Source organism: Diaphorobacter ruginosibacter, from assembly GCF_014395975.1.
In the GTDB taxonomy this organism is placed as follows: Bacteria; Pseudomonadota; Gammaproteobacteria; order Burkholderiales; family Burkholderiaceae_C; genus Diaphorobacter_A; species Diaphorobacter_A ruginosibacter.
Genome location: NZ_CP060714.1, coordinates 3,816,986 through 3,871,899, shown reverse-complemented (window position 1 = coordinate 3,871,899; position 54,914 = coordinate 3,816,986). Strand labels below are relative to the sequence as shown.

The following is a 54,914-nucleotide window of genomic DNA, read 5'->3' as shown; positions in this document are numbered from 1 at the left end:
CGGATGACGCCGCCCCATTTGGCGCGGTCGCTCGCGGTGAGCGCGGCCAGCCGCTCGGCATGGTCGAAGCTCACGACGAAGCCCTTCTGCAGCAGATTGTCGGCGAGCGCCTTGTCGTTCAGCGATTTCTGCACCGCATCGGCCAGGCGCGCGCGGATGTCGGGCGGCGTGCCCTTGGGGGCGTACAGGCCGAACCAGTTGTCGGCGTTGTAGCCCTTCACGCCGGCCTCCTCCACGGTGGGAAGGTCGGGATAGGCCGGCACGCGCTGGCCGGTCGTCACGGCCAGCGCGCGCAGCTGTCCGGTCTTGAGGAAAGGCTGCGAGGCGGCCACGCTGTCGAACATGAACGAGACCTGGCCGGCGATCAGGTCGGGCAGGGCCTGCGAGCTGCCGCGGTAGGGCACGTGCACGGCCTGGGTGCCCAGCGTCTGCAGCAACAGTTCGGCCTCGAGATGCGACAGCGTGCCGCTGCCCTGCGAGGCATAGTTGATCTTGCCGCCACCGGCCTTCAGCCACGCGACGAACTCGCCCATGTTGCGCGCCGGTACCGAGGGATGGACGTTGAGCACGTGCGCTCCGTTGGCGACCAGCGCAACGGGCTCGAAGTCGCGCGTGATGTCCGACGTCGCCTTGGGGTAGAGATTTCCGGCGATGGCCTGGTTGGTGAGCGCGCACAGCAGCAGGCTGTATCCGTCGGGCGGTGATTTCGCCCCGGCCTCGAGGCCGATCATGCCGCCGGCCCCGGGCTTGTTCTCCACCACCACCGATTGCTTGAGGTGACCGCCCATGGACTGGCCGAGCATGCGCGCGAGGATGTCGGTGGCGCCACCCGCGGGAAACGCGACGAACATGCGGATGGGCCGGTCGGGATAGGCGCCTCCCTGTGCCCGGGCGCTCAACCCGGCCCCGGCCAGTGTGCCGCCGAGCGCAAGGGCCAGGCATTGCCTCAGGTGATCGCGGCGGGAAGTGGAGCGAAGGGAAGCAGGGGAAGCGGACGCATGGGGTGTCGCTGTGCTGTGCATGCAAGTCTCCTGGTTTTGTGCGTTCCCGGACAGAACGTGCATGCAATGTTGGCAGCGAAAGAATGCCTTGGGTATGTATTTGCGAAAGCCGCATGGAGCGTGCTTCAGCGGCGATTTGTATTTCAGCGTGCGGCCCCGGTTTCGGGTTATCCCGAGCCGTGTTTTCCCGGGTTTTGCAGCGTTTTCCTCGCTGCTGCGCACGAGGCGGATTGCATGCATGTCACGCGGACATGTTCCAATAGGACACCCTGCCCACGCCGGGCGGATCCGCGCCGGGGTTCCCCGGTCCGTACGAATTTTTTCAAAAGAAATCCTGCCATGCTGATGGGTCTCGCCGCCAACCGTTTGCACCATGAATCGACCGAGGGCGCATTGCTCGAATTCCTGCGCCTCGCGGAATCAGGCCTGCGCGAGATGGACATCGGTTTTCATGCGGTGGGAAGAACCTATGACGCCATCACGCAGTTCGGCATGCTGCAGGACTACCCGCAGCTCAAGCGCTATCCCCGCGGCAGCCGTGGCGGCCTGATGAAGCTGGTGGCCGAGGTGGTCGGCATGCCCGAGCCCGGGCGCACGCTCGATGGCGCGATCTATCTGATCGACCCCGTGGACCCTTCATCCATCTTCCCCGAGGCGCTGGCGCTCAAGCGGCAGTGCCTGATCCACTCCAAGCCGTTCCTGTCGACCGTGGCGAGCGCGCGCGACTGGCTGGAGATGGAGCGCATCCACGCGGGCCTGCCACGCAATCCGCAGGCCGATGCATTGCATGCCTTCGAGAAGCAGACGATCGCGTTGATCGCACACGATGCGCTCAAGCCCACGATGCTGGATTTCGCCGCGCGCAATTTCGATCTGCTCTCGCGCTTCGGCCGCCGGGTGGGCACGGGCACGACGGGGCAGCGCCTGAACGAGATGGCGTGGAGCAAGGGCTGGCCGGCTGATACGCCATGGGTCGACCGCTTCAACAGCGGCCCGCTCGGCGGCGATGCCCAGATCGCCGACCTGGTGCTCGACGGGCGCTGCCAGCGCGCGATCTTCTTCGAGGACCCGCACGTGGCGCGGCAGCACGAGGCCGACATCCAGCTGCTGGAGCGGGCGGTCACCACCGTCACCTACGAGACCGTCTGCACCACGGCACCGCAGATCGCGCAGCGCTGGTGCGACGCGGCCGTATTGCGCTCGCACCAGAAGCCTGGCCGGGAGCAGGGCTGAGCGGCATGTCATGCAACCGTCATCCGGCCGCGATACATTGGCCGGGCTGAAGCAAGGCAGCGCAAACACTTCATGGTCGGTGTCTGCCGGAATCTGCCGCGCCAAGGTCCGCGGCCCGTGCATTGAGCCGGGCGGCCGGGCCTCGGTGCCGCAGGGCGATATGCCATCCGGGCAGCACGCACCACCATCGGTGATGCGGCATCGGCGTTTCGATACGGCATGTCCGTCATGGGTATCTGAAGCGCATGTCGATCTGCGCAGCCGGCCGAACCGGCGGGCCGACCGGCTCCGCGGGAATCCGGCGCCTTCAGCAGCCGTGGGGCACTCCAAGCCCCTGACGTGGCCCGTGCGGCGGCCATGTCGGATAATTTGCCCGCAGCCCTCCATGTGGCTTGCGGCATGCACTTCTTTCCTTCATCCCGGCACTCACATCCTTTCCACACCATGCACCTCCGGTTCGTAGCCCGTCTGGCCGCCGTATCCTGGCAACGCCCGACCTGGGGCGCCATGTGCCTTGCCACCGCAGCGCTGTGCAGCGCGCCGGGCGTGCGGGCCATGCCGAGCTATGACGAAGTGCGGCAGGATTTCCGCTCGTCGGAAACACTGGTGCTGTCGCGCGAGGGGCAGACCTTGCAGCGCATGCGCACCGATGCCACCGTGCGGCGCGGCGATTGGATTGCGATCGCGGATGTGTCGCCAGCGCTGCGTACGGCACTGGTGCTGAGCGAGGACAAGCGCTTCTTCGAGCACAGCGGGGTGGACTGGCGCGCGGTATCTTCCGCGGCCTGGGGCAACCTGTGGAACCAGCGCACGCGCGGGGCGAGCACCATCACCATGCAATTGGCCGGGCTGCTCGACGGAGACTGGCGCCAGGGCAGTGGCGGTCGCAGCGTCATGCAGAAACTCGGGCAGACCGTGGCTGCGCAGGTGCTCGACCGGCGCTGGCGCAAGGACCAGATCCTTGAGGCCTACCTCAACCTGGTGCCGTTCCGTGGCGAACTGGTGGGCATCGACGCCTTGTCGCGAACCCTGTTCGGCAAGGCACCCCATGGCCTTGACGAGCGCGAGGCGGCCGTGGCGGCCGCCCTGGTGCGTGCGCCGAACGCCAGGCCGGCGCTGGTGGCGCAGCGTGCCTGCGGTGTGCTCAAGGAGATGCGCAAGCCGCAGGCCACCTCGTGCGATGCCCTTGACCTGTTCACCACGGGTGCGCTGCAGCGCAAGGCATTCGACCCGAGCGAGGGCGTGGCGCCGCATTTCTCGCGCCAGTTGCTTGCGCAGTTGAAGAAGCAGGGCAAGCCGGTGCAGAGCATGCAGGTCCGCTCCAGCATCAGCGCGCCTCTGCAGCGCATTGCGGTGGAGACGCTCGAGCGCCATTTGCGGGAGCTGGGCGGGCGCAACGTCGAGGACGGCGCGATCGTGGTGCTGGACAATGCCACGGGCGAGGTGCTTGCGTGGGTGGGGTCCTCGGGCCTGCTCAGCCAGGCTTCGGAGGTGGATGGCGTGCTCGCATGGCGGCAGCCCGGCTCCACGCTCAAGCCTTTTCTATACGCCGAGGCGATTGCCGAAAAGCGCCTGACGGCGGCATCGCTGATCGAGGATTCGCCGGCCTACATCCCGACAGCGAATGGCCTCTACATTCCGCAGAACTACGACCGGCATTTCAAGGGCTGGGTGTCGGCCCGTACCGCGCTCGCGGCGTCGCTCAATGTACCGGCGGTGCGCACGCTGGTGATGGTGGGCACCGACAGTTTCCATGACCAGTTGCGGGCATTCGGACTGCCGCTGCGCGAATCGGGGGGCTTCTACGGATTCAGCCTCGCGCTGGGCAGCGCCGAAGTGCCCTTGCTCCAGCTCACCAACGCCTATCGCGCGCTCGCCAATGGCGGCCGGTTCAGCGAGGTCGTGATCCAGCCTTCATCGCCAACGTCGTCGCAGGCGTCACGCACCGGTGCCGCCGGGCGCGAAGGCGGCCGGCAGGCGATCGATGCCGGGGCGGCCTTCATCGTGGGCGACATGCTGTCCGATCCCCATGCGCGCGTGCGGACCTTCGGTACCGACAGCGTGCTGAACACGCGTTTCTGGTCGGCCGTGAAGACCGGTACCAGCAAGGACATGCGCGACAACTGGGCGCTGGGCTGGTCGCAGCGCTACACGGTGGGTGTATGGGTGGGCAATGCGAGCGGTGCGCCCATGCATGACGTGAGCGGCACCAGCGGCGCGGCACCGATCTGGGCCGAACTGATGACGTGGCTGCATCGCAACCAGCGCAACCAGCTGCCGGTGCCTCCGGCGAACGTGGTGAAGGCCCGCGTCCAGTTTGGCGCCCAGGACACCGCGGGCAGCTGGCTGGAGAGCCCGCGCGATGAGTGGTTCCTGCGCGGTACCGAGCAGGCGCGCTTCGCGATCGACGAGGTGGAATCGGCAGCGGCTGCGCGTGCATCGCGGCCAGGTGCGTCGGCCAGCGTCGCGGGGCTGCCTCCGCGCATTCTTTCGCCGGTCTCGGGCACGATCGTCGCACTCGACCCGGACATTCCGCCCAACCGCCAGCGCGTGCAGTTTGTCGCGTCCGATGCGCCGGGCACCGTGCGCTGGCTTCTCAATGGCAAGGAGCAGGGGCGTGGCGCGCGCTGGGCATGGCTTCCCTGGCCGGGCCGCTACAAGGTGGAACTGGTGGATGCCAAGGGGCTGCTGCTGGACCGTACCGAGGTGGAGGTGCGGGGCGCCGGCGTGCGCCAGTCCGCGCGCTGACGTCGCCAGCAGGAATCGGGCGGAGCTTGTACCATCCAGGCTCCACGGCGGACATGCGGCGAGTGCGATGCAGCACCGCCATCTGCTGTCCGCGCTCCCGACAGCTCTTCATCACGTCCCCTCCAAGTGCTTCACACGCTGGCTCCGCTGCTGTTCGTTCTGATCTGGTCGTCCGGTTTCCTGGTGGGGCGGGGTGTGGCGGCCCATGCAGATCCCTTCTGGTTCCTGGCACTGCGCTTCGCGTGCGTCTGCGTGGTGTTCACGGCTGCCGCCCTCTGGGCCCGCGCGGCCTGGCCACGGGGCGCAAGGCGCATCTGCATGCACCTGCTGGCCGGCGCACTGATGAGCGGCTTCTACCTGGGCCCCAGTTGGTGGGCAATGTCGCAGAGCATGCCGGCGGGCATCATGGCGCTGATCGGAGCGCTGCAGCCGCTGTTCACCGCGTTGATCGCGGTGTTCGTGCAGCGCAAGCGCCTTTCTGGCGCCACCTGGATGGGGCTGGCGCTCGGCTTCGGCGGTGTGGCGCTGGTGCTCTGGCCGCGCCTGGCCGCCACCGACGCGTCCGCGCTGTCCTTGCCGGTGGTGCTGCTTGCCGCGGGCAGCATCCTGTCGCTGACCATCGGCTCGATGGTGCAGAAGTCGCCCTGGGCCGCCGGGGACCTGCGCAGCGCCAGCGCGATCCAGAACCTGGGCGCGGTCATCGTGCTGATCGTGATGGCCTGCATCTTCGGCAAGGCGCACTGGGACAATTCTCCTGCGGTCTGGGGCTACCTGGCCTATGCCGTGCTGGTGCTGTCCGTGGCCGGCACTTCGCTGCTGATCTGGCTGATGCGGCGCGGCGAGGCCACGCGCACGACGGCGCTGCTGCTGGCCGTGCCGCCGCTGTCGGCGCTGCAGGGATGGTTCATCTTCGGGGAGACCATGGTGATGGTGCAGGTCGTCGGCTTCGCCGTGGCGATCGCCGGCGTGGCCCTGGCTCGGCGCTGAAAAAAATTCAAACGGCCTGCAAAGGCTTCAAACCACCGGGCGGCACATCCGGCTACCATTGCCGCATTCAAGATTTCGCAACCAACTACAACACCTCTGCGGTGTCGCGCTGGCGCCTGGTTCCCGGACTTCGGCTCCCCGCGCGGCAGTGCACCGGGAAATACAGCCATGCCTGAACTTTCCAAAATGACCTGCATTGAAGACCTGCGCGTAGTCGCGGAACAGCGCGTGCCGCGCATGTTCTACGACTATGCGGACTCCGGCTCGTGGACCGAGACCACGTACCGCGAGAACACGTCGGATTTCCAGGCCATCAAGCTGCGCCAGCGCGTGGCGGTGAACATGGAAGGGCGCACGACGGCCACCACCATGGCGGGCCAGCAGGCCAAGATGCCCGTGGCCATCGCGCCGGTGGGACTGACCGGCATGCAGCACGCCGATGGCGAAATCCACGCCGCGCGCGCCGCCGAGAAGTTCGGCATTCCGTTCACGCTGTCCACCATGAGCATCTGCTCGATCGAGGACATTGCGGAGAACACCAGCGCGCCATTCTGGTTTCAGCTCTACATGATGCGCGACCGCGAATCGATGGCACGCATGATCGATCGCGCACGCGCCGCCAAGTGCAGCGCATTGGTGCTCACGCTCGATCTGCAGGTGATCGGGCAGCGCCACAAGGACATCCGGAACGGCCTCACCGCGCCCCCACGGCCCACGCTCACCAACATCCTCAACCTGATGACCAAGCCGCGCTGGTGCCTCGGCATGGCGGGCACACAGCGCCGCACCTTCCGCAACCTCGTGGGGCATGTGAAGGGCGTGAGCGACATGAGCTCGCTGGCGGCATGGACCAACGAGCAGTTCGATCCTCGCCTGTCCTGGGCCGACGTGGCCTGGGTGCGCAAGCAATGGCAGGGCAAGCTGATCCTCAAGGGCATCATGGAGGTGGAGGACGCACTCCTCGCCGTGCAGAGCGGTGCCGACGCGATCGTGGTGAGCAACCACGGCGGCCGCCAGCTCGATGGTGCGCCGTCGTCGATCCATGCACTGCCGGCGATCGCCGAAGCGGTCGGCCACCAGATCGAAGTGTGGATGGACAGCGGCATCCGCGGTGGCCAGGACGTGCTCAAGGCCTGGGCCCTGGGCGCACGCGGCACCATGATCGGCCGTGCCATGGTCTACGGCCTGGGTGCGTTCGGTGAAGCCGGCGTGACCAAGGCGCTGCAGATCCTGCACAAGGAGCTCGACGTGACCATGGCTTTCTGCGGCCACACCAACATCCAGAACGTCGACAAGTCCATTCTCCTGCCGGGAACCTACCCCACGCCATGAGTGGGCGCGCATGAATGAATGAGTAAATGAATGACGCGGCCCCGGCACAACCGGGGCCGCGTTGTCGTTTGTGCGTCAGCAGCTTTGTTGTGCCTTGCTTATGATGGCTCGTCGCAAAGACAGGCATCACGGAGTCATAGTCACATGAGCAATCCGGTTCTGTATCTGGACGATCTGCGGATCGGCCAGAAATTCATCAGCAGCGAACACGTCCTGGACGCGGCGCAGATCATCGAGTACGCGCGGCAATTCGATCCGCAGGTCTTCCACACCGATCCCGAGAAAGCGCGCGACACATTCTTCCAGGGCCTGGCCGCGAGCGGCTGGCATACGGCCTCGATCACGATGAAGCTGGTCGTCGAGAGCCTTCCCATGTCGGCGGGCGTCATCGGCGCGGGCGTGGAGGAGCTGAGCTGGCCGCAGCCGACGCGACCCGACGACGTGCTTCATGTCGAGTCGGAGATCCTCGAGATCATTCCCTCGCGTTCCAAGCCGGGCCGCGCCATCGTGCGCATTCGCTGCGAAACCAAGAACCAGCGCGGAGAAGTGGTACAGAGCTTCGTCCCCAAGCTGCTGGCATTCAAGAGGCCCTGAGACCGCTCCGGCCTCCCGTCCCTGCCATCGCTGGTGGACGCGGCAGGCCTCGCCATAAGGCGGGGCCGGGCAAGGCGGGGTGGCGCGTGCGCGGGCTATGCTTTGCGCACTCTTTTTGGGGTCCTTTCCATGTCCGCCGTTTCCACCGCTGCCTCCCACCTGATCGAACTGTCCTGGCTGTGGGTGCCCGTGGTGATGTTCGCGGCGCTGGCGCAGACCGTGCGCAATTCGGCGCAGCGCTCGCTCACCAAGGAGCTTGGAACCCTATCGGCCACGCTGGTGCGCTTTCTGTACGGCCTGCCGTTTGCGCTGATCTGGCTGTGGCTGCTGTATGCGCTTCCTGCCCAGGCACCCACGACACCGCACATGAGCGCCGCCTATTTCGGCTGGATTGCACTGGGCGCCTTCTTCCAGGTGGCCGCCACCGCGGCGTTGCTGCTGGCCATGAAGGAGCGAAACTTCGCGGTGGCGGTGACCCTGTCCAAGACCGAAGTGCTGCAGGTCGCGCTGTTCGGCGCGGTGTTCCTGCATGAGCTGCCGACCGCCTGGGCACTGTTCGCCATGGTGCTCGCAACGGGGGGCGTGCTGCTGCTGTCGCTGCCGCCGCGCGGGCAGATGCTGTCGGCATCCGCATGGTTCGGCAAGTCGGCGATGCACGGTTTGATCTGCGGAGCGTGCTTTGCCATCGCGACCATCGGTTACCGTGGCGCGGCCGTGGAGCTGAATGCCGAGACACCCTGGCTGTCGGGGGCGTGGGGCGTGCTGGTCGCACAGCTCATGCAGACGCTGGGCCTGGGCGCCTGGGTGCAATTCAAGACCGAACGCGGCCTGGCGCCGATCTTCCGCGCGTGGAAGATCTCCATGCTCGCAGGTTCGATGGGAGCGGCGGCTTCGCTTGCCTGGTTCACCGCGTACGCCATGCAGAGCGCCGCGTCGGTCAGGACGCTCGGCATGGTCGAGGTGGTCTTCAGCTACGTGGTCTCGCGCAAGGTGTTCAGCGAATCCTTCTCGCGTCCCGAGAAGATCGGCATCGGCCTGATGCTCGTGGGGCTGGTGCTGATCTGCTCCCTCGGCACCTGATTTCCCGGCTCGGCGCAGGCCCGCTGCGTTGCGGCAACAATAGCGGCTGTGTCCCTTCCCAGCAGCGCCTCGCCGCCCATCCGCCGCATTGCCCACCTCGACATGGATGCGTTCTACGCCTCCGTGGAATTGCTGCGCTATCCGCAATTGAAGGGCCTGCCGGTGATCATCGGCGGAGGCCGGCGCCGCGAGGATGATGCGCTGGTCGCAAAGTATGGCGGACGGCTTTCGGACATTCCCGTGGAGGCGTTTCCTCTGCTCAGGGACTATGTCGGGCGCGGCGTGATCACCACGGCCACCTATCCGGCGCGGCAGTTCGGCGTGGGATCGGCCATGGGCATGATGAAGGCGGCACGGCTGTGCCCGCAGGCCATCATGCTGCCCGTGGATTTCGCGGAATACAGGCGCTTTTCGCGGCAGTTCAAGGACATCATCCTGTCGATCGCCCCGCGCATGCAGGACCGCGGCGTGGACGAGGTCTACATCGATTTCAGCGACGTGCCCGGCGGCCAGCGAGAGGGCGGAAGGACGCTGGCGCGGCTGCTGCAGAAATCGATCTTCGAGGCGACGGGGCTGACCTGCTCGATCGGCGTGGCGCCCAACAAGCTGATTGCCAAGATGGCCAGCGAATTCAACAAGCCGAATGGTATTTCGGTGGTGCATGAAGGCGATCTGGAGAGCCTGATCTGGCCGCTTGCCTGCCGCAAGATCAACGGAGTGGGGCCCAAGGCCGACGCCAAGCTCCAGTTGCACGGCATTGAGACCATTGGCCAGTTGGCGGCCAGGCCGCGCGACTGGCTGATTGCGAACTTCGGCCGGTCGTACGGCGCGTGGCTGCATGATGCGGCATGGGGGCGCGACGACAGGCCGGTGGAAACGGAGAGCGAGCCGGTATCGATGAGCCGCGAGACAACCTTCGATCGCGACCTCCATGCAGTGCACGACCGTGCCGAGCTCGGCCGCATCTTCACCGAACTGTGCGTGCAGGTGGCGGGCGACCTGCGACGCAAGGGCTACGCGGGCCGTACCATCGGCATCAAGCTGCGCTTCGACGATTTCAAGATCGCTACCCGCGACCAGACCATCGACTTCTATACACAGGATGCAGCGGAGATCCGCCGCCATGCGGGCCTGTGCCTCAAGCGCGTACCGCTGCAGCGGCGGCTGCGGCTTCTGGGTGTGCGCGTGGGCAACCTGCTGCCAGAGGGTGAGGTGGAGCAGGCGATGGCGGAGATGCGGGGCGGGGAGAGCGCCTCGCTGTTCTAGCGGCTAATCGTTCCGGTTTGGGGACCAGTGGGGGTTCCGGTGCGTTGCGGCCGCTGCATCAGGTTGGTATCTCGCCGGGCATTGCGCCCTGCATGCGGATTTCTCCGCCCTCGTTGATGATGCGACCGGTGACGATGGCGTAGATGAACGCCTTGCCGCCCCGGCGCACGACGAGGTTGCCCGCGCAGGGGCCACGCAGATGGAGCTCGGCACCGTTGGTGACCACGATGTTGCCCAGGACCTGTCCTTCGATGGTGGACTGATCGGTGACAGCGATGTCATGAAGCAATCCTTTGAGGATGCGCATGGGGACTCCCTGTTCACGTTGTGCGATGAATGCACCGTAGCATGAATGCAGGGAGGGCGACCCCGGTGTTTTTACTGCCTCGCGTTGCGCAGGTTCCTGGGCAGCGCCTGCGGATGGCTGGTGCGCAGCGGATTGATGTCCAAGCCGCCACGCCGCGTATAGCGTGCATAGACGCTCAGCTTGATGGGTTTGCAGCGTGTCCAGATGTCCATGAAGATGCGCTCGACGCACTGCTCGTGGAATTCATTGTGGTTACGAAAACTCACAATGTATTGGAGCAGGCCCTGCTGGTCGATCTGCGGGCCGCTGTAGCTGATCTGCACGCTGCCCCAGTCGGGCTGGCCGGTGACGAGGCAGTTGCTCTTGAGCAGGTGGCTGACCAGTTCCTCGCTCACGGGCGCTTGTTCGTGGTCGGCGGTCAGCAGCAAGGGATCGGGCGTGTACCGGTCGCATTCGATGTCGAGCCGGTCGAGCAGCAGGCCGCCCAACTCGCCCATCTGCTCGCTCTCGAAGGCTTCCGCCTGCACAAGCTTCAGGCCGATGGTGCGCGGCGCATCGCTGCCGCGCCAGACGGCCTCGCTGACATCGGCGCGGATGGCATCACGCACTTCCTCGACGCTGGAAAAGCGGCTGTTGTTGAAGCTGTTGAGATAGAGCTTGAACGACTTGCTCTCGACAATGTTGGGGCTTTCGCACGGAATGGTGATGTGCGCGAGCGCCACCTGTGGCTTGCCTCTGGCATTGAGCCAGGAGACCTCGTAGGCCGTCCACAGGTCGGCACCGAAGAAGGGGGCATCTCCGGTGATGCCGATTTCCGCGCGCTTGCCGGCGCGCGGAATGGGGAAGAGCAGCGTGGCGTCGTACTGGTCCACGTAGGCGGACGCCTTGCCCAGCGGGGATTGGTCGGGAGAGGACATGAGGGGAAACGAAAAAGAGGGAGGAGGGGCGCTGTCAGTTGAACTCGCCCTGGCGCAGCCACTTGGTGGCGATCCATTTTTCACCTTCGATCACGGGCGAGCCGCCATGCAGTGTCTTGGTGTTGGGGTGCGCGCGCTCGTAGCTGAAGAATACGGCATTGCCCTGGCGCGGGCTGACTTCCAGGTGGATGTCCGGAAATACCGTGCCGCCGCCCTTGTCGGGGTTGTTCAGGTAGATCACGAGGGTGCCGACGCGCTGGCCGCCGCGCTTGAGGATGGTGGGCGTGCCGGGCTCGTTCGGGTCGAAATAGTCGTAGTGCGGCTTGTACTCGGCGCCGGGGCCGTAGTGCAGGATCTGCAGGCCTTCGCCGTTCTCGAGCGGCCAGTTCACCAGCCTGGCGATACGCGCCTCGAGTTGCTTCACCACATCGTTCTCGCCGCGCTGGAAGAACATGCCCTCACTGGTGCGGCTGGCGTTGACCTCCTCGCCTCCCGTGCGCGTCTCCACCGTCTTCGAGCGCGCCAGGCGCGGCTGGGCCGCCTCGATCAGCGCCTCGCATTCCTCGCGGGAGAGCAGGCCCCCGAACAGCACGATGCGCGGGTCGGCCACTTCCATCAACACTTCGACCTTGCGGTCGCCCACATCGACGAACAGGGGCGAATCCTCCAGGCTGGGCTCGGGCACCGCGCTTGCTGCGGGCAGGCCTTGCTCCACGGCCACCGTATTCAGGTGATCGCGCAGCACGGCTTCGAGCGCATCGACCGCGACATCCTCGTTCCAGCCCGAATCCGTCATCGATTTGAGCAGCGTCGGCGCGGTGAAACCGGCCTGTGCCTGCGCAATGATCCATTGGCGCAGCTCGGGTGTGACGGCCTGCTGGCCGGCGGAGGACTGTGTGCGGTTGCTCGATGCGGAAGGCATGGTGTGAAGATCCCTTCGGTGAATGGTGGGCCTCAATTCTCGGCGGTGCGTCGGCGGAACACCAGCCGCTCGGGCGTGGAACTGCCCGCATGCCAAGCATAGCCGTCCAGGTTAAACCCTTCGAGCTGATGCGGGGTACTGAGGCGATGCTCGATGGCATAGCGCGCCATCAGGCCGCGGGCACGCTTGGCGTAGAAACTGATGATCTTGTACTGGCCGCCCTTGTAGTCCTCGAACACGCACTCGATGACGCGCGCCTTGAGTGCCTTGAGATCGACCGACTTGAAGTATTCCTGCGACGCGAGGTTGACCACCACGGGAGTGGTGTCGGCACGCAGTTGCTTGTTCAGGTGCTCTGCGATGCGCTTGCCCCAGAACTGGTAGAGATTGCTGCCCGCGCCGGTGGCAAGGCGCGTGCCCATTTCCAGGCGATAGGGCTGCATCCAGTCGAGCGGACGCAGCACGCCATACAGGCCGCTCAGGATGGCGACATGGTCCTGTGCCCAGGCGAGGTCGTCTGCGGACAGACTGTGCGCCTGCAGGCCCTCGTAGACGTCTCCGTTGAACGCCATCACGGCCTGGCGCGAATTCTTAGCGCTGAAGCGCGGAGACCATGCGGCGTAGCGCGCCACGTTGAGGCCGGCCAGCGTGTCGCTGATGCTCATGAGCGATGCGACATCCTGTGGAGACTTCTGCCTGAGCACTTCGATCAACACCTTCGAGTCGGGCACGAACTGCGGCAGCGTATGGGGCAGGTCGGCGGGAAGCGGCGTGTCGTAGTCGAGCGATTTGGCGGGGGAGAGGAGGAACAGCATGAAAGGGATTCTCGCTCGCAAATGAAGACGGCCCGGGAATGGGCCGTTCGGGGGTAGTGTCTCCTGCCATGCCCGGCCTGCCGCAAGGCGGCTCCGGGCAGGGCAGTGCAGCGGCTTACTGCTGCTGTTGCTGCTGTTGTTCCTGCAGCTCGAACGGCAGGGGCATGCGGGCCAGGTCGCGGCGGGTTTCCACCAGCACCAGAGGGCCTTCGTCGAACACCACGACCGGCGGCCGTTCGCGCGGCACATGGACCGGCTTGGGCTCGGCTGCGATGGCGGCCTGAACGACGGCGATCTTCTCGGCGTCGGAGTTCACCCACTGCAGGCCCGACGCGGATGCCAGCTCGTGCAGCGAACGCAGCGGCAGTTCATAGCTGCCGACGCGTGGCATGCCGCCAGCCGGGACGTCGTCCTGGGTTGCCTGGGTTGTCGGTGCGACCGCCTGGGCCGCGGGAACCACGATGGCTTCGGCGGACGGGCTCACCACCACGACGCTGGGCTCTGCTGCTGCCGGTGCCGCAACGGCCTTCGGCGTGGCTGGCGCGACAGGTGCGGCGGGAACTGCTTCCTGCGGCGTCACGGCGACAGCGGTCGTCGTGCTCTGCGAGAAGTAGCTGCGGCGTGCGGGCTGCGCTTCGCCTTCCGTGCTGCTGTCCGCGGCTTCGGCGGTGGTCGCTGCGAAGGCGGTGCTCGATTCGGCGACCACGACACCTGCTGCGTCGGCCACGGTCTCCGCTGCATTGCCGTTGGCGTCCATGCCTTCGGCGTTGCCTCCGTTGCGGCCACGGCGGTCACGGCCGTAGCGGTCGCGGGAGCGGCGCTCGCGGCGTTCGCCTTCTGCCTGGGGCTGCTGACCGGTTGCATCCGGCACATTGCCTTCGGCACCGCTGTTCAGCGACAGGTCGATGTCGGGCATCGGCAGCAGCGGGGCGCTGTCGCCGGCGGGTGCCGCGGCGTTCGCATCGATGGTGCGCGGTGCGCGTTCACGGCGCTCGCCACGTTCACCGCGCTGGCCGCGTTCGCCACGTTCACGGCGTTCGCGCTGCGGACGATCCGCCGAGGCGTCATCTGCCGGGTTCTGGGCCGGCGCCGACGCATCCACTACCGGGATGTTGTTGCCGTTCTGGCGTGCCTCGTTGTTGCGATCGCGGCCGTTGCGCTGTTCGCGGCGGGCCTCGCCGTCATTGCGTTCGGTGCGCTCGCCACGGTCGTTGCGGCGTTCGCCGCCACGCTGTTCGCCGTCACGCGCCTGGCGACCTTCGCCGCCGCGGTCATTGCGCTCGTTGCGGCGGCCGTTGCGGCCCTCGCCTCGACCCTCGTTGCGGTTTTCGCCCGTGGCACCGGCATCGCGGCCACCTTCGCTGCGGTTGCCATCACGGCCGCCGCGGCGGCGGTCGTTGTTGCCACGGCCTTCACGGCGTGGCTCGCGCGTCTCCGCGGCGGGTGTCGCAGCCGGTGCCGCCACGGGTGCGGGCGCCGCAGGCGCTGCCGACGGGCCGAAACCGAACAGGCTCTTGAGCCAGGCGATGAAGCCCATCTCGGGCGGACGGGCAGGTGCCACGGTCGGCGTGGGTGCGGGAGCCGGGGCTGCGCTGGCGTTGCCGCGTGGTTGCTGCTGGCCGTTGGCGCGCGCGGCTGCTCGGGCTGCCGCATCGGGACGCGGCTCGACCTGCGGTGCGGGCGCGTCCGGCAGGATGCCCTTGATCACCGGAGTCTGCTTGTTGGTGGGCTCCTGCGAGCGGCGCGTCACCTTGGTCTGGTCTTCGGTTTCCTCGACGAGCTGGTAGCTGGCCTGCAGGTCTTCCAGGCGCGGGTCGTCGTGTTTCAGTCGCTCGAGCTTGTAGTGCGGCGTATCGAGCGACTTGTTCGGGATCATCATCACGTTCACGCGCTGCTTGAGCTCGATCTTCGCGATCTCGGTGCGCTTCTCGTTGAGGAGGAACGAGGCCACTTCCACCGGTACCTGGCAGTGCACGGCGGCGGTGTTGTCCTTCATGGACTCTTCCTGGATGATGCGCAGGATCTGCAGCGCCGAGCTTTCGGTGTCGCGGATATGGCCGGAGCCGCCGCAGCGCGGGCAGTTGATGTGCGCGCCTTCGGACAGTGCCGGCTTCAGGCGCTGGCGGCTCATCTCCATGAGGCCGAACTTGCTGATCGAGCCGAACTGCACGCGTGCGCGGTCCTGGCGCAGCGCGTCGCGCAGGCGGTTCTCCACCTCGCGGCGGTTCTTCGACTCTTCCATGTCGATGAAGTCGATGACGATCAGGCCGCCCAGGTCGCGCAGGCGCATCTGGCGGGCCACTTCGTCGGCGGCTTCGAGGTTGGTGCGGGTGGCGGTCTCCTCGATGTCGCCGCCCTTGATGGCGCGGGCCGAGTTCACGTCCACGGACACCAGCGCCTCGGTGTGGTCGATCACGATCGCGCCGCCCGAGGGCAGCGTCACGGTGCGGGAATAGGCCGACTCGATCTGGTGCTCGATCTGGAAGCGGCTGAACAGCGGAGCGTCATCGCGGTAGCGCTTGACGCGGCTCGCATGCTCGGGCATCACGTGCGACATGAACTGATGCGCCTGTTCGTAGATCTCGTCCGTGTCGATCAGGATGTCGCCGATGTCGGTGTTGAAGTAGTCGCGCATCGCGCGGATCACCAGGCTCGATTCCTGGTAGATCAGGAAGGCGCCCTTGCCGGCCTTGGCGGCGTCGTCGACGGCCTTCCAGAGTTTGAGCAGGAAGTTCAGGTCCCATTGCAGCTCGGGCGCCGTGCGGCCGATACCGGCGGTGCGCGCGATGATGGACATGCCCTTGGGGTATTCGAGCTGGTCCATCGCCTCCTTGAGTTCGGCGCGATCTTCGCCCTCGATGCGGCGCGAGACGCCACCGCCGCGCGGGTTGTTGGGCATCAGCACCACGTAGCGGCCCGCCAGCGAGATGAAGGTGGTGAGGGCAGCGCCCTTGTTGCCGCGCTCTTCCTTTTCGACCTGGACGATCAGTTCCTGGCCTTCACGGATCGCGTCCTGGATCTTGGCCTGGCTGGGCGAGACGCCCTCTGCAAAGTATTGCTTGGAGATTTCCTTGAACGGCAGGAAACCGTGGCGGTCCTCGCCGTAGTCGACGAAGCAGGCTTCGAGGGAGGGCTCGACGCGGGTGACCACCGCCTTGTAGATATTGCCCTTGCGTTGTTCGCGTCCCTCGATCTCGATCTCGTAGTCCAGCAGCTTCTGGCCGTCGACGATGGCCAGGCGGCGCTCTTCCGGCTGCGTGGCGTTGATGAGCATCCGTTTCATGATGCGTTTCCTTCTCGTTGTTGTATGCGGGCCGACGCGCTGCGCTTTTCGCAGCGGCTCGTCCCGCCAAAGTTCCATGACAAAGACAGGCTCACCTGGAGCCGCTGATGCCTGGCCAACGCAGAGAAACGAAAGGAATTGCCGAATGCCTACGGCTGATGAGTCAATGTGATGTCAATGACTGGCTCATCAGGCGCAAGGGCGGGGCATGGATGAAGGCGAAGCGGATGACGCACTGCCTGGGCTTGAAGAAAACAGCCTTCGGCACGACCCGCGTGGAAGTTCGCGGCGCGAGCGATGCCAGTGCAGGAGGCTTGCGCCCCTGCAGCAGTGACATGATCCAGGCCGTGAAAAACCACATATTTGTTATCGCTTTGTCCGCTGGTCCCGGCGTCAGACAATTTCTCGGCCCAGGACCAACTCAAGATTCCGTATTCAGTGTTTCAATGTGTTAGCCACTGGAGTCCGACGGCTACAACAGATCAATAACCTGCAAGTTTTGCGCGTAGGACGCCTATGGGCATCAACCATACTGCGCGACTTGCCGGGCTGGGTGGACTAAACTCCAGACAAATCAACCACTTACACATTCGTCGCGCAGGTGAAACACATTATAGAGGGCAAACCGGCAAAACAGGCCGCCCCAATAGCCACTTCAGCAGTGCGCATCGTCGAAGTCGATGCCGAATTCGCGGGCCAGCGCCTGGACAATTTCCTGATCCGCGAGCTCAAGGGCGTGCCCAAGACGCACGTCTATCGCATCATTCGCAGCGGTGAGGTGCGCATCAACAAGGGGCGCGCGAGCGCCGATACCCGGGTTGCGGCGGGGGACTTGGTGCGCGTGCCGCCGGTGCGCGTGTCCGAAAAGGTGGCCGAAAAGCAGGAGCGACCGGCGCCGGCGCGGGAGTTTCCCGCGCTGCTGGAGGATGACCACCTGATCGTCATCGACAAGCCTGCGGGCGTGGCCGTGCATGGCGGCAGCGGCGTGAGCTTCGGCGTGATCGAGCAATTGCGCCAGGCGCGGCCACAAAGCCGCTTCCTGGAGCTGGTGCACCGGCTCGATCGCGAAACGTCGGGCATCCTGCTGGTCGCGAAGAAGCGCTCGGCGCTGACCGCGCTGCAGGATCAGTTCCGCGAGCGCGAGACGGGCAAGACCTATCTGGCCCTGGTCATTGGCACCTGGCCGGCCAGGAACAAGGTGATCGACGTGCCGCTGCACAAGTTCCTGCAGGAAGACGGCGAGCGCCGCGTGCGGACCACCACGGCGGACGACCCCGATGGCATGCGCTCGATCACGCTGGTGAAGGTGCGCGAGACCTATGCTCCGCGCCCGCTGCAGGGCCTGCCTGCGATGAGCCTGCTCGAGGTGACCATCAAGACCGGCCGCACCCACCAGATCCGGGTGCATCTTGCGAGCCAGGGGCATCCCATCGTCGGTGACGACAAGTATGGGGACTTCGACCTGAACAAGCGTGTGCAGAAGCAGGGGCTCAAGCGCATGTTCCTGCATGCCTGGCGCCTGCAGTTCAATCATCCCGCGAGCCAGGAGCGCGTCGAAATGCGTGCCGAACTGCCGCCGGAGCTGGCAGACTTCCTGAAAACCGAAACCATCACGAGCAACGCATCGAATGCCTGAATCCACTCCCCGCCGCTTTGACCTGATCGCCTTCGACTGGGATGGCACGCTCTACGACTCCACGGCGTGCATTGTGCGCAGCATCCAGGAGGCCGTGCGCGACGTGGGCGGCCAGGTGCCGAGCGACGAGGCCGCGGCCTGGGTCATCGGCATGGCGCTCGAACCGGCGCTGGCCAAGGCGGCGCCCGACGTGCCGCCTTCCCAGTATCCAGAGCTCGTCAACCGCTATCGCGTGCACTATGTACAGCACCAGGACGATCTCAGCCTGTTCGAGGGCGTGCTGCCGATGCTGGGTGGCCTGCGCCAGCGCGGCCACCTGCTGGCCGTGGCAACGGGCAAGAGCCGCCGTGGGCTGGACCATGTGCTGGACGCGGTCGAGTTGCGCGGCATGTTCGATGGCTCCCGCACCGCCGACGAGACGGCCGGCAAGCCGCACCCGCTGATGCTGCTCGAGCTGATGGAGCAATGGGGCATCGAGCCCGGGCGCACCCTGATGATCGGCGACACCACGCATGACCTCGAAATGGCGCAGGCCGCGGGTTGCGCCAGTGTGGGTGTGGCCTACGGGGCGCATTCCACCGAGGGTTTTGCACGCCTGAACCCCTTGCATATCGCGGAATCTGTTGCGGATTTGCATCAGTGGCTCCTGAAAAATGCATGATCGCGCCATGAGTTCCGTTTCAGATACCTCCGGCATCGAGCTCTGTGCGAGCAGTGAACTCGTCGAGGGCGGTCTCGCCGTTCCGTTCGACGTGTGCTTTGCGGGCGAAAACTGCCGCGCCTTCGCGATCCGCTTCGAAGGACAGGTGCATGCGTTCTTGAATCGCTGTACCCATGTGGCCATGGAGATGGACTATCAACCCGACCGGTTTTTCGACGACACTGGCCAGTGGCTGCTGTGTGCGACCCATGGCGCCGCCTATCGGCCCGATACCGGTGAATGCGCCGGCGGACCCTGCCGGGGCGGGCTGGTGAAGATTCCTCTGAGCGAAGCCGAGGGCATTGTGCGCTGGCATCCCGCCGATAACCTGAAACCCGTAGAGTTCTGATTCATGACTGATCCCAATCGCCCCGATTTCCCTGGATCGCAAGGCAGCAATGAGCCCGCGATGACGGACCTGTGGGGCGCCGGCGGTACGCCTGCCGCGGCCACCTCCAGCGCGGGTGCCGGTGCCAAGCCCGGCTGGGAGCGCGATGTGCTGGAAAAGCTGGTTTTCTCCACGCTCAAGGAGCAGCGTTCGGCCCGTCGCTGGCGCAATTTTCTGCGCCTTGCATGGCTCCTCGTGGTGATTGGCATTGCCGTGGTCCTGTTCTCGCGCGAGACGACCACGACCAGCAAGAGCACGGCCCATACGGCCGTGGTGGACATCAAGGGCGAGATTGCCGCAGGCAACGAGGCCAGCGCCGAATTCGTCGTGGCGGCCCTGCGCAGCGCTTTCGAGGACTCGGGCTCCAAGGCAGTGGTGCTGCTGATCAACTCGCCCGGCGGCAGCCCGGTGCAGGCCGGCATCATCAACGACGAGATCTACCGGCTGAAGGCCAAGCACAACAAGCCTGTCTACGCCGTGGTCGAGGAAACCTGTGCGTCGGCGGCCTATTACATCGCCTCGGCGGCAGATGACATCTATGTCGACAAGGCCAGCATCGTGGGCAGCATCGGCGTTCTGATGGACGGCTTCGGTTTCACCGGCACCATGGAAAAACTCGGTGTGGAGCGCCGGCTGCTGACGGCAGGCGAGAACAAGGGTTTTCTGGATCCCTTCAGCCCGCAGTCCGAGCAGCAGCGCGCGTTCGCGCTGCAGATGCTCGAGCAGATCCACCAGCAGTTCATCGGCGTGGTCAAGAAGGGCCGTGGCGATCGCCTGAAGGAAACGCCCGAAACCTTCAGCGGCCTGTTCTGGACCGGCCAGCAGGCCGTGGAACTGGGGCTGGCCGACCAGCTCGGCAACGTGAGCTATGTGGCCCGCGAGGTTGTCAAGGCCGAGGAAGTGATCGACTACACGCGCCGCGACAACGTGGCCGAGCGCCTTGTGAAGAAATTCGGCGCGGCGATGGGCGCAGGGGCGGTGCAGACCGTCCAGTCGAACGCGCTGCAAGTGCGCTGACCCGCGGTGCCGGGGGGGGACCCCGGCCCGGCAGACCGTCAGGCGCCGATCAGGAACACCGTCGGCGTGCGGTTGTCGGCGGGGCAGGGCAGGTCGCGCCATGACCTGACCGGCTGGCTCTGGATGTTCGCGCTCTCAAGCGTCAGGCCGCTTGCCAGCGCGAGCCGGGTGCTTGGCTGCAGCGTGTGCAGCAGTGCCTGCCAGATGGCCGCGTTGCGGTACGGCGTCTCGATGAAGAGCTGGGTTTGGCCCTGCTTGAGGGCCAGGGTCTCCAGTTCCTTCAGCCTGCGCGAGCGCTCCGCGCTGTCTTGAGGCAGGTAGCCGACGAAGGCGAAGTTCTGTCCATTGAGGCCGCTGGCGGCAATGGACAGCAGCAGCGAGACCGGGCCGACGAGCGGTACAACTTTGATGCCGAGGTCGTGGGCGGCGCGCACCACCGAGCTGCCGGGATCGGCCACGGCGGGCATGCCGGCCTCGCTGACCAGGCCCATGTCGTGTCCTGCGAGCGCGGGAGCCAGCATCGAGCGCGCATCGAATGGCGCGTGCCCCTTGCCTCCGTGATCACCCTTCTTGTGCACCTCGCGCGGCAGTTCGGCGATCTGCTGCTCCTGCAGCGGGGCAGCCAGTGGGTGCAGGGCGTCGATGCGCTTGAGGTAGGCGCGCGTGCTCTTGGCGTTCTCGCAGATCCAGTGCGTCAGCCGGGATGCCGTCGTCAGCGTGCCCTGCGGCAGCACCGACTCAAGAGGCGCCTGCACGTCGCAGCCAAAATCAAGCGGCGCGGGCACCAGGTAGAGGGTGCCCTTGCGTGAGGTCGGGGTGTTTGCGGAGGCGCTCATGGCAGCATGATTCCCGCTGCGCGCAGCATCTGGCAGGTACGGATCAGCGGCAGGCCGATCAGGGCGGTGGGATCGTCGCTGTCGATGGCATCGAGCAGGGAGATGCCGAGGCCCTCGCTCTTGGCGCTGCCGGCGCAGTCGTAGGGCAGCTCGGCCCGCAGGTAGCGTTCGATCTCCTCGTCGCTCAGGTGGCGAAAGCGCACATGCACCTGCGCCAGGTCGATCTGGCTGAATCCCGATTCGAGGCATACCACCGACACCGCGGTATGGAAGACCATGGCATGGCCGCGCATTTCCCTGAGCTGAGCCACGGCCCGCTCATGATTTCCTGGTTTTCCAAGGGGTTTGCCGTCGAGGTCGGCAACCTGGTCGGATCCGATCACCACGGCGCCGGGATGCATCTGGGCGACGGCGCGGGCCTTGGCAGCCGCAAGGCGCAGGGCCAGCTCGCGCGGGCTTTCGCCAGGGAGCGGGGTTTCGTCGACCTCGGGGGCGGCCACCTCGAAGGGCAGGCGCAGACGCTCCAGCAATTCTCGGCGGTAACGTGATGTCGAGCCCAAAATCAGGGTGCGAGTCATGGATGTGGATTGCTGCATGCCCTGATTCTCTTACACTGCGGGCATGACAAAGGAACTCTCCCCCGATCGACTGGATATCAAGGCATTCGCCCAGGCGGGTGCCCAGCTGTCCGGCCATGATTCGCTGCTCAAGTACAAGCGGGTCGCGGAAGAGGCCAAGGGCCTGCACCCCGATCTGCTCGTGGACTGGAAAGCCACTGGCGAGGTTCGCTCCGGAGTGGCCGGAATCGGTTCGCAGATCTGGATGCACCTGACCATCCACGCCACGGTGCCCATGCAGTGCCAGCGCTGCATGGGGCCGGTGGATGTTCCCATCGACATCGACAGGGAATTCCGCTTCGTGGCCGACGAGGCCACGGCGGAGGCGCTTGATGACGAGTGCGAGGAAGACCTCCTGGTACTCAGCCGCGAGTTCAACCTGCGCGAGCTGATCGAGGACGAACTGCTGCTGGAACTGCCCGTGGTGCCCAAGCACGAGGAGTGCCCCTCGCAGGTGGTCATGAAGTCCACCGACGATGACTTCGAGGAAGCCAATACGCAGAAGACCAATCCGTTCGCGGCCCTGGCCAGCCTGCGGGTTGACGACAAGAAGCATTGAGCAGTGAGCGCCTGGAATGCGGATACGTGCGGGTACTTCCGGGCCTGCGTTGCAGCACGGATTTGAGCAATGCCCGCAATTGAGCTATACTCGATGGTTTCGCGCGAATCCCCTCGTGTCTTTAATGGGCTAATCGCGTTTTTCACCAACCCTTTTCAGACCCTAGGAGCCATCATGGCTGTTCAGCAAAACAAGAAGTCCCCCTCCAAGCGCGGCATGCACCGTTCGCACAACGCCCTGACAGTGCCGGGCATTGCTGTGGAACCCACCACCGGCGAAACGCATCTGCGTCACCACATCAGCCCCAACGGTTTCTACCGTGGTCGCCAAGTGCTGAAGAACAAGTCCGAAGCCTAAATTCAAGGCTTCCGGCTGATGAAGGCCCGTTGCTACAAACCGGTAGCGCGGGCCTTTGTCGTTTAATGGCGTTTCCTATCATTTTTTCAGGCATGCATTCCTTGCCTGACCACTTTGCCTAAATGATCACACTGGCTGTCGACTGCATGGGGGGCGATCATGGCCCTGGCGTCACGCTTCCCGCGTGCCGTCAATTTCTCGAAAAACACCCGGATGCCCAGCTGCTGCTGGTCGGGCAGGAGGCCAGTCTTCGTGACTTCAGGCATGAGCGCGCCAAGGTTGTCATCGCCACCGAAGTGGTGACCATGGATGACGCGGTGGAAGTGGCGTTGCGCCGCAAGAAGGACTCGTCGATGCGCGTGGCCATTCAGCGCGTGAAGGATGGCGAGGCCCAGGTGGCCGTTTCCGCCGGCAATACCGGCGCGCTGATGGCGATCGCGCGCTACCTGCTCAAGACACTGGACGGCATCGACCGTCCTGCGATTGCCACCCAGATCCCCAACGACAAGGGGTCGGCCACCACCGTGCTCGATCTGGGCGCGAACGTGGACTGCACCGCCGATCACCTGCTGCAGTTCGCGGTGATGGGCTCGGCGCTGGTATCGGTGCTCCAGGACAGCGAGCGCCCCGCAGTGGGCCTGCTGAATATTGGCGAAGAGGCGATCAAAGGCAGCGAGGTCATCAAGAAGACCGGCGAATTGCTCCGCGAAGCCGGCGCACGCGGTGATCTGAATTTCTACGGCAACGTCGAGGGCAATGACATTTTCAAGGGCGTCGTGGACATCGTCGTCTGTGACGGCTTTGTCGGCAATGTCGCGCTCAAGGCCTCCGAGGGGGTGGCGTCGATGATCGTGGGCGGGCTCAAGAGCGAGTTCAAACGCAATATCTTCACGAAAATTGCAGCTATCGTTGCTTATCCTGTTCTATCTGCGCTGATGAAGCGCATGGATCATCGCCGCTACAACGGTGCGGCACTGCTGGGCCTGCGCGGCCTGGTCTTCAAGAGCCACGGCTCGGCCGACGCGACCGCATTCGAGCACGCGCTGAACCGGGCGTATGATGCAGCTCGCAATAATCTGCTCGACCGTGTCAGGACCCAGGTCGCCCATGCGGCGCCGCTGCTGACGGGGAGCGTGGCTCCAGCTTTGTCCGACTCGCCGTCGGCCGCACCATAAATGAGACGCTATTCACGTATTACCGGCACGGGCAGCTACCTGCCGCCCCGCCTTGTGACCAATGATGACCTGGTGGCCGAGCTGGCCCAGCGCGGCATCGAGACATCGGACCAATGGATTGTCGAGCGTACCGGCATCAAGGCGCGCCACTTTGCCGGGCGCGACGTGGCCAGCAGCGATCTGGCCGTGGAGGCTTCGCGCAGGGCCATCGAGGCGGCCGGCATCACGGCCGATGACATCGACCTGATCATCGTGGCGACTTCGACGCCCGACATGGTGTTCCCCTCGACCGCCGCCATCCTGCAGAACAAGCTGGGTGTGCACGGTTGCCCGGCGTTCGACGTGCAGGCAGTCTGCAGCGGTTTTGTCTATGCATTGACCGTGGCCGATGCCATGCTCCAGACGGGCGCCGCCAACCGTGCGCTGGTCGTGGGCTCGGAAGTCTTCAGCCGCATTCTTGATTTCAACGACCGCACGACCTGCGTGCTGTTCGGCGACGGCGCGGGTGCCGTGGTGCTGGAGGCCTCCGACAAGCCGGGCATCCTGGCAAGCGACCTGCATGCCGATGGCCGCCACGTCGACATCCTGTGCGTGCCGGGCAACGTCTACGGTGGCCAGATCCTCGGCGATCCGTTGCTCAAGATGGATGGGCAGGCGGTGTTCAAGCTGGCGGTGGGCGTGCTGGAGAAGGCTGCTCGCGCCACGCTGGAGAAGGCCAACCTGACCGATGCCGACATCGACTGGTTGATTCCGCACCAGGCCAACATCCGCATCATGCAGAGTACCGCGCGCAAGCTCAAGCTGCCCATGGAGAAGGTGATCGTCACTGTCGATCAGCACGGCAACACGTCGGCTGCATCGATTCCGCTGGCGCTCGATCACGGCGTGCGTACCGGGCAGATCAAGCCGGGCCAGAACCTGCTGCTCGAGGGCGTGGGTGGCGGCTTCACCTGGGGCGCCGTGCTCCTGACGATGTAATTCCTTACTGAGCGGGTGGTTTCCCTGCCGTGGCTGTGTTGGCCGCGTGGGGGTCGCCCGTTCGTCTGCACTAGAAAACACAAATCCCTATGTCCAAAACATTTGCTTTTGTTTTTCCGGGCCAAGGCTCGCAATCTGTCGGCATGCTTGACGGCTGGGGCGACCATCCCGTGGTGGCGGAGACCCTGCGCGAGGCATCCGATGCGCTGGGTGAAGATGTCGCCAAGCTGATCCATGAGGGCCCCAAGGAGGCGCTGGCACTGACCACCAACACCCAGCCCGTGATGCTGGTTGCCGGCGTGGCGGCATGGCGCGTGTGGCGCTCCGAGGGGGGCGCACTGCCTGCGGCGGTGGCCGGGCACTCGCTTGGTGAGTATTCCGCCCTGGTGGCATCGGGTGTGCTGACGCTGGCCCAGGCGGCTCCGCTGGTGCGCCTGCGTGCGGCTGCGATGCAGGAAGCCGTTCCGGTGGGCGTGGGCGCGATGGCCGCCATCCTGGGGCTGGATTCGGCCAAGGTGGTGGCCGGCTGTGCAGAGGCGGCAGCCAGTTTCGGCGCGGGCTCCGGCGAAGTGGTTGAGGCCGTGAATTTCAATGATCCCGCGCAGACCGTGATCGCCGGCTCGAAGGCGGGCGTAGACAAGGCCTGCGAGGTGCTCAAGGCCGCGGGAGCCAAGCGCGCGCTGCCGCTGCCCGTGTCGGCGCCGTTCCATTCGAGCCTGATGAAGCCTGCCGCGGAAAAGCTGCGTGTCGCGCTTGCCGCGCTGGAGCTGGGTGCCGCGCAGATTCCCGTGCTCAACAACGTGGATGTGGCCGTCGAGACCGATGCTGATCGGATCCGTGATGCGCTCTACCGCCAGGCCTTCGGTCCGGTGCGCTGGGTGGAATGCGTGCAGGCGCTCAAGTCGCGCGGCGTGTCGCATGTCATCGAATGCGGTCCGGGCAAGGTGCTCGCCGGCCTGATCAAGCGCATCGACGCAGAACTGGTCGGTGCATCCATTTATGATCCGGCCACATTGGCAGAAACCAAAGAATTGCTGGCATGAGCGAAACCAACACCTCCTCCACTCCTCAGATCGCGCTGGTCACCGGCGCCACCCGCGGCATTGGTGCGGCCATTGCTGCCGAACTGGCTGCGCGCGGCTATCGCGTGATCGGCACCGCCACGTCGGATGATGGCGCGGCACGCATCCACGAAGCGCTTGCGGCCAGCGGCGGCAAGGGCGTGAAGCTGAATGTCACCGACGGCGCGGCGGTCGATGCGCTGATCGACGCCACCGTCAAGGAATTCGGTGGCCTGCATGTCCTGGTGAACAATGCGGGTATTACGCGCGACACCCTGGCCATGCGCATGAAGGATGACGATTGGGATGCCGTCATCGACACCAATCTGAAGGCCGTATTCCGAGTAAGCCGTGCGGCTATTCGCCCGATGATGAAGCAGCGCTTCGGCCGCATCATCAGCATCACCAGCGTGGTGGGCGCCTCGGGCAATCCGGGCCAGGCCAACTACGCTGCCGCGAAGGCCGGTGTGGCGGGTATGACGCGTGCCCTGGCCCGTGAACTGGGCAGCCGCGGCATCACCGTGAACTGCGTTGCTCCGGGCTTCATCGCAACGGACATGACGGCAAGTCTCCCCGACGAGCAGAAGGCGGCGCTGAAGTCGCAGATCGCCATGGGCGATCTGGGTCAGCCGAGCGACATCGCCCATGCGGTGGCCTATCTGGCCTCCAAGGGGGCAGGCTACGTGACGGGGCAGGAGCTGCACGTCAACGGCGGCATGTACATGTAGTACAAACAAGGTCAGTGCCGGTTGGTCCGTACGGCTGGCTGTTAGGGGCATTTGCCCGAAGCAGTTAAAATCGCGGATTCATTCACAACCCCCTGAGGGAAACCATGAGCGATATCGAAGCACGTGTCAAGAAAATCATTGCCGAACAACTCGGTGTGGAAGAGTCCCAAGTGACCAACGAAAAGGCCTTCGTGGCTGACCTGGGCGCTGACTCCCTGGACACGGTCGAACTGGTGATGGCTCTGGAAGATGAGTTCGGCATCGAGATTCCTGACGAAGACGCAGAGAAGATCACCACGGTGCAGAACGCCATCGACTACGCCAACACCCATCAAAAGGCCTGATCAGGCCTTTTGTAGATCAGCAGAAAGTTTGAACGCATGAGCCGTCGTCGCGTTGTCGTGACCGGTCTGGGCTGCATCACTCCCGTTGGAAACACGGTGAGCGAGGCCTGGGCCAATATCCTGGCCGGCCAATCCGGCATTGATCTCATCACCAAGTTCGACGCGTCGAACTTCTCCTGCAAGATTGCGGGTGAGGTCAAGGGGTTTGATGTGGAGAAGTACATGAGCGCCAAGGATGCGCGCTCCATGGACACGTTCATCCACTTCGGCATTGCGGCTGCGGAGCAAGCCGTCATCGATGCAGGGCTGCCGATTGGCGAAGCCCTGTCGGAAGACCTGGCCACACGCATCGGTTGCGTGATCGGCTCGGGCATCGGTGGACTTCCGCTGATCGAGAATACCCACGCAGAACTGGCGGCCCGCGGCCCGCGCCGCATCACGCCGTTCTTCGTTCCTGCCTCCATCATCAACATGGTGGCGGGCCATGTGTCCATGCGATTCGGCTTCAAGGGCCCGAATCTGTCGGTGGTGACTGCCTGCACAACGGGGCTGCACTGCATCGGCGAAGCAGGGCGCATGATTGAATATGGCGATGCCGATGTGGTGGTCGCTGGTGGTACGGAGTCCACGGTGTCTCCGCTGGGCGTGGGTGGCTTTGCCGCCATGCGCGCACTGTCCACCCGCAATGACGACCCCAAGACGGCGTCGCGCCCCTGGGACAAAGACCGTGATGGCTTTGTCCTGGGTGAAGGTGCCGGCGTGATGGTGCTCGAAGAGTACGAACACGCCAAGGCGCGCGGTGCCAAGATCTACGCCGAGCTGGCGGGATATGGCATGAGCGCCGATGCCGGTCACATGACCGCTCCCAACATGGACGGCCCGCGCCGCGCGATGCTCAACGCGTTGCGCAATGCGGGCGTGAATGCGGATCAGGTGGACTACCTGAACGCGCACGGCACGTCCACGCCGCTGGGCGACCTGAACGAAACCAATGCCATCAAGGCGGCCATGGGCGACCATGCCAGGAAGATGGTGGTGAGCTCCACCAAATCCATGACCGGTCACCTGCTGGGTGGCGCGGGAGGCATCGAGAGCGTGTTCACGGTGCTTGCGTTGCGCGATCAGAAGATTCCTCCGACGATCAACATCTTCGAGCAGGATCCCGAGTGCGATCTGGACTATTGCGCCAATGTCGCGCGAGACGCGAAGCTCGAAGTCGCCGTGAAGAACAACTTCGGCTTCGGCGGCACCAACGGCACCCTGGTCTTCAAGCGCGCCGCCTGATGCGACGCAGGGGGACTGGTCGCATGTCGTTGCCGTTCGTTCCCCCTTCGATTGCCCCCTCCTGTGAAGGAGAGGCTTTCGGGCCGCGTCATGTCCTTGTTCGTGCGCCTGGGAGCACGGCTGCGGCATGACCGCCGCTGACCGCATCTTCCGGCACCACCTGCACGCTCCTGCGGTGCGGTATCCCGCACGGCGCTCGCGCATGGCACTCTGGTGGATTACCGCATTGTCCGCATGTGCGTTGCTGCTGCTGGGTATGTGGCTGGCGACGGGGATGCCGGCACCTCGTCCGGTTGGGCCGGCCAGCCTGGCGTTGGCGCTCTGGGTGGTGGTGACTTGCGGTGCGCTGCACTGGTGGTGGCGCAATCCCGTGGCTGTTCTGTGCTGGGATGGCATCCAGTGGGAACTTCAGACGGTGGCGCAGGAGCATGCTTTGTGCGCCGATGTCGAGATCCTCATGGATTTCCAGTCGGTCCTGCTGGTGCGGGCGCGGGTGCTGGGGTCGCCACGGGTGCTCTGGTGCCTGCTCGAGGAAAAGGCCGATCCGTCATCCTGGGCCGATTTGCGCCGTGCGGTGTATTGCCGCGCCCATGCTGATCCACTGCTCTCCGGTGGTTCAGCCCATTGATACAAGAAGAAGACGCCGGCAACGGCGAGGTGCCGAATTAACATGACCTCTTCCAACACCGAGCCGGCCACGGCGCCCAACAGCGACATGCAGCTGGTGGAGCGTACGCTCGCAGGGGACCAGCGCGCCTTCGAACTGTTGGTGGTCAAGTATCAGCGGCGCATCGAGCGCCTGATCGGCCGCATGGTCCGTGACACCGACCTGATTCCCGACATCGCGCAGGAAACCTTCCTGCGCGCCTATCGTGCACTGCACCAGTTCCGTGGCGATGCGCAGTTCTACACTTGGCTGTACCGCATTGCGGTCAACACGGCCAAGAAGGCGCTCGTCGACCTGAAGCGCAATCCGCTTATCACGGAAACGGCTTTGCGTGCAAATGATGAAGATGATGAAACTTCTGGCAGTCCTTTTGAACTAACAACGGACGAGACCCCCGAAACCGTACTGGCTGCCCAGGAGATTGCAGCGGCGGTGAATTCCGCGATGGAGGCCCTGCCTGAGGATTTGCGCCAGGCGGTCACCCTGCGGGAGATCGAGGGACTGAGTTACGAGGAAATTGCCGAAGCCATGAATTGTCCGATCGGCACGGTGCGCTCGCGGATTTTCCGGGCGCGCGAGGCCATTTCGGCAAAGGTGCGCCCCCTGCTCGAGAAGCAGACGGGCAAGCGTTGGTGAGGCAGGATCAGATTTATGAAGCAGGTTGCAGGTGACACCATGAATGGCGATGTTGTGATGCGTGAGCAGTTGTCGGCAATGGCCGACGGCGAGCTCGTGAGCGCGCAGTGTGCTCAGGCTGTTGCGTTTGCTGATTCCGGCGAGGGGCGTGCTGCGTGGCATGAATACCACCTCATCGGGGATGTGCTGCGTTCGACGGAACTGGCGCGGCCGTTGAGCTGCGACCTGGTGTCGCGACTTCGAGCCCAGCTGGCCGAAGAGGCCCAGCCGCGAGGCCTGGCGCATGGCGAGATCGAACAGATCATCGTGCCGCAGGCGCAGCCTTCCGACATCCGCGTGGCTGCTGCGGGCGGCGCTGCGGCCCCGATCACGCTGCCGCAGGCTGATGCGGCCAACCATGACGTGTTCCGCTGGAAGATGGTGGCGGGTTTCGCATCGCTCGCGGCAGTCGCCACGATCGGCTGGAATGCCTATACGGGCCTGACCCGGCCGGCACTGGAGTCCGGCATGCAGCTGGCAGCGGTGCCGATCGCCTCTACTCCGGGAGGTGGACAGAATGTGGTGGCGGTCAGCTTCCCCCTGCAGATGTCGCCGGGCGAACCTCAGCGCCAGGGCGTGATGATCCGCGATCCGCGCCTTGATGAACTGCTGGCGGCGCACAAGCAATACGGCACCACTTCTGCGCTGCAGATGCCTGCAGGCTTCCTGCGCAATGCCACGTTCGAAGCCCCGGCACGCTGAATTGACGAATACGGTGCGTTGTCGTTCCCGCGGCGGGATGTACTCGGCCTCCATGATGGGGGCCGGCAGGGCATGGGTCGTCGCCGTCTCGATGGGGTTGGCGCCCTGGGTGGCTGCCGCGAATTGCGGCACCCATCCGATCGCCCGTTCCGAAGCCGCCGCCCTTGATGTGCACGGCTGGCTTGAGCGCATGCGCAAGGCCACCGATTTTTCGACCTACAGCGGCACCTTCGTCGTGACGTCGTCGTCAGGGGTGATGAGCAGTTCGCGTGTCTGGCACGTGTGCGACAAGGAGCAGCAGATCGAACGCGTGGAGGCCCTGAGCGGCACGCCGCGCATTGTCTATCGCCAGAATGCCGACGTCCGCACGTTCATGCCGGACGACCGCGTGGTGCGGATAGACACGCGCGAGATGCCGCGCAGATTCCCCCGTGCCAAGGGCATAGATGCCGCATCGCTCGCGAAGGGCTATGCGGTGGATATGGTCGGCGGCGAACGCGTGGCAGGCAGGGAGGCCGATCTCCTGCAGCTGCGCTCGCGCGATGCTTATCGCTTTGGCTACCGCATCTGGCTGGACCGGCAGAGCGGCCTGGTGTTGAAGTGGCAGACGCTCACTCCTGGCGGCAAGCTGCTCGAACAGGCGGCTTTCATGGATCTGGAGCCGAGCACTCCCATGAGCGGCACGCAGATCCGATCCATGATGAACGACGTCGTCGGATACCGCGTGGTGCACCAGCCCCGTTTCCCCACCACGCTTGAGGCCCATGGCTGGCAGTTGCCGGTGCCTGTGGAGGGCTTCGTGCTGCTCAATTGCTCGCAGAGACAGAAGCTGCACCTGCAGCCGTTGCGATCGGCGCAGGTGCAATGCGTCTATTCCGACGGGCTGGCCACGATCTCGGTGTTCCTTGAGCCGTACAGGGAAGACCGGCATGCCTTCGAAGGGCAGGAGTTGCGCGTCGGCGCGACCCACACCCTGTCCGCACGCGTTGCCGGCGACAGCTGGGTCACCATGGTGGGTGAAGTTCCGCTCGCAACGCTCCAGCGCTTCGCATCGGCTATAAAGCAGACATCGGGCTGATGTGATCCCGCGAGCGCAGCCTGAATCTGCGGCCTCGTCGGGAACCAAATGGCGCATTTGTCCTTCACAGATGAGAGCAATCCATTTGCTAACGTACAGAATTCCTTGAGAGGTATTGATGCTGAGGACTCCTCCGAAAACTTTGCATGGCTGCGCGATGGCCGTCATCACGGCGGTTGCGCTGGGCGCTTCCATGGGCGCCGTTCAGCCGGTTCATGCACAGCCTGCGGCCGTCGCACGCGGCCTGCCTGACTTCACCGACCTGGTCGACCAGGTCGGGCCTGCCGTCGTGAACATCCGCACCACCGAGCGCGTGACGCCCGGTGAATCGCCGACGGGCATGGATGAGGACATGCTGGAGTTCTTCAAGCGCTTCGGCATCCCCGTGCCGAACGTGCCGCGCCAGCAATCGCCACGCCGCTCGCAGCCCCAGCAGCAGGAAGAGCAGCCGCGTGGCGTGGGCTCGGGCTTCATCCTGAGTTCCGATGGCTATGTGATGACCAACGCCCACGTGGTGGAGGGTGCCGACGAGGTGATCGTCACGCTGACCGACAAGCGCGAGTTCAAGGCGAAGATCGTGGGGTCGGACAAGCGATCGGACGTGGCCGTGGTGAAGATCGATGCGACGGGCTTGCCGGCCGTGAAGGTTGGCGACGTGAATCGCCTCAAGGTGGGTGAGTGGGTGATCGCGATCGGCTCGCCATTCGGACTCGATAACACGGTGACCGCGGGCATCGTGAGCGCCAAGCAGCGGGACACGGGTGACTTTCTGCCACTGATCCAGACCGACGTGGCGGTGAATCCCGGTAACTCGGGCGGCCCGCTGATCAACATGCGTGGCGAGGTGGTCGGTATCAACAGCCAGATCTATTCGCGCTCCGGCGGCTTCATGGGCATCTCGTTCGCCATCCCGATCGACGAGGCGATCCGTGTGAGCGATCAGCTGCGTGCCTCGGGTCGCGTGAGCCGTGGCCGCATCGGCGTGCAGATCGAGCAGGTCTCCAAGGACGTGGCCGAATCGCTGGGCATGGCCAAGCCGCAGGGTGCGCTGGTGCGCGGCGTCGAGGTGGGCTCGCCCGCCGAGAAGGCCGGCGTCGAGGCGGGTGACGTGATCACCAAGTTCGACGGCAAGGCCGTCGAGAAGACGGTGGATCTGCCGCGGCTCGTGGGCAACACCAAGCCAGGCACCAAGTCCACCGTGACCGTGTTCCGCCGTGGTGCTTCGCGCGACCTGCCGATCACGATCGCCGAGGTCGAGCCCGACGAGAAGGCTGCGGCTGCGAAGGGTGGCTCGGGCAATGCCAAGCCGAAATCGTCTTCGGTGGCTGCGGAGCAACTGGGGTTGGTGGTGGCCGACCTGACGGACGCCCAACGCAAGGAGCTGAAGGTCAAGAGCGGTGTGCGCGTGACCGAGGTGGCCGAGGCGGCGGCCCGTGCGGGCCTGCGCGAGGGCGACGTCATCATGAGCGTCGCCAATGTCGAGATCCACAACGTGAAGGAGTTCGAGGCGGCTCTCTCGAAGGTCGACAAGAGCAAGCCCATCAACGTGCTCTACCGCCGTGGGGATTGGGCGCAATATGCGCTGATTCGCCCGGCTCGCTGAAGGTGGCTCTGGGTCTGCCCGGTACTCCGGGCGGCGGCGGAAATGGCCTCACCACCGACGCGGAAGTGGGGCTTTTTGCTGTCTCCGGAGCTGCTCAGTCAACCCGGAAGCAGAAATTTTGCGGTTTCTGCTACGACCCCAAAATTCTTTCTATCTGCTAATTTCTATAGAATAGCGGGCGTCCAACAACCAATATGAGTATAAATAGACTCGAATCCCCCATCATGTGGGATGAGTCGAATCGATACACAAGCAGTCCACAGATCACGCACAAGTTGTTCATCGTGGATGTGTTAAAATTGTTGATAACCTGTGAATAAATATCCCGTTGCAATGCGGCAACGCCCCTCGACTGCAGTCGGATGGGCTTCCCGAGAAGGCCTTTTTGCCTACAATGAAGCTCCAACTATCGCAGTTGCCAAAGATTGTTGGTTTAGGGCGCGTCGCTATTTGACGCGCCCTTTTTTCTTGTCTGCGTCATTGCAATTCAAACACTTGTCGTTTTCCGTTGATGAATCACATCAGAAATTTTTCGATCATTGCCCACATCGACCACGGCAAGTCCACGCTCGCTGACCGACTCATTCAGCGTTGCGGCGGCCTTGCAGAGCGCGAAATGGAAGCCCAGGTGCTGGACTCGATGGACATCGAGAAAGAGCGTGGGATAACCATCAAGGCCCAGACTGCAGCACTGCAGTACAAGGCCCTCGACGGCAAGGTCTACAACCTCAATCTGATCGACACGCCCGGTCACGTGGACTTCTCGTACGAGGTCTCGCGCTCGCTCTCCGCATGCGAAGGTGCGCTGCTCGTGGTCGATGCATCGCAGGGTGTCGAGGCGCAGACCGTGGCGAACTGCTACACGGCGCTCGACCTCGGTGTCGAGGTGCTGCCCGTGCTCAACAAGATGGATCTGCCGAACGCCGATCCCGACAACGCCAAGGCGGAAGTCGAGGATGTGATCGGCATCGATGCGACGGATGCGATTCCCTGCTCGGCCAAGACCGGCATGGGCATCGACGAGATTCTGGAGGCCGTGGTCGCCAAGGTGCCCGCGCCCAAGGGCAACCCCGATGCGCCGCTGCGCGCGATGATCATCGACAGCTGGTTCGACTCCTACGTCGGCGTGGTGATGCTGGTGCGCGTGGTCGACGGCGAGCTCAAGAAGGGCGAGCGCTTCAAGATGATGGCGACCAATGCCGCCTACGAAGCCAACAATCTCGGCGTGTTCACGCCGGCCAACCTGCCGCGCGATGCGCTCAGGGCGGGCGAGGTGGGCTACATCATCGCGGGCATCAAGGAGCTCAAGGCCGCGAAGGTGGGTGACACCATCACGCTCGAGAAGAAGCTGCCCAACAACCTGGGGCCTGCCTCCGAGGCGCTGCCGGGCTTCAAGGAAATCCAGCCACAGGTGTTCGCGGGCCTGTACCCGACCGAAGCCAATCAGTACGATGCGTTGCGCGATGCGCTGGAAAAGCTCCAGCTCAACGATGCATCGCTGCAGTTCGAACCGGAAGTGTCCCAGGCGCTGGGTTTCGGTTTCCGCTGCGGCTTCCTCGGCCTGCTGCACATGGAGATCGTGCAGGAGCGCCTGGAGCGCGAGTTCGACCAGGATCTCATCACGACCGCGCCGAGCGTGGTCTATGAAGTGGTCAAGGGGGATGGCGAAGTCATCATGGTGGAGAACCCGTCCAAGATGCCGGACCAGGGCCGGATCCAGGAAATCAGGGAGCCGATCGTCACCGTGCATCTCTATATGCCGCAGGAATACGTGGGCCCGGTGATGACACTGGCGAACCAGAAGCGCGGCGTGCAGATGAACATGGCCTACCACGGCCGCCAGGTGATGCTGACCTACGAGCTGCCGCTCGGCGAAATCGTGCTGGACTTCTTCGACAAGCTCAAGTCGGTATCGCGCGGCTATGCCTCCATGGACTACGAGTTCAAGGAGTACCGCGCCTCCGATGTGGTGAAGGTGGACATCCTGCTCAACGGCGAGAAGGTCGACGCGCTCTCCATCATCGTGCACCGCACGCAGGCCCAGTACCGCGGCCGCGCGGTGGCCGCGAAGATGCGCGAGATCATCAGCCGGCAGATGTTCGACGTGGCCATCCAGGCCGCCATCGGCGCGAACATCATCGCGCGCGAAACCATCAAGGCGCTGCGCAAGAACGTGCTGGCAAAATGCTACGGCGGCGACATCACCCGCAAGCGCAAGCTGCTCGAGAAGCAGAAGGCAGGCAAGAAGCGCATGAAGCAGATCGGCTCGGTGGAAGTGCCCCAGGAAGCATTCCTCGCGATCCTGCAGGTGGAAGATTGAGAACAAAGATTCAGGAAGAAGAAGGCATCAGCCCATGCAAGTTTTGACATCTCTGATCCTCGCAGCCTTTGTGGGCTACATCGGCGCCTGGTATGTGGGAGCCATCGAGGGCAATTTCGCGCTGCTGCTGTTTCTCGCCACCGTCGTGACGGGCGTCTACTGGGTTGCGGAGCGCTTTTACTTCCTGCCCCGCCGCAGCAAGGCCGCGGAGGCATTCGCATCGTCGACCACGCAGCGCCGTGAGGAGCTCGAACGCATGGGCATCCGTCCCGACGGCGCGGACGACCTGCAGGAAACCCGCCAGAAACTGCTGATGCAGCCATGGTGGCTCGACTGGACTGCCGGACTGTTCCCGGTGATCCTGGTCGTGTTCCTGCTGCGTTCCTTCCTGTTCGAACCCTTCAAGATTCCGTCGGGCTCGATGTACCCGACGCTGTGGGTTGGCGACCTGATCCTCGTGAACAAGTTCACCTACGGCCTGCGCCTGCCGGTGCTCAACACCCGTGTCACGCAGGGCAAGGCGCCTCAGCGTGGCGATGTGGTCGTGTTCCGCTATCCGCCCCAGCCCAATGTGGACTACATCAAGCGCATCGTCGGCGTGCCTGGCGACAAGGTGGCGTATCTGAACAAGCGCCTCACGGTCAACGGCCAGCCCGTGCCGACCACCGCCATGACCGATTTCTTCGAAGAAGACGCGATGCGCTACTTCAAGCAGTTCAAGGAAAAGTTCGGCGACAACACCCATAACGTGCTGAACAACAATGACGCTCCCGCCTTCATCCAGGGGGCCAGCAACTTCCAGTACCGCGACAAGTGCACCTACAGCGTCGAGGGCGTGACCTGCACGGTCCCCGAAGGCAATTTCTTCGTGATGGGCGACAATCGCGACAATTCGCTGGATTCGCGCTACTGGGGCTTTGTCCCAGAGGGCAACATTGTCGGCCGCGCGTTCTTCATCTGGATGAACTTCGGCAATTTCAAGCGCATCGGAGCATTCAACTGAAGCTGGCGACAAGAGAGTGAAGTGAGCGCGTCGACGGGATTGACGTGCAGAAATCAGTAAATCATCATTTCATGAGATTGAGGGAAAACATGGCAACACATCGCACATCCGCTCCACGCTCGCGCCAGCGCGGCATCTCCTTCATCGGCCTGGTGTTCATCCTGCTGGTGGCCGTGAGCATCGGCTACGTCGCCACCAAGTCGCTGCCCATTCTTCTGGAATGGCAGGCCATCGACAAGGCGGTGAAGAAGGCGGCCAACGAGGGCACGACGGTCCCGGATGTGCGCGCTTCGTTCGACCGTGCCGGAACCATCGACGACATCACCTCCATTTCGGGCAAGGACCTGGAAGTCACCAAGCAGAACGAGAAGATCGTGGTTTCCTACGAGTACACCCGCGAGATCCCGCTGTACGGACCGGCGTTCCTGCTCTACCGGCTTGCCGGTTCCTCCTCATCCAAGTAGTGTTATCACCTGAACTTCAATCGCTGCAGACCCGTCTGCAGCACGCCTTCAAGGACTCCGCGCTGCTCCAGCGCGCCGTCACGCATCGCAGTTTTTCCTCCGACCACAACGAGCGCCTGGAATTCCTGGGTGACTCGGTGCTGAGCCTCGCGGTCTCCGACATGCTGTTTCGCCGCCTGCGGGACCTTCCCGAGGGCGACCTCTCGCGCATGCGCGCGAATCTGGTCAAGCAGGATTCCCTTCACCGGATCGCCATGCGCCTGAAGCTGTCCGACGTGCTGCGCCTGGGCGAGGGCGAGTCCAAGTCGGGCGGCAAGCTGCGCCCCTCCATCCTGGCCGATGCGGTGGAGGCGCTGATCGGTGCCGTCTACCTGGACGGGGGATTCGAGCCCGCGCAGGCGCTGGTCCAGCGCTTCTTCGAGGGGGTGGACCTGAGCCCCGAGAAGCAGGCTGCCGCCAAGGACGCCAAGACCGCCTTGCAGGAGTTGCTGCAGGGGCGCAAGATGAGGCTCCCTCAATACAACGTGGTGAGCACGGCTGGCGCAGCGCACAAGCAGACCTTCGACGTGGTCTGCGAAATTCCTGAACTGGGATTGACCGAACATGGCAGCGGCGGCTCGCGTCGCGCAGCCGAACAAGCGGCTGCGGCCAAGCTGCTTGTCCATTTGAAAGCACACAACGCATGACGACGAACAACAACAATCCTCAGCCGCCTGCGGAAGACGGCACCCCGCAGCCCCCGGTGAATGCCGAGCTGGAAGCCATGCTGGCCGCTGCCCAGCCGGCCGGCGCACCGGCAGATGCGAGCGGGCAGCGCTGCGGCCTGATCGCCATCGTGGGCAAGCCCAATGTGGGCAAGTCCACGCTGATGAACGCCCTGGTGGGCCAGAAGATCTCGATTACCTCGCGCAAGGCGCAGACCACGCGCCACCGCATCACCGGCATCCGGACCAAGGACAACACGCAGTTCGTGTTCGTCGATACACCGGGCTTCCAGACCCGCCACAGCACGGCGCTGAACAAATCGCTCAACAAGACCGTGATGGGCGCGATCGGCGACGTGGACCTGATCCTGTTCGTGGTCGAGGCCGGCAGCTTCACGCTGGCCGACGCCAAGGTGCTGAGCCTGTTCAAGCCCGGCATTCCCACGCTGCTGGTCGCCAACAAGCTGGACACCGTGCACCGCCGCGCCGAGATCGCCCCCTGGCTGCGCGACATGCAGGAGCGCCATCCGTTCGCCGAGTTCGTGCCGATGTCCGCCAAGAACAAGAGCGACATCGAGCGCCTGTTCGGCATCGTCGAGAAATATCTTCCCGAGCAGCCATGGTGGTACTCGGAGGACGAGCTCACCGACCGCAGCGAGAAGTTCCTTGCCTCGGAAACCGTGCGCGAAAAGCTGTTCCGCTTCACCGGCGACGAACTGCCCTACACGTCCACCGTGGTCATCGACAAGTTCGAGGAAGAGGCGAGCAAGCAGCACAAGCGCTTCATCAAGATCGCAGCAACCATCGTCGTCGAGCGCGATGGCCACAAGGCCATGGTGATTGGCGAGAAGGGCGAACGCCTCAAGCGCATCAGCACCGAGGCGCGGCAGGAGCTCGAAAAGCTCATGGATGCGAAGGTGTTCCTCGAGGTCTGGGTCAAGGTTCGTTCGGGCTGGGCGGACGACGAGGCCCGGGTGCGCTCCTTCGGCTACGAGTGACGGACACGAAGCCTTCCGGTGCCCCGATGCCGGAAGGTGTTGAAAACGCATGGCCACCAAGCGCATCAGCGACGAGCCCGCCTTCATCCTCCACCAGTACGACTGGAGCGAGTCGAGCCTGATCCTCGAGACGTTCACGCGCCACTACGGCCGCGTGGCGCTGGTCGCCAAGGGCGCGAAGAAACCCACCTCCAACTTCCGTCCCGTGCTGTTGCCCCTGCAGCCGCTGCGCGTGACCTACACGATCGCGGGCGAAGGCCATGGCGAGATCCATGCCCTCAAGGGGGCTGAATGGGTGGGCGGGCACATCATGCCGATGGGCGATGCGCTGCTCTCGGGCCTGTATCTCAACGAGCTGCTGATGCGGTTGCTGGCGCGCGAGGACACGCATGCGCCGCTCTTCGATATTTATGGGGGCGTGGTGCGCGTGCTGGCAAGCGAGCATGGCGAGGCGCTCGAACCCGTGCTGCGCAGCTTCGAGCTGGTGCTGCTGCGCGAAATCGGACTGCTGCCCGATCTGCATGCCGAGACCACGACGCTCGCGCCCCTGGCGCCCGATGCGCGCTACACGCTGGTGGCGGAGGGCGGCCTGCGTGCCGCTGCGGCGGGGGAGCGGTCCACGCTTGCCGGATCGCACTGGATCGCACTGCACGAGGCGCTCGCAGACGACCCCAACCGCTTCACCGCCACGCTGCGTGCGCTCATGGGCGCGGGCATCGCGGGTGAACTCAAGGCCCAACTGCGCGCACTTCTGCAATACCATTGCGGCAGCCAGCTGCTGCGCACGCGCCAGCTCATGATGGATCTGCAATCCCTATGACTACCAAATCCTCCCGAACCGCCCTGTCCGTGAATGTCAACAAGGTCGCGCTGGTGCGCAACACGCGCCACCTTGGCATCCCGAGCGTGACGCGCGCCGCGCTGCTGTGCCTCGAGGCGGGAGCGCAGGGCATCACCATCCACCCGCGCCCCGACGAGCGCCACGTCCGCGGCAGCGACGTGTACGAGCTTGCAGCGTTGCTCAAGGACTGGCCTGCCGCCGAGTTCAACATCGAAGGCAACCCAACGCAGAACCTGATGCAGTTCATCCGTGATGTGCGGCCGCACCAGGCGACGTTCGTGCCGGACAGCGAAGACCAGTTCACCAGCGATCATGGCTGGACCTTTCCGCAGGACGCCGGGCGCCTCCAGCCGCTGATCGCGGAATGCCGTGCGCTCGGCGTGCGCGTGAGCCTGTTCATGGACCCGATCCCCGGGCAGATGGCGGCCGCGAAGGCCGCTGGCGCGGACCGGGTCGAGCTCTACACCGAGCCCTATGCCGCGGCGGCCACCGCTGAAGAAAGGGAGCAGCAGCTCCAGGTTTATGCCGCGGCGGCCCAGGCCGCACTCGATGCCGGCCTGGGCGTGAATGCGGGCCATGACCTGAACCGCGACAACCTGCCCGACTTCGTGGCGCGTGTGCCGGGGCTGCAGGAGGTCTCCATCGGCCACGCGTTGATCGCCGACGCACTGGAGCTCGGCTATGCCGAAACCGTGCGTGCATATCAGCGCAGCATCGACGCCGGAATGGCTGCCAGGAAATGATCTACGGCATCGGCACCGACATCTGCGACATCCGCCGCATCCGCGAGAGCCTCGCGCGGCACGGGGACCGCTTTGCCGAGAAAATCCTCTCCGAGGCCGAGCTCGCCACCTGGCGTGCGCGCAGCCGGCGCTGGCCCGCGCGCGGCGTGAGCTATCTCGCCACGCGCTTCTCCGCCAAGGAGGCGTTCAGCAAGGCCGTCGGCCTGGGCATGCGCATGCCGATGACCTGGCGAAACTGCGAGATCGGCAAGCTGCCCAGCGGCAAGCCGCACATCGTGCTGCACGGCGAGCTCAAGACCTGGTTCGAAGCCAAGGGTCTGCGCGCGCACATCACCGTGACCGACGAGACCGACTATGCGGCGAGCTTCTGCGTGGTCGAGATCGACGAACCCGAGAGCAAGACCCTGCTGCGCGACAAGCGCGAGCCACAGGATTGAAAGACGACGACATGAGCCCCTCGATTCACGCACCGCTGATCATCGACATCGCCGGCAAGCAGCTCACCGACGCAGACCGCCGGCGCCTTGCGCACCCGCTGGTCGGCGGCATGATTCTGTTCACGCGCAACTGGGACAACCGCGAGCAGTTGCTTGAACTGTGCGCCGACATCAAGGCCGTGCGAGCCGACCTGCTGATCTGCGTGGACCACGAGGGTGGGCGCGTGCAGCGGTTCAGGACGGATGGCTTCACGCACATTCCCGCGATGCGCGCATTCGGCGAGCTGTGGATGGACGATGGCAAGGGCAGCAGGCACCGCGAAGGCTCGGGTGCCATGCGTGCCATGGATGCGGCCACCGCCGCGGGCTATGTGCTCGGCAGCGAGCTGCGCTCGTGCGGCGTGGATTTCAGCTTCACGCCCGTGCTGGATCTCGACTGGGGTGAGAGCGGCGTGATCGGCGACCGCTCGTTCGGCCGGGACCCGCGCGTGGTTGCCACGTTGGCTCGCAGCCTCATGCAAGGCCTGCTGCAAGCGGGCATGGCCAATTGCGGCAAGCATTTCCCCGGCCATGGCTTCGTGAAGGCCGATTCGCATACCGACATTCCCGTTGACAAGCGTGGGCTCAAGGCCATTCTGGCGGACGATGCGGCTCCCTACCCGTGGCTCTCCACCGTGCTCACCTCCGTCATGCCCGCGCATGTGATCTATCCGAAGGTCGATCAGCGTCCCGCGGGCTTCTCGCAGAAATGGCTGCAGGACATCCTGCGCGGCCAGTTGCGCTTCGACGGCGCAATCTTCAGCGACGACCTCAGCATGGAGGGCGCGCGCCGCCTCAACGGCAGCGTCATCGGTTACGCGGAGGCCGCGTGTGCCGCGCTCAACGCCGGCTGCGACCTGGTGCTGCTGTGCAACCAGAGCCTAGAGGGCGGAGAGATCGTCGATTCATTCCTCGCGGACATGGACAGGGCGCTGGCCGCCGGCAAGTGGCAGGCGGACGAGAACGGCGAGGCCCGCCGCATCGCGCTGCTGCCCGAAACGCTGCCGCAGCCGTGGGACGAACTGATGGTGCAGCCTGCCTACATGCACGCGCTCGATCTGCTGCCCTGAGTTGCTTTTCCCGGCTTACCCGCGCTCGCATAGCCGGGCTTCCTCCAGGATCCATTGCGTGAATTGCGCGATCGCGGCCTCGCGGGGATCGTCGTTGCGCGCGGCAACCTCGCCGAATCGCAGCAGCCAGTAGCTGTAGGGGCAGAGGCGGGTGTCCGCCTCGCTCACGGTCACCAGCCGGCCGTCGGCCAGCATGGGGGCGATGAGTTCCAGGCGGCCGATGGCAATGCCCTGGCCCGCCATGGCCGCCTGCACCACCTGGTCGTACTGGTTGTAGCGCAGCATGCGCCTGGCGGTGGATTCGCCGAAGCCGCGTGCTGCGAACCAGCCGTGCCAATGCAGCCAGGGGCGATGGGGGAGATCCAGTTCGAGCAGCACTTCCCCTGCAAGCTTCTCAGGCGTGTCCAGCCGCTCTCCCTGGCGCGATGGATGGGCCACGAGCACCAGGGTCTCGCCGAACAGGCGCACGGCGCCGGGAGGCGCATCGCGTTCGGCGCAGTAGCGGATCGCCAGGTCGATGCCGGGTGCATTCGGCGCGTGCAGGCGGTTGTCCGCGGCCACGCGCACGTCCACCTCGGGGCAGCGCTGCTGGAAGCCCAGCAGGCGTGGAAGAATCCACAGCGCGGTGATGCCGATGCTCGCCGTGATCGTGAGGGTGGAGCGCTGGCGCTGCCCGGCGATGAAGTCGAGGGTGTCCTGCATCTGCCGCAGGGCGCTGTCGGCGCTCTGGAACAGGTGCTCGCCGGCAGCGGTGAACTGGATGCTGCGGTGTCCCCGCACCAGCAGCACCGTGTCCAGCGCATCCTCCAGGCTGCGTATCTGCTTGCTCACCGCCGATTGCGTGAGGAACAGGTCCTGTGCTGCCTGGGTGATGCTCATGCGCCGGCCCACCGCCACGAAGCCGCGCAGCAATTCCAGCGAGGGCAGTTGTTTCAGGAGTTTTTCTGACATTCCTGTGCTTCATGTGAGCGAGGCGAAATCATCGTTTGAATGCTATTCCTGCAAGGCATGTAATGGCAAGCATGAATACGCGTGCTGAACTCTCTGTGGCAGGGGACACTCCCGAGCCCGTTCACATTCCTCCAAGTGATGGCTATGTGCTCTCGCGGCTGCTGTGGCAGCCATTGCCCGGCTCGTGCCCGCCTCCCTTGGTGGTGAGCAATCCCGCCACATCCGTCGTCTGGCCGCAGACCGGGGAGCTGAACGCAGGCATGGCCCGTGCGGCTCCGTTCCGCATTGCCCCACAGAGGAACCCACAGACACAGGAGAGCTTCCATGCTTCGGAACAATCGTTCAGCCGCTGACAACGATGCCTGGGTGCTGCGCCACCGCTGGTGGCTGGTCACGGCCGGAGGGCTGGTGATGGGCTGTGCCCTGGGCATCCGCCATATCCAGGGGCTGCTGATGCAGCCGGTGATCCTCGACCAGGGATGGAGCCGCGAGGCCTTCGCCTGGGCCGTGGCGCTGCAGAACCTGATCTGGGGGCTGGCGCAGCCCTTCACCGGAATGATTGCCGATCGCTACGGCGCGGCGCGGGTGCTGTTCGCCAGCGCGCTGGTCTACGCTTCGGGCCTGGCGGTGATGGCCGCCTCCCGGAGTGTCGCGATGCTGACGCTGGGCGATGGCGTGCTCATCGGCGTGGCGCTGTCGGGCACCGCGTTCGCCGTGGTGTATGGCTCGCTCAGTCGCCTGTTTCCGCCATCGCACCGCGCATGGGCCCTGGGCGTGGCGGGTGCGCTGGGCGGTTTGGGGCAATTCCTCATGGTGCCGCTCACCCAGTCGCTTCTTGGCCAGTGGCACTGGCAACCTGTGGTGTGGGTCTTGGCCGGCGTGATGCTGGCGGTGGCTCCGCTCGGCCTGCTGCTGCGTGACAAACCCCGGCTCCAGGTGCAGGGCGATGCACCGGCCCCCGAGCAGTCGCTCGCGGCGGCGTTGCGTGAAGCGTTCTCGCACCAGGGCTTCTGGCTGCTCAATGCTGGTTTCCTGGCCTGTGGCTTCCAACTGGCATTCATTGCGGCCCACATGCCGGCCTACCTGCTGGACCTGGGCCTCGGCGCACGCGAGGCCGGCATGTGCCTGGCCATCGTCGCGCTGGCCAATGTGGCTGGCACGTATGTCTGCAGCTGGCTGGGCGGCAGGATGCGCCGCAAGCATGCACTGGCGTGGCTCTACCTGGTGCGCTCGGCTGCGATGGCGGCGTTCGTCCTCACGCCGGTGTCCGTGGCAAGCGCCTACCTTTTCTCGCTGGTGATGGGACTGCTGTGGCTGGGCACAGTGCCTCTCACCAACGGGCTGATCACCCAGGTGTTCGGCGTGCGCTACGTGAGCACGCTGTTCGGTTTCGTGTTCTTCGGCCACCAGGTGGGCGGATTCCTCGGGGCATGGCTGGGCGGAGTGGTGTATGACGCCACGCATTCATATCTCTGGCTTTGGTATGCCTCCATTGCGCTGGGGGTGCTGGCGGCGTTGCTGCATTGGCCGATCAATGACAGGGCGGTGGAGCGCACACAGGATCCTGGCGAAGGGCTTGCGGGAGCACGCGCATGAAAGGGCTGCGTCGGGGGCTGGCCCTGTGCGCGGGGATGGCCGTGCTCCAGTGGGCTCTTGCGCAATGGCTGGCACCGGAATCGCTGATGCGGCTGTTCTCGGGCTTTTCATTCTGCGGTTGAACACGCTCTTAAGCCAGCCTTCAGACTCCTCGGCTAAATTGGGCGCTTCGCGGGTCTCCCTGTTCCGAGGGGGCTCGCGGTGTCATACCGATGAGAGGCCGTATGAGTCTGAACCAGAAGCTGCGCCATGCCGCGCAAGTCATGCACCAGGCGGTGGCGCTGGCGCGCCCGTATTTCGTGTCGGAGGAAAGGGGCAGGGCCTGGGGGCTGCTCGCGGCCATCGTGGCGCTCAATCTGGGCGTGGTGTTCATGCTGGTGCAGCTCAACGAGTGGAACCGCGTGTTCTACGATGCACTGCAGAACAAGCAGGCCGACGTATTCTGGGCGCAGCTCGCCAAGTTCAGCGGACTGGCGGCGGCCTACATTGCCATCGCGGTCTACAAGTTCTACCTCACGCAGTTGCTGCAACTGAACTGGCGGCGCTGGCTCACGCGGCAGATGCTCTCGCGCTGGCTTGCGGCCAAGGCGTTCTACCAGCTGGAGCTGGGACGCTCGGGTGGCCGGGAGGTGCCGGACAACCCTGATCAGCGGATCCAGGAGGACCTGAATCTCTTCACCACCTACACGGTCTCGCTGGCCATGGGGCTGCTCAATGCGATGGTCACCTTCGTGAGCTTCGTGGGCATCCTGTGGGGGCTCAGCGGCGTCATGGAGCTGCATGCTCCGCAGGCCCTCGGCGGCGGCACGTGGGAGGTCGCCGGCTTCATGGTGTGGATGGCGGTGCTCTACTGTCTCGTGGGAACGGCCATCACCTTCTGGGTGGGCGCACCGCAGGTGCTGCTCAACAATCGCCAGCAACAATTCGAGGCCAATTTCCGCCACTACATGATCCGCGTGCGGGAGCACTCCGAGGCGATTGCGCTCGACAGCGGCGAGCGCGTCGAGGGCGAGCGCCTGTCGATGCGGTTCTCTGACGTGCTGGGCAACTATCTGGCGTTGATCCGCAAGCAGAAGAACCTGATCTGGTTCACCACTTTCTTCGGGCAGGCCGCGGTGGTGTTTCCCTTCATCATCGCCGCGCCGCGCTTCTTCAGCGGCGCGATCCAGCTGGGCCAGCTCATGCAGATCAGCTCGGCGTTCGGCCAGGTCTCGGACTCGCTGAGCTGGGTCGTCACCAACTACCAGGATATCGCCGCATGGCGCGCCACCACGCAGCGTCTCGCGGGCTTTGATGCCAGCCTGCGCGAGCACGAGGCCCATGGGCATGAGGGCGCACAGTGGGTGGCGGGCCAGCGCCTGCAGGCGGTGGATCTGGATGTCAGCCTGCCGCGCGGGCAGGCCATCCTCGAGCACGCCTCGCTTCTCGTCGAGCCCGGTCAGCGCGTGCTGGTCAGCGGCGCATCGGGCAGCGGCAAATCCACCCTGATGCGCGTATTTGCGGGGATCTGGCCCTACGCACGGGGCCGCGTCGAACGGCCCCAGGACGCCATGTTCATTCCCCAGCGACCCTATTTCCCCGATGGCCGCCTGCGCGATGCGCTCGCCTACCCCGAGCCGGCCTCGCGCTACGACGATGCAGCGCTTGAGCGCGCGCTGGCCGATGCCCAATTGCCCGGGATGATCGCGCGGCTCGATGAGCAGGCGGTATGGAACGCCGTGCTATCGGGGGGCGAGCAGCAGCGCCTGGCCGTGGCGCGGGTACTGCTCAGGCAGCCGGCATGGGTATTTGCCGACGAGGCGACGAGTGCCATGGACAACGAGACCGAAACCGCCATCTACCGCCGCCTGGTGGACCTGGTGATGCGGCGCGGCGGTGCGCTGGTGTCGATCGCCCATCGTGACAGCGTGCTGGCCTTCCACAATCGCCGCTGGCGCGTGGATGTCGCGCGGCATCGCGTGGAGCCGGACGATCTTCCTGCGGCATGAGGGGCATTCGCGCGTGGGATGATGGCGCCATGCATGGCATCCGGCTGTGCATGGACAGGAGATTGAGCAAATGCGTGTGGGAGTCTTGACGGGCGGCGGCGACTGCCCTGGCCTGAATGCGGTGATCCGCGCGGTGACCAAGTCGCTGATCCAGCACGGGCGCTGCGAAGTGCTCGGCATCGAGGACGGATTCGAGGGGCTGATGGGCGGCACGCCGCGCGTGCGTACGCTCGGCTGGCGCGATGTGTCGGGCATTCTGCATAGAGGCGGCACGATCCTGGGAACCAGCAACAGCGGCAATCCGCTGCGGGACGAGGACACGGTGCAGCAGGTGGCAGGCCATGTGCGTGCGCTGGGCCTGGACACACTGGTGGTGATCGGCGGCGACGGCACGATGTCGCTCGCGCATGGCCTGCAGCAGCGCATCGGTTTGCCCTGCATCGGCGTGCCCAAGACCATCGACAACGACATCGCCCACTGCGAGCGCAGTTTTGGCTTCGACACGGCCGTGGCCACGGCTACCGACGGCCTGCGACGCATTGAAAGCACGGCTTACAGCCATCATCGCGTGATGATCGTCGAGACGATGGGAAGGCATGCGGGTTGGCTGGCGCTCGAATCGGGCATCGCGGCAGGTGCGGATGTCATCCTGCTGCCCGAGATCGATTTCGACCTGAGCGTTGTGGTGCAGCGCTGCAAGGAGCGCGAGCAACGCCAGCGCTACACCATCATCTGCATCGGCGAGGGGGCGAAGGAGCGGGGCGCGGACCTGACGGTGCGAGAACGCATTGCGCACAGCCCCGAACCCATGCGCCTGGGCGGCGTGGCGAATGTGCTGCGCGAGCGCCTGCAGCCGCACCTGGACAGCGAGGTACGGGCCACGGTGCTGGGCCATCTGCAGCGCGGGGGCGATCCCACGCCATTCGACCGCGTGCTGGCCACCCGTTTCGGGCATCGCGCGGCGCAGCTGGTGATCGAGGGCGCGTCGGGCCGCATGGTGACACTGCAGCATGGCGAGATCGGCAGCGTGGCGATGTCCGATGTGGCCCATGTCCAGCGCACGGTGCCCCTGGACCACGATCTGATCGTCACGGCGCGGGACATCGGGATCTGCTTCGGCGACCGGTGAGGCCAACGGCCGCGGGCGCGTCGGATTCAGGGGAACGTGGCAGGCTTGGGGGCGGCAGGGGTTTCGGCCGTCACTGCCGGCGGGCTGTGCGTCTTGCTGGCGGGCAGGGGTTTGCCCTCGGGCCAGCGGCGCACCACGCGCTGGAAGATCAGCGCGTTGGGAATCTGCAGCAGCGTACCCGGCGTGGGGGCCGTCGAATCTTCGAGCGTCGTGTAGAGCAGGTTGATGTCCACAACCTTGCCGACGGCACCCAGCTTTTCGGCCGTGTCGAGCACCTCGATGTGGTCACCCACACGGAACGGACCGACGGTGAAGATCAGGAAGGCGCAGAACAGGTTGGAGAGCACGCTCCAGGCAGCGAAGAAGGCCACGGCACCCACGGTGGCGAAGCCCGTGAAGGCGGTCCACAGCACGGAGGCGGATACGCCGAGCCGCTCCAGTACCATGAGCATGGCCCCCAGGACGATGAGCCAGCGCACCACCACGGTCACCGGCATGGTCAGCTCATGCGGGAACTGGTAGTGATCGCCCGCGCGGCGCAGCAGCCGCTTGAACATCCGGTTCAGCAGCATGGCGACGATGATGATCAGCACGATCTGGAACCCGGGAATGAGCAGGTCCAGCCAATCTTGAATCCAGACGGGGAGGTGGGATTTCCAGCGAAGCATGGTGTCGAGCGAGCGTTGGCAGGTGGGGCAGGAGGAAATGGTCAAGGATCAGGGCTTGCGTGCGGGGCATGGAATGTCCATGCGCCACGCCCGCGGAACAAAAATAGAAGTGACGAACAGGAACCGAAAAAGGGCGAACGGGCGAGACTGCGTGTAGGCCATTGCCATGCAGGGCGCGCCACACCGCTGGAGCGGCCGGCGCGCGAGACGCGGTGGAGGCATTGGAAGACAGCGCAGGAGGGTTGCGAAGGAGTGCAGCGGCGGCAACCGCGCGGATGCCGCTGCGGCAACCCCGGTCAGGTCCAACTATAAGCGCTGGAGCGTGTTGCGTCAGCGTTTGCGCTGCTCGATGGTATCCATCTGCATCTCGAAGCTGAAGAAGCGGTTGCGGCCCTGGGCCTTGGCCGCATACAGCGCCTCGTCCGCGCGCATCACCATGGTGACGGCACTGGTGGTGTCGTCGGGCACGCAGGTGGTGATGCCGCCCGAGAGCGTGAGCACGGGGCCGATCGGTGAATCAGGGTGCTCGATTCCGCGGGCACGCAGCAGGCCGCCAAGGGCACGCGCAAACGTCATCGCTCCCGCACGCGGGGTGTTGGGAAGGATGAGGGCGAACTCCTCGCCGCCGTAGCGCGAGGCCACGTCGCGCGGGCGCACGCAGACTTCGCGCAGCACGCGGCCCACCTCGCGCAGGCAGGCATCGCCCTCGACGTGGCCGGCGGCATCGTTGAGGCGCTTGAAGTGATCGAGGTCGCACAGCATCAGCGTGAGCGGCGCATGCTCGCGCCGCGCGGCCAGGATCTCGGTGTGCAGGATGCGGTCGAAGCCGCGCCGGTTGACCAGCCCCGTGAGCGGGTCCATCTCCACCATTTCATTGAGGCGCTGGTTGGCGACATGCAGTTCGTCGGACAACATCACCAGCCGGCGCCGCATGGCATGCAGGCGGCGCATGGCGCGCAGCTTGGCCGCGAGGACGATGGGTTTGACGGGCTTGACGAGATAGTCGTCGCCGCCGGCCTCGATGCCGCGCCAGACATCGAGATCGCCGTCGAGACCCGAGAGGAAGATGATGGGGGTCCAGCCGCCGGGTTCGAGCTCGCGCATGCGCTGGGCAACCCAGTAGCCGTCGTGCGCACCGGGAAGGCGGATGTCCAGCAGCACCATGTCCGGTCGCCGCAGCTTGAAGAGGCGCAGGGCCGGATCGGCGTCGGAGGCTTCCAGCACCTCGGCCACGCCGGCGCGGCGCAGCTCATTGGCCAGCGCCGCGCGAACGGACGCAAGATCCTCGACCAACAGCACCGTGAAGGGGTGTTCGTCAGAGGAGTCCTGTCCTGTCTCCAGCGGGAGGTCGTTGAGTGGTCGGCTCATGGGTGCTCATGAAAATCACGATGTCACCCTGATAGCTTATCTAAAAAAACTATCAAGATTGTGAACAATCAGGAGTTTCTGAGCCCAGTGTACCGCCGTCCGTTGCCGTTTGTTACTGCTCGCGACGCAGTGCCGGGAACAGGATGATGTCGCGAATGCTCGGGCTGTCGGTGAGCAGCATCATCAGGCGGTCGATACCGATGCCGCAGCCACCGGTGGGTGGCATGCCATATTCGAGGGCACGCACGAAGTCGTGGTCGAAATACATGGCCTCGTCGTCGCCGCTGTCCTTGGCGTCCACCTGCGCATTGAAGCGCGCGGCCTGGTCTTCGGCGTCGTTGAGCTCCGAGAAGCCGTTGCCGAATTCGCGGCCGGTGATGTAGAGCTCGAAGCGCTCGGTCACTTCGGGACGGTCATCGTTGGCGCGCGCCAGCGGCGAGATCTCGGTCGGGTGCTCCATGATGAAGGTCGGCTGCCAGAGCTTTTCCTCCACCACTTCCTCGAAGTACAGCACCTGCAGGCCTGCAAGCGTGCGGGAAGACAGCTTGTCCTTCTCCTCGTTCATGCCGAGCTTCTTGAGCGCGTTGATCAGCCACTCGCGGTTCGTGACGTTCTCGCCTGCCTCGGTGAACTTGACGATGGCTTCGGGGATCGTCAGGCGCTCGAAGGGCTTGGAGAGATCCACTTCCTTGCCGCCATATTCGAACACCAGCGAGCCGCGCGCGTTCTGTGCTGCGTCGCGCACGATGGCTTCGGTGTAGTCCATGATGTCGCGGTAGTTCCAGTACGCCGCGTAGAACTCCATCATCGTGAATTCGGGGTTGTGGCGAACGGAGATGCCTTCGTTGCGGAAGTTGCGGTTGATCTCGAACACGCGCTCGAAGCCGCCGACGATCAGGCGCTTCAGGTAGAGCTCGGGCGCGATGCGCAGGTACATCTCCTGGTCGAGCGCATTGTGGTGCGTGACGAAGGGCTTGGCGTTTGCGCCGCCGGGAATCGGGTGCAGCATGGGCGTCTCGACCTCGAGGAAGCCGTTGCTCACCATGAAGCTGCGGATGCCGGCCACGGCCTTGCTGCGCGCGATGAAGCGCTTGCGGGCATCCTCGTCGGTCATCAGGTCGACGTAACGCTGGCGGTACTTCACCTCCTGGTCGGCCACGCCGTGGAACTTGTCGGGCATGGGGCGCAGGCTCTTGGTGAGCATGCGGATCTTCGTGACCTTGACCGACAGTTCGCCCGCCTTGGTCTTCATGAGCGTGCCCTCGGCGCCGATGATGTCGCCCAGGTCCCACTTCTTGAAGTCGGCATAGGCCTCTTCGCCGACCGCGTCACGCGTCACGTAGAGCTGGATACGGCCGGTCGCGTCCTGCACCGTGGCAAAGCTGGCCTTGCCCATCACGCGCTTGAGCATCATGCGGCCGCCGATGCTGACGGGCACGTTCTGCGCCTCGAGCGCCTCGGCATCGGCCTCGCCGTGCGCGACGGCCAGGTCGGCTGCGTGGTTGGCCGGCTTGAAATCATTGGGGAACGCCACGCCTTTGCCCGCAGCCTGCGCTTCGCGCAGCGCCTTGAGTTTTTCGCGGCGCTCTGCGACGAGCTTGTTCTCGTCAACGGGGACTGCTGGAGGGGTCGTTGGCTGTTCGGATGACATATGGAGTGTGTTGTTGCCCAAAGGGGTGACAATAGCGGCGGTTACAGGCGGCGATATGCGGCGATATGCGTCGGCCGGGGCTCCGTTGCCTGGGGCCGTTCGCTGGAAAACCCTCAATTTTAATCCTTGTACGCAAAACAGGCTGGCAAGGGCTTTCGCCCCTCCATTGTTGCGGTCAGTAGTCTATGAAAATCACCATTGTTGGCGCGGGCTATGTGGGGCTGGTGTCCGCGGCCTGTTTTGCCGAATTGGGCAACCACGTCGTCTGCGTGGATCGCGATGCCGGACGCGTGGAGCGCCTCAGGAAGGCGGAGGTGCCGATCTTCGAGCCGGGGCTTGGGGAACTGATCACCAAGAACCTCGCGGCGGGGCGCATCACCTTCACCACCGACATGAAGGCCGGCGTGCGCCACGCCGACATCCTGTTCATCGCGGTCGGCACGCCGCCTGCCGGTGATTCGAGCGCCGACATCAGCCAGGTGCTCGCGGTGGCCGGTGAAATCGGCGAGCACCTGTCGCGCTTTCTGGTGATCGTCGATAAATCGACGGTGCCCGTGGGGACGGCCGACAGGGTGCGGGAAACCGTGCTGAACGCCCTCAGGCAACGTGGGAGCAAGTCCGGCGCCGCACGCAGGCTGCCCGATTTCGCCGTGGTCTCCAACCCCGAGTTCCTGAAGGAGGGCGCGGCCGTGGAGGACTTCATGCGTCCGGACCGCGTGGTCATCGGCGTCTCCGATGACCCGTCCGGTCGCAAGGCCGAGGCCCTGATGCGCCAGGCCTATGCGCCTTTCAACCGCAACCGCGAGCGCCTGATCGTCATGGACGTGAAGAGCGCCGAACTCACCAAGTACGCGGCCAATGCGCTGCTGGCCACCAAGATCAGCTTCATGAACGACATGGCCAATCTGGCCGATGCGCTGGGCGCGGACATCGAGAAGGTGCGCCAGGGCATCGGCTCGGATCGCCGCATCGGCTATGACTTCATCTATGCGGGGCTCGGCTACGGCGGCTCGTGCTTCCCCAAGGACGTCGCGGCCATCTGCCACACGGCGCGCGAGAGCGGCGAACGCCTGCGCGTGGTCGAGGCGGTGCGCTCTGTGAACGCATCGCAGAAGCAGCGTTTCGTGGAGCGCATTGCGGAGCATTTCGGCGGATCGCTCGAAGGCCGCGAGATCGCGCTCTGGGGACTCACGTTCAAGCCCGCGACCGATGACGTGCGCGAAGCACCCAGCCGCTACATCGTGCGTCGGCTGATCGCACTGGGAGCCAGCATCCGGGCCCACGACCCGCAGGTGCAGTCGATCGAGCAACTGATGCCGGGCGAGAGCGTTGCCCGGCTGGGCCAGCGGATCCGTTTCGTGTCCGATCCCATGCAGGCCGTGCGCGGCGCGGACGCCCTGGTGATCGCCACCGAGTGGAAGGTCTATCGCAGCCCGGACTTCGCGGCGCTGCGCAAGTCACTGAAGAAGCCGGTGATCTTCGACGGACGCAATCTGTTCGATCCCGCGGACATGAAGCGGCTCGGTTTCCACTATCAGGGCGTGGGCCGCCGCGCGGCCTGAGCGGCAGGCGACGGACGACACGGCATGCCCGGGCGCAGGACTCATTCGTTGAACGCAGCCGCGCCGGCGCGTGGCTGGCTGCCGGGGCTCGGCAGTGCCGCACTGTGGACCCTGGCTCAGCATGGCGCGTTCTTCGCCTGCGCATGGGGGGTGTCCCGGTGGGGTGGGGCCGAGCGCTTTGGTGCCTTTGGGCAGGGCCTCGCGTTCGTCACCATGCTGGCCGCCGCCATCACCTTCCGCCTCGAGTATGCGGGGCAGCTCGAGCGCCGACCGCGCCGGGCGCACGCGCTGTTCGGTTTGGCGGAGCGCGGTGCGCTGGCGTGCTCCGCCGTGCTGCTTGTGCTGCTGGCGCTGGTGCAGCCACTGCACGCGGTGCCCGCATGGCTGTGGGCGAGCGGCTGTGCCGTGCTGCCCCAGGCAGGCATGCTGATCCTCGCATCGCGCGAGGCCCGCGCGGGCGCAACCATACGGGCCGCCGCACTGCGCGGTGCGCCGGCCATCGTGATGGTGGCGATTCTCCTGGCCGCATGGGGCCTGGGGCGGGATGAACTCATCGAGTGGTCCATTCCGTTGGCCGCATGGCTGTGCTGGATTCCCGCGCGCGCGCGGTTCTGGTGGTTCTGTTCCCGCCATGCCGGTGCGTCCCCGCGCTGCCCGCCCGCCCGGCTGGTTGCGGCGCGGCATTGGCCGTTCGTGCGCGCCGAGCTTCCGGGTTTCATGCTCAACGCAAGCGCCAATCACGGTCAGGTGCTGCTGATCGGCCTGCTCGGTGGCGACGTTGCGGCGGGTACGGCCGCGCTTGCGCTGCGCGTGGCCATGCTGCCCACGAGCGTGTTCGGGCTGGCGATGGCCGACCGCCTGCGCGCGCGTGCCGTGGCCATCGGGCGAACGCCTGCGCTGCTGCCGGCGATGAGGCTGGCGCTGCGGCGCATGACGGGCCTGTCGATCGTCACGCATGCGATCACGGCCCTGGGCGTGGTTCTGTTCCTGCAGCACATTTTTCCGGCGCAGGGCCGGGAGCTCGTGACCGTGGTGCTGCTCCTGCTGCCGCTCGGCGCCATCCGTTTCGTCGCCAGTCCGCTGGCCTTTGTTCTGCCATGGCGGGGGTGGCTGGGCTGGAGCATCGCGGGCCAATGCCTGCTGTTTGCCTGCGCGCTGCTGTCCGTGCTGGCCGGATTTCCAGCCGCGGGGCTGGGCGGAGTTGCAACCGCCTATGCCGTCAGCGCATCGTTTGTTTATTTGGGTTACGTTTGCGTGACGCTGCGGGCCGTTCGGCACGATACTTGAGGCTTTGCGCCGCCCACTTCATTCCAGCATGGCGCGGCGACTCGATCAACATCATCCGATTTATGACCAGACAAGGCAAAGTAGGCTCGCAGCGCGAAGCAGGGCTTGCGCGCTCCTACTACACCGATGAAAGCAACTTCTCGCCGGAGCATCTGTTCTCGATGTCGTACCAGATCAGGCAACTGCACGGCTTCCGGCCGCAGAGGGTGCTGGAGATCGGCATCGGCAACGGCTTTGTCTCCACCTTCCTGCGGCAGGCTGGTGTGGAGGTGGTGACGGCCGACATCAACCCCGCACTGCGCCCCGACGTCTGTGCGCCGCTGCACGAGTTGCCGAAGCACCTGGCGGGCGAGCGCTTCGATGTGGTGTCGTGCTGCGAGGTGCTGGAGCACATGCCCTTCGACGAATTCGGCCGCAACCTCGACGTCATCCGCAGCCTTGCACCCGAGGCGTTCATCTCGCTGCCAGGACACTTCCCGTGGGCCGGCTTCATGGGGCGCCTGGGCATCCACAACCGCTTCGTGAACGTATCACTGGGCATCCGCATTCCCTGTCGCCGCAGGCTGACCGACGGGCACTACTGGGAGATCGCCTCCGAGTGGCAGACCCGCCGCAGCGCCCTGGTGGCGCACATGCGCCAGCGCTTCGCCCGCGTGGACAGCGGCGTGTTCCCCATGAACCGCTATCACTTCTATTTCCGCTGTTCCGACAAGGAGGCGCGGTGAGCCATCCTGGAGGTCCCTTTGCTGATGCGCCCTGGCCGAGCCTGGGCGCGGAGCAGGCCACGCCGCGGTTGCTGTCGGTGATTGCGCCGTGCCGCAACGAGGCGGGCTACATCGTCGATTTCTGCCGCAACGTGGCGGAGATGCTGCTGCCCGAGGGGTGGTCGCTCGAGGTGCTGATCGCCGACGGCCAGAGCGATGACGGCACGCGCGAACTGCTGCGCCAGTGGTGCATTTCGGACGTGCGCTTCCGCTGGGTGGAGAACCCGCGGCGCATCGTCTCCACCGGGCTCAACCGCTGCATCGAGGCATCGCGCGGCGAGGTCATCGTGCGACTCGACATCCACAGCCAGTATGCCGACGACTACCTGCTGCAGTGCGTGCAGGTGTTGCAGGCCACGGGGGCCGACAACGTGGGCGGAGCCTGGCGTGCGGAGGGCGCAAGCCGCATGCAGAAGGCCGTTGCCAGCGCGTTCCAGTCGC

Annotated in this window: 55 protein-coding genes (2 of these 55 running past the window's edge); 43 read left to right on the top strand and 12 right to left on the bottom strand. The window is 65.1% G+C overall.

The features are described from left to right. Positions 1–1,022: the 5' portion of a Bug family tripartite tricarboxylate transporter substrate binding protein gene (locus H9K76_RS17625; RefSeq protein ID WP_187596617.1), read on the bottom strand. Its footprint begins 22 nt before the window's first position; only the first 1,022 of its 1,044 coding nucleotides appear in the window; its start codon is at positions 1,020–1,022; its stop codon lies off the left edge, out of view. Positions 1,023–1,340: 318 nt separating this feature from the next. Here H9K76_RS17625 and H9K76_RS17620 point away from each other — a divergent pair, with 318 nt between their 5' ends. The 7 genes from H9K76_RS17620 to H9K76_RS17590 all read left to right on the top strand — a co-directional run bounded on the left by H9K76_RS17620 (position 1,341) and on the right by H9K76_RS17590 (position 10,241). Then, on the top strand, positions 1,341–2,234 hold the full coding sequence (locus H9K76_RS17620) for a methylglyoxal synthase (protein ID WP_187596616.1): 894 nt from the start codon (positions 1,341–1,343) through the stop codon (positions 2,232–2,234). Positions 2,235–2,678: 444 nt separating this feature from the next. Continuing rightward, complete coding sequence (gene pbpC, locus H9K76_RS17615) at positions 2,679–4,982, top strand: penicillin-binding protein 1C (RefSeq protein WP_425489618.1); 2,304 nt, start codon at positions 2,679–2,681, stop codon at positions 4,980–4,982. 126 nt (positions 4,983–5,108) lie between these two features. Then, positions 5,109–5,969, top strand: a complete 861-nt coding sequence (locus tag H9K76_RS17610; RefSeq protein ID WP_187596615.1) for a DMT family transporter — start codon at positions 5,109–5,111, stop codon at positions 5,967–5,969. Positions 5,970–6,137: 168 nt separating this feature from the next. Then, positions 6,138–7,301 carry an alpha-hydroxy acid oxidase gene (locus H9K76_RS17605; RefSeq protein ID WP_187596614.1) on the top strand — a complete coding sequence of 388 codons (1,164 nt, stop codon included), beginning with the start codon at positions 6,138–6,140 and terminating at the stop codon, positions 7,299–7,301. Between the two features lie 144 nt (positions 7,302–7,445). Next, positions 7,446–7,895 carry a MaoC family dehydratase gene (locus H9K76_RS17600; RefSeq protein ID WP_187596613.1) on the top strand — a complete coding sequence of 150 codons (450 nt, stop codon included), beginning with the start codon at positions 7,446–7,448 and terminating at the stop codon, positions 7,893–7,895. 129 nt (positions 7,896–8,024) lie between these two features. Next, on the top strand, positions 8,025–8,975 hold the full coding sequence (locus H9K76_RS17595) for a DMT family transporter (RefSeq protein ID WP_187596612.1): 951 nt from the start codon (positions 8,025–8,027) through the stop codon (positions 8,973–8,975). Between the two features lie 102 nt (positions 8,976–9,077). Further along, positions 9,078–10,241: a Y-family DNA polymerase gene (locus H9K76_RS17590; protein ID WP_187600708.1), complete on the top strand. Its 1,164-nt coding sequence runs from the start codon at positions 9,078–9,080 to the stop codon at positions 10,239–10,241. Positions 10,242–10,299: 58 nt separating this feature from the next. Here the strand turns inward: H9K76_RS17590 and H9K76_RS17585 are convergent, their stop codons facing one another. From H9K76_RS17585 to H9K76_RS17565, 5 genes are all read right to left on the bottom strand, one after another. Then, the gene (locus tag H9K76_RS17585) at positions 10,300–10,548 is read right to left on the bottom strand and encodes a hypothetical protein (protein WP_187596611.1); all 249 of its coding nucleotides are present in this window, start codon (positions 10,546–10,548) and stop codon (positions 10,300–10,302) included. A gap of 71 nt (positions 10,549–10,619) precedes the next feature. Further along, entirely contained in the window at positions 10,620–11,465 is an 846-nt protein-coding gene (gene queF, locus H9K76_RS17580; protein ID WP_187596610.1) for an NADPH-dependent 7-cyano-7-deazaguanine reductase QueF, read from the bottom strand. A gap of 34 nt (positions 11,466–11,499) precedes the next feature. Further along, entirely contained in the window at positions 11,500–12,387 is an 888-nt protein-coding gene (locus tag H9K76_RS17575) for a 2OG-Fe(II) oxygenase (protein ID WP_187596609.1), read from the bottom strand. Positions 12,388–12,419: 32 nt separating this feature from the next. Beyond that, positions 12,420–13,202 (bottom strand): peroxide stress protein YaaA, encoded by a 783-nt coding sequence (gene yaaA / locus H9K76_RS17570; RefSeq protein WP_187596608.1) that lies wholly within the window; start codon positions 13,200–13,202, stop codon positions 12,420–12,422. A 115-nt stretch (positions 13,203–13,317) separates the two neighbouring features. Further along, complete coding sequence (locus H9K76_RS17565; RefSeq protein ID WP_187596607.1) at positions 13,318–16,485, bottom strand: Rne/Rng family ribonuclease; 3,168 nt, start codon at positions 16,483–16,485, stop codon at positions 13,318–13,320. 107 nt (positions 16,486–16,592) lie between these two features. Here H9K76_RS17565 and H9K76_RS17560 point away from each other — a divergent pair, with 107 nt between their 5' ends. The 5 genes from H9K76_RS17560 to H9K76_RS17540 all read left to right on the top strand — a co-directional run bounded on the left by H9K76_RS17560 (position 16,593) and on the right by H9K76_RS17540 (position 20,226). Continuing rightward, positions 16,593–16,940 carry a hypothetical protein gene (locus tag H9K76_RS17560; RefSeq protein WP_187596606.1) on the top strand — a complete coding sequence of 116 codons (348 nt, stop codon included), beginning with the start codon at positions 16,593–16,595 and terminating at the stop codon, positions 16,938–16,940. Between the two features lie 146 nt (positions 16,941–17,086). Next, positions 17,087–18,121, top strand: coding sequence for an RluA family pseudouridine synthase (locus tag H9K76_RS17555; RefSeq protein ID WP_187596605.1), 1,035 nt, complete (start codon positions 17,087–17,089; stop codon positions 18,119–18,121). Continuing rightward, a complete protein-coding gene (locus H9K76_RS17550; RefSeq protein WP_187596604.1) occupies positions 18,114–18,782 on the top strand; it encodes an HAD family hydrolase in 669 nt (222 codons plus the stop codon). The genes H9K76_RS17555 and H9K76_RS17550 overlap by 8 nt, the downstream gene beginning before the upstream one ends. Next, positions 18,775–19,170: a Rieske (2Fe-2S) protein gene (locus H9K76_RS17545; protein ID WP_246475107.1), complete on the top strand. Its 396-nt coding sequence runs from the start codon at positions 18,775–18,777 to the stop codon at positions 19,168–19,170. Before H9K76_RS17550 ends, H9K76_RS17545 begins: the two co-directional genes overlap by 8 nt. Before the next feature lie 3 nt (positions 19,171–19,173). Further along, on the top strand, positions 19,174–20,226 hold the full coding sequence (locus H9K76_RS17540; RefSeq protein WP_187596603.1) for a S49 family peptidase: 1,053 nt from the start codon (positions 19,174–19,176) through the stop codon (positions 20,224–20,226). 38 nt (positions 20,227–20,264) lie between these two features. Here the strand turns inward: H9K76_RS17540 and H9K76_RS17535 are convergent, their stop codons facing one another. Further along, entirely contained in the window at positions 20,265–21,062 is a 798-nt protein-coding gene (locus tag H9K76_RS17535) for an SAM-dependent methyltransferase (RefSeq protein WP_187596602.1), read from the bottom strand. Next, on the bottom strand, positions 21,059–21,640 hold the full coding sequence (locus H9K76_RS17530; RefSeq protein ID WP_425489617.1) for a Maf family nucleotide pyrophosphatase: 582 nt from the start codon (positions 21,638–21,640) through the stop codon (positions 21,059–21,061). The genes H9K76_RS17535 and H9K76_RS17530 overlap by 4 nt, the downstream gene beginning before the upstream one ends. 43 nt (positions 21,641–21,683) lie before the next feature. Between H9K76_RS17530 and H9K76_RS17525 the strand changes: the two genes are divergently transcribed. The 22 genes from H9K76_RS17525 (at position 21,684) to nagZ (ending at position 41,509) form a co-directional block, all read left to right on the top strand. Then, complete coding sequence (locus tag H9K76_RS17525) at positions 21,684–22,238, top strand: YceD family protein (protein ID WP_187596600.1); 555 nt, start codon at positions 21,684–21,686, stop codon at positions 22,236–22,238. 174 nt (positions 22,239–22,412) lie between these two features. Next, positions 22,413–22,595 carry a 50S ribosomal protein L32 gene (gene rpmF / locus H9K76_RS17520; RefSeq protein WP_011794326.1) on the top strand — a complete coding sequence of 61 codons (183 nt, stop codon included), beginning with the start codon at positions 22,413–22,415 and terminating at the stop codon, positions 22,593–22,595. A gap of 122 nt (positions 22,596–22,717) precedes the next feature. Further along, a complete protein-coding gene (gene plsX / locus H9K76_RS17515) occupies positions 22,718–23,770 on the top strand; it encodes a phosphate acyltransferase PlsX (RefSeq protein ID WP_187596599.1) in 1,053 nt (350 codons plus the stop codon). Next, positions 23,771–24,748, top strand: coding sequence for a beta-ketoacyl-ACP synthase III (locus H9K76_RS17510; protein ID WP_187596598.1), 978 nt, complete (start codon positions 23,771–23,773; stop codon positions 24,746–24,748). A gap of 89 nt (positions 24,749–24,837) precedes the next feature. Next, the gene (gene fabD / locus H9K76_RS17505) at positions 24,838–25,791 is read left to right on the top strand and encodes an ACP S-malonyltransferase (RefSeq protein ID WP_187596597.1); all 954 of its coding nucleotides are present in this window, start codon (positions 24,838–24,840) and stop codon (positions 25,789–25,791) included. Further along, positions 25,788–26,537, top strand: coding sequence for a 3-oxoacyl-ACP reductase FabG (fabG, locus tag H9K76_RS17500; protein WP_187596596.1), 750 nt, complete (start codon positions 25,788–25,790; stop codon positions 26,535–26,537). The genes fabD and fabG overlap by 4 nt, the downstream gene beginning before the upstream one ends. A gap of 104 nt (positions 26,538–26,641) precedes the next feature. Continuing rightward, positions 26,642–26,881 carry an acyl carrier protein gene (gene acpP, locus H9K76_RS17495; protein WP_003058049.1) on the top strand — a complete coding sequence of 80 codons (240 nt, stop codon included), beginning with the start codon at positions 26,642–26,644 and terminating at the stop codon, positions 26,879–26,881. A gap of 36 nt (positions 26,882–26,917) precedes the next feature. After that, positions 26,918–28,165, top strand: coding sequence for a beta-ketoacyl-ACP synthase II (gene fabF / locus H9K76_RS17490; RefSeq protein WP_187596595.1), 1,248 nt, complete (start codon positions 26,918–26,920; stop codon positions 28,163–28,165). Between the two features lie 127 nt (positions 28,166–28,292). Then, positions 28,293–28,793 carry a hypothetical protein gene (locus H9K76_RS17485; protein WP_187596594.1) on the top strand — a complete coding sequence of 167 codons (501 nt, stop codon included), beginning with the start codon at positions 28,293–28,295 and terminating at the stop codon, positions 28,791–28,793. A gap of 42 nt (positions 28,794–28,835) precedes the next feature. Further along, entirely contained in the window at positions 28,836–29,468 is a 633-nt protein-coding gene (gene rpoE, locus H9K76_RS17480; RefSeq protein ID WP_187596593.1) for an RNA polymerase sigma factor RpoE, read from the top strand. A gap of 15 nt (positions 29,469–29,483) precedes the next feature. Further along, on the top strand, positions 29,484–30,209 hold the full coding sequence (locus H9K76_RS17475; RefSeq protein WP_246475106.1) for a sigma-E factor negative regulatory protein: 726 nt from the start codon (positions 29,484–29,486) through the stop codon (positions 30,207–30,209). 37 nt (positions 30,210–30,246) lie between these two features. Continuing rightward, positions 30,247–31,287, top strand: coding sequence for a MucB/RseB C-terminal domain-containing protein (locus H9K76_RS17470; RefSeq protein WP_187596592.1), 1,041 nt, complete (start codon positions 30,247–30,249; stop codon positions 31,285–31,287). Between the two features lie 157 nt (positions 31,288–31,444). Continuing rightward, complete coding sequence (locus H9K76_RS17465; protein ID WP_187596591.1) at positions 31,445–32,890, top strand: DegQ family serine endoprotease; 1,446 nt, start codon at positions 31,445–31,447, stop codon at positions 32,888–32,890. Positions 32,891–33,401: 511 nt separating this feature from the next. After that, entirely contained in the window at positions 33,402–35,210 is a 1,809-nt protein-coding gene (lepA, locus tag H9K76_RS17460) for a translation elongation factor 4 (RefSeq protein ID WP_187596590.1), read from the top strand. 34 nt (positions 35,211–35,244) lie between these two features. Next, positions 35,245–36,213: a signal peptidase I gene (lepB, locus tag H9K76_RS17455; RefSeq protein WP_187596589.1), complete on the top strand. Its 969-nt coding sequence runs from the start codon at positions 35,245–35,247 to the stop codon at positions 36,211–36,213. Positions 36,214–36,302: 89 nt separating this feature from the next. Beyond that, the gene (locus H9K76_RS17450) at positions 36,303–36,677 is read left to right on the top strand and encodes a DUF4845 domain-containing protein (RefSeq protein ID WP_187596588.1); all 375 of its coding nucleotides are present in this window, start codon (positions 36,303–36,305) and stop codon (positions 36,675–36,677) included. After that, positions 36,677–37,363, top strand: coding sequence for a ribonuclease III (gene rnc / locus H9K76_RS17445; RefSeq protein ID WP_187596587.1), 687 nt, complete (start codon positions 36,677–36,679; stop codon positions 37,361–37,363). Before H9K76_RS17450 ends, rnc begins: the two co-directional genes overlap by 1 nt. 77 nt (positions 37,364–37,440) lie before the next feature. Further along, positions 37,441–38,379, top strand: coding sequence for a GTPase Era (era, locus tag H9K76_RS17440; RefSeq protein WP_187600705.1), 939 nt, complete (start codon positions 37,441–37,443; stop codon positions 38,377–38,379). Positions 38,380–38,428: 49 nt separating this feature from the next. Continuing rightward, complete coding sequence (gene recO, locus H9K76_RS17435) at positions 38,429–39,199, top strand: DNA repair protein RecO (RefSeq protein WP_187596586.1); 771 nt, start codon at positions 38,429–38,431, stop codon at positions 39,197–39,199. After that, positions 39,196–39,963: a pyridoxine 5'-phosphate synthase gene (locus H9K76_RS17430; protein ID WP_187596585.1), complete on the top strand. Its 768-nt coding sequence runs from the start codon at positions 39,196–39,198 to the stop codon at positions 39,961–39,963. The genes recO and H9K76_RS17430 overlap by 4 nt, the downstream gene beginning before the upstream one ends. Continuing rightward, positions 39,960–40,400 (top strand): holo-ACP synthase, encoded by a 441-nt coding sequence (acpS, locus tag H9K76_RS17425; RefSeq protein WP_187596584.1) that lies wholly within the window; start codon positions 39,960–39,962, stop codon positions 40,398–40,400. Before H9K76_RS17430 ends, acpS begins: the two co-directional genes overlap by 4 nt. Positions 40,401–40,411: 11 nt before the next feature. Beyond that, positions 40,412–41,509 (top strand): beta-N-acetylhexosaminidase, encoded by a 1,098-nt coding sequence (gene nagZ / locus H9K76_RS17420; RefSeq protein ID WP_187596583.1) that lies wholly within the window; start codon positions 40,412–40,414, stop codon positions 41,507–41,509. 15 nt (positions 41,510–41,524) lie between these two features. On the opposite strand, the gene H9K76_RS17415 is transcribed toward nagZ, so the two are convergent. Next, entirely contained in the window at positions 41,525–42,460 is a 936-nt protein-coding gene (locus H9K76_RS17415) for a LysR substrate-binding domain-containing protein (RefSeq protein ID WP_187596582.1), read from the bottom strand. Between the two features lie 71 nt (positions 42,461–42,531). Here H9K76_RS17415 and H9K76_RS17410 point away from each other — a divergent pair, with 71 nt between their 5' ends. The 5 genes from H9K76_RS17410 to H9K76_RS17395 all read left to right on the top strand — a co-directional run bounded on the left by H9K76_RS17410 (position 42,532) and on the right by H9K76_RS17395 (position 47,173). Further along, on the top strand, positions 42,532–42,813 hold the full coding sequence (locus H9K76_RS17410) for a hypothetical protein (protein WP_187596581.1): 282 nt from the start codon (positions 42,532–42,534) through the stop codon (positions 42,811–42,813). After that, entirely contained in the window at positions 42,785–44,056 is a 1,272-nt protein-coding gene (locus H9K76_RS17405; protein WP_246475105.1) for an MFS transporter, read from the top strand. Before H9K76_RS17410 ends, H9K76_RS17405 begins: the two co-directional genes overlap by 29 nt. After that, on the top strand, positions 44,053–44,178 hold the full coding sequence (locus H9K76_RS23600) for a hypothetical protein (protein ID WP_281394105.1): 126 nt from the start codon (positions 44,053–44,055) through the stop codon (positions 44,176–44,178). Before H9K76_RS17405 ends, H9K76_RS23600 begins: the two co-directional genes overlap by 4 nt. Before the next feature lie 102 nt (positions 44,179–44,280). Further along, positions 44,281–46,044, top strand: coding sequence for an ABC transporter ATP-binding protein/permease (locus H9K76_RS17400; protein WP_246475104.1), 1,764 nt, complete (start codon positions 44,281–44,283; stop codon positions 46,042–46,044). 70 nt (positions 46,045–46,114) lie between these two features. Beyond that, entirely contained in the window at positions 46,115–47,173 is a 1,059-nt protein-coding gene (locus tag H9K76_RS17395) for a 6-phosphofructokinase (protein ID WP_187596579.1), read from the top strand. A 26-nt stretch (positions 47,174–47,199) separates the two neighbouring features. Here H9K76_RS17395 and H9K76_RS17390 read toward each other — a convergent pair whose 3' ends face one another. The 3 genes from H9K76_RS17390 to lysS form a co-directional block, all read right to left on the bottom strand. Further along, complete coding sequence (locus H9K76_RS17390) at positions 47,200–47,841, bottom strand: mechanosensitive ion channel family protein (RefSeq protein ID WP_187600703.1); 642 nt, start codon at positions 47,839–47,841, stop codon at positions 47,200–47,202. Positions 47,842–48,171: 330 nt separating this feature from the next. Continuing rightward, positions 48,172–49,209 carry a GGDEF domain-containing protein gene (locus H9K76_RS17385; RefSeq protein WP_187596578.1) on the bottom strand — a complete coding sequence of 346 codons (1,038 nt, stop codon included), beginning with the start codon at positions 49,207–49,209 and terminating at the stop codon, positions 48,172–48,174. Positions 49,210–49,321: 112 nt separating this feature from the next. Beyond that, the gene (lysS, locus tag H9K76_RS17380; protein WP_187596577.1) at positions 49,322–50,860 is read right to left on the bottom strand and encodes a lysine--tRNA ligase; all 1,539 of its coding nucleotides are present in this window, start codon (positions 50,858–50,860) and stop codon (positions 49,322–49,324) included. 185 nt (positions 50,861–51,045) lie between these two features. Between lysS and H9K76_RS17375 the strand changes: the two genes are divergently transcribed. The 4 genes from H9K76_RS17375 to H9K76_RS17360 all read left to right on the top strand — a co-directional run. Continuing rightward, the gene (locus H9K76_RS17375) at positions 51,046–52,422 is read left to right on the top strand and encodes a UDP-glucose dehydrogenase family protein (RefSeq protein WP_187596576.1); all 1,377 of its coding nucleotides are present in this window, start codon (positions 51,046–51,048) and stop codon (positions 52,420–52,422) included. Positions 52,423–52,470: 48 nt separating this feature from the next. Further along, positions 52,471–53,709, top strand: coding sequence for a hypothetical protein (locus tag H9K76_RS17370; protein WP_187596575.1), 1,239 nt, complete (start codon positions 52,471–52,473; stop codon positions 53,707–53,709). Between the two features lie 62 nt (positions 53,710–53,771). Then, on the top strand, positions 53,772–54,434 hold the full coding sequence (locus tag H9K76_RS17365) for a class I SAM-dependent methyltransferase (RefSeq protein WP_187596574.1): 663 nt from the start codon (positions 53,772–53,774) through the stop codon (positions 54,432–54,434). 41 nt (positions 54,435–54,475) lie between these two features. Continuing rightward, a protein-coding gene (locus H9K76_RS17360) for a glycosyltransferase family 2 protein (RefSeq protein ID WP_187600702.1) crosses the window boundary here: on the top strand, positions 54,476–54,914 show its 5' end (the start). The gene runs 596 nt beyond the window's last position; 439 of the gene's 1,035 nt are visible here — the first part of the coding sequence; the start codon lies at positions 54,476–54,478; its stop codon lies off the right edge, out of view.

What these genes read in the sequence shown, in the direction of transcription:
- H9K76_RS17620 (WP_187596616.1), top strand. Translation starts at nt 1,341, where the DNA reads ATGCTGATGGGTCTCGCCGCCAACCGTTTGCACCATGAATCGACCGAG.
- pbpC (WP_425489618.1), top strand. Translation starts at nt 2,679, where the DNA reads ATGCACCTCCGGTTCGTAGCCCGTCTGGCCGCCGTATCCTGGCAACGC.
- H9K76_RS17605 (WP_187596614.1), top strand. Translation starts at nt 6,138, where the DNA reads ATGCCTGAACTTTCCAAAATGACCTGCATTGAAGACCTGCGCGTAGTC.
- H9K76_RS17600 (WP_187596613.1), top strand. Translation starts at nt 7,446, where the DNA reads ATGAGCAATCCGGTTCTGTATCTGGACGATCTGCGGATCGGCCAGAAA.
- H9K76_RS17595 (WP_187596612.1), top strand. Translation starts at nt 8,025, where the DNA reads ATGTCCGCCGTTTCCACCGCTGCCTCCCACCTGATCGAACTGTCCTGG.
- H9K76_RS17590 (WP_187600708.1), top strand. Translation starts at nt 9,078, where the DNA reads ATGGATGCGTTCTACGCCTCCGTGGAATTGCTGCGCTATCCGCAATTG.
- H9K76_RS17585 (WP_187596611.1), bottom strand. Translation starts at nt 10,548, where the DNA reads ATGCGCATCCTCAAAGGATTGCTTCATGACATCGCTGTCACCGATCAG.
- queF (WP_187596610.1), bottom strand. Translation starts at nt 11,465, where the DNA reads ATGTCCTCTCCCGACCAATCCCCGCTGGGCAAGGCGTCCGCCTACGTG.
- H9K76_RS17575 (WP_187596609.1), bottom strand. Translation starts at nt 12,387, where the DNA reads ATGCCTTCCGCATCGAGCAACCGCACACAGTCCTCCGCCGGCCAGCAG.
- yaaA (WP_187596608.1), bottom strand. Translation starts at nt 13,202, where the DNA reads ATGCTGTTCCTCCTCTCCCCCGCCAAATCGCTCGACTACGACACGCCG.
- H9K76_RS17565 (WP_187596607.1), bottom strand. Translation starts at nt 16,485, where the DNA reads ATGAAACGGATGCTCATCAACGCCACGCAGCCGGAAGAGCGCCGCCTG.
- H9K76_RS17560 (WP_187596606.1), top strand. Translation starts at nt 16,593, where the DNA reads ATGCCTGGCCAACGCAGAGAAACGAAAGGAATTGCCGAATGCCTACGG.
- H9K76_RS17550 (WP_187596604.1), top strand. Translation starts at nt 18,114, where the DNA reads ATGCCTGAATCCACTCCCCGCCGCTTTGACCTGATCGCCTTCGACTGG.
- H9K76_RS17545 (WP_246475107.1), top strand. Translation starts at nt 18,775, where the DNA reads ATGCATGATCGCGCCATGAGTTCCGTTTCAGATACCTCCGGCATCGAG.
- H9K76_RS17540 (WP_187596603.1), top strand. Translation starts at nt 19,174, where the DNA reads ATGACTGATCCCAATCGCCCCGATTTCCCTGGATCGCAAGGCAGCAAT.
- H9K76_RS17535 (WP_187596602.1), bottom strand. Translation starts at nt 21,062, where the DNA reads ATGAGCGCCTCCGCAAACACCCCGACCTCACGCAAGGGCACCCTCTAC.
- H9K76_RS17530 (WP_425489617.1), bottom strand. Translation starts at nt 21,640, where the DNA reads ATGACTCGCACCCTGATTTTGGGCTCGACATCACGTTACCGCCGAGAA.
- H9K76_RS17525 (WP_187596600.1), top strand. Translation starts at nt 21,684, where the DNA reads ATGACAAAGGAACTCTCCCCCGATCGACTGGATATCAAGGCATTCGCC.
- rpmF (WP_011794326.1), top strand. Translation starts at nt 22,413, where the DNA reads ATGGCTGTTCAGCAAAACAAGAAGTCCCCCTCCAAGCGCGGCATGCAC.
- plsX (WP_187596599.1), top strand. Translation starts at nt 22,718, where the DNA reads ATGATCACACTGGCTGTCGACTGCATGGGGGGCGATCATGGCCCTGGC.
- H9K76_RS17510 (WP_187596598.1), top strand. Translation starts at nt 23,771, where the DNA reads ATGAGACGCTATTCACGTATTACCGGCACGGGCAGCTACCTGCCGCCC.
- fabD (WP_187596597.1), top strand. Translation starts at nt 24,838, where the DNA reads ATGTCCAAAACATTTGCTTTTGTTTTTCCGGGCCAAGGCTCGCAATCT.
- fabG (WP_187596596.1), top strand. Translation starts at nt 25,788, where the DNA reads ATGAGCGAAACCAACACCTCCTCCACTCCTCAGATCGCGCTGGTCACC.
- acpP (WP_003058049.1), top strand. Translation starts at nt 26,642, where the DNA reads ATGAGCGATATCGAAGCACGTGTCAAGAAAATCATTGCCGAACAACTC.
- fabF (WP_187596595.1), top strand. Translation starts at nt 26,918, where the DNA reads ATGAGCCGTCGTCGCGTTGTCGTGACCGGTCTGGGCTGCATCACTCCC.
- H9K76_RS17485 (WP_187596594.1), top strand. Translation starts at nt 28,293, where the DNA reads ATGACCGCCGCTGACCGCATCTTCCGGCACCACCTGCACGCTCCTGCG.
- rpoE (WP_187596593.1), top strand. Translation starts at nt 28,836, where the DNA reads ATGACCTCTTCCAACACCGAGCCGGCCACGGCGCCCAACAGCGACATG.
- H9K76_RS17475 (WP_246475106.1), top strand. Translation starts at nt 29,484, where the DNA reads ATGAAGCAGGTTGCAGGTGACACCATGAATGGCGATGTTGTGATGCGT.
- H9K76_RS17470 (WP_187596592.1), top strand. Translation starts at nt 30,247, where the DNA reads ATGTACTCGGCCTCCATGATGGGGGCCGGCAGGGCATGGGTCGTCGCC.
- H9K76_RS17465 (WP_187596591.1), top strand. Translation starts at nt 31,445, where the DNA reads ATGGCCGTCATCACGGCGGTTGCGCTGGGCGCTTCCATGGGCGCCGTT.
- lepA (WP_187596590.1), top strand. Translation starts at nt 33,402, where the DNA reads ATGAATCACATCAGAAATTTTTCGATCATTGCCCACATCGACCACGGC.
- lepB (WP_187596589.1), top strand. Translation starts at nt 35,245, where the DNA reads ATGCAAGTTTTGACATCTCTGATCCTCGCAGCCTTTGTGGGCTACATC.
- H9K76_RS17450 (WP_187596588.1), top strand. Translation starts at nt 36,303, where the DNA reads ATGGCAACACATCGCACATCCGCTCCACGCTCGCGCCAGCGCGGCATC.
- era (WP_187600705.1), top strand. Translation starts at nt 37,441, where the DNA reads ATGCTGGCCGCTGCCCAGCCGGCCGGCGCACCGGCAGATGCGAGCGGG.
- recO (WP_187596586.1), top strand. Translation starts at nt 38,429, where the DNA reads ATGGCCACCAAGCGCATCAGCGACGAGCCCGCCTTCATCCTCCACCAG.
- H9K76_RS17430 (WP_187596585.1), top strand. Translation starts at nt 39,196, where the DNA reads ATGACTACCAAATCCTCCCGAACCGCCCTGTCCGTGAATGTCAACAAG.
- acpS (WP_187596584.1), top strand. Translation starts at nt 39,960, where the DNA reads ATGATCTACGGCATCGGCACCGACATCTGCGACATCCGCCGCATCCGC.
- nagZ (WP_187596583.1), top strand. Translation starts at nt 40,412, where the DNA reads ATGAGCCCCTCGATTCACGCACCGCTGATCATCGACATCGCCGGCAAG.
- H9K76_RS17415 (WP_187596582.1), bottom strand. Translation starts at nt 42,460, where the DNA reads ATGTCAGAAAAACTCCTGAAACAACTGCCCTCGCTGGAATTGCTGCGC.
- H9K76_RS17410 (WP_187596581.1), top strand. Translation starts at nt 42,532, where the DNA reads ATGAATACGCGTGCTGAACTCTCTGTGGCAGGGGACACTCCCGAGCCC.
- H9K76_RS17405 (WP_246475105.1), top strand. Translation starts at nt 42,785, where the DNA reads ATGCTTCGGAACAATCGTTCAGCCGCTGACAACGATGCCTGGGTGCTG.
- H9K76_RS23600 (WP_281394105.1), top strand. Translation starts at nt 44,053, where the DNA reads ATGAAAGGGCTGCGTCGGGGGCTGGCCCTGTGCGCGGGGATGGCCGTG.
- H9K76_RS17400 (WP_246475104.1), top strand. Translation starts at nt 44,281, where the DNA reads ATGAGTCTGAACCAGAAGCTGCGCCATGCCGCGCAAGTCATGCACCAG.
- H9K76_RS17395 (WP_187596579.1), top strand. Translation starts at nt 46,115, where the DNA reads ATGCGTGTGGGAGTCTTGACGGGCGGCGGCGACTGCCCTGGCCTGAAT.
- H9K76_RS17390 (WP_187600703.1), bottom strand. Translation starts at nt 47,841, where the DNA reads ATGCTTCGCTGGAAATCCCACCTCCCCGTCTGGATTCAAGATTGGCTG.
- H9K76_RS17385 (WP_187596578.1), bottom strand. Translation starts at nt 49,209, where the DNA reads ATGAGCCGACCACTCAACGACCTCCCGCTGGAGACAGGACAGGACTCC.
- lysS (WP_187596577.1), bottom strand. Translation starts at nt 50,860, where the DNA reads ATGTCATCCGAACAGCCAACGACCCCTCCAGCAGTCCCCGTTGACGAG.
- H9K76_RS17375 (WP_187596576.1), top strand. Translation starts at nt 51,046, where the DNA reads ATGAAAATCACCATTGTTGGCGCGGGCTATGTGGGGCTGGTGTCCGCG.
- H9K76_RS17365 (WP_187596574.1), top strand. Translation starts at nt 53,772, where the DNA reads ATGACCAGACAAGGCAAAGTAGGCTCGCAGCGCGAAGCAGGGCTTGCG.